The following is a 48,851-nucleotide window of genomic DNA, read 5'->3' as shown; positions in this document are numbered from 1 at the left end:
CATCACGATGATTTTTTAAAGCACCCATCATAAAAAATCTCTCCTTTACCTCTTTTTTATCAGTGTTGACACATAAAGAGAGGTTCAGACACATAAACAGGCTGTGGAGAAGACTTTCTCCACAGCCTGAAAAAAACACCGAGGTGAATACCTCGGTGTTTTTTACTTAAACCATCCTTTTTTATAAAACCAGGCCATCATTCCGCCACCAATTAACGCCATTAACAACAAACAAATAAAATAACTATACTTCCCACCAAGCTCTGGCATATGTGAAAAGTTCATTCCATATACTCCTGCAATAAATGTTAGTGGCATGAAAATAGTAGAGAAAACAGTTAATGTTTTCATAATGTTATTCATATGATGTGAGTTTAATGAAAAGTAGCTATCCCGAATATCTGCCGTCAACTCTCGGCTCGCTTCAATCATTTCAGTTAATTTAAGCAAATGGTCATGTATATCTTTAAAGTAAATCTCATGATCACTTATGCCGTAAAAACGAGTTGAATTTAAAATACGATACAATAAATCACGCATCGGAATAATTGTCCGCCTTAGCTTAGATAAATCCGCACGTATATCAAATACCTCTTCTAACACGCTTCCTGCTGTCTCACCCGTTAAATTATCATCAATCGCATTTAAATGGTCTTCAATGTAATAAACAGGTGCGAAATAGTCATCTACAATTTGGTCAATAATTGTATGTGCCACATGCAAAGGACCTTTCTTAATACGTTTTTTTTCGCCAAGTGTTTTCCATACTCTTTCGATTGCATTGTTATGAGAAAAATGGAAAGAAACAATATAACGATCACTAATAAATAAATCGATTTCATGCGGTTCTAATCCATCCTCACCAAATCCATGGAGAACTAAAAAATTATATCCATCATAAAAATCAACCTTTGGCCTCTGTACATATTCTATACAGTCTTCAATTGCAAGGGGATGGAACTTAAAATGGTCTTGCAAAATATATGTATACTCTTCTTTCGTTGGCTTATATAAATCTAGCCAATACCATACAATATGGTCTTTCGTTGTTTCTTCTAGCGAAACGTCATATAATACTTCATCTGTTTTTGTTACTGCACATATTCTAATCATAATTTCACCCACTATTATTATAAACAAAAAATAGTAAAAAAAGCCAAGGAGAAATCTCCTCAGCCTTTTTTTATCCCATATTAACGTACAGTAAGACCCCTACCTCAACATTCAGCGAAAGCAAAGAAGTTAGGTCTGGGATCAACTGCTCATAAACGCCCGGTTAGTGAAGGGTAATAATCAGTGGGGATAAAGCCCACGCTGATTAAAGTTTCACTTTATTACTTCGTTACAATTCCGTGTACTAAAGTTGGTGCATCTACGTGTTCTTTAGAGATTTTCATGTTCTCATAAATTTTCGCTTTTACATCTTCAACATTTTCACGGTTTGCGTAAATCGTAACAAGGGAGTCACCTTTTTTCACGCTATCCCCTACTTTTTTACGAAGCATTAAGCCAACTGCTAAATCAATTTCAGATTCTTTCGTTGCACGTCCTGCTCCTAAAAGCATTGCTGCTGTTCCGATTTCATCTGCAACGATTTCCGATACATAACCGTCTTTTTTCGCTTCTACTTCAATTTTAAATTGTGCTTGTGGCAATTTAGAAGGATCATCAACAACAGATGCATCTCCGCCTTGTGCTGATAAAAACGTTTTAAATGATTCTAACGCTTTACCGTTGTTCATCACTTCAATTAACTTTTCACGCGCATCTTCTAAAGATGAAGCTTGCCCAGCAAGGTATACCATTTGACTTCCAAGTGTTAAACATAACTCTTCTAAATCTTTCGGTCCCTTACCTTGTAATGTATCAATTGCTTCTTGTACTTCTAATGCGTTACCAATAGCCTCACCAAGTGGTTGACTCATATCAGAAATAACAGCCATCGTATTACGGCCAACGTTATTACCGATACGTACCATTGCTTCTGCTAAACGTTTTGCATCTTCATCTGTTTTCATAAATGCACCTGCTCCAGTTTTCACATCAAGAACAATTGCATCTGCACCAGCAGCAATTTTTTTACTCATAATCGAGCTTGCAATAAGCGGAATTGAGTTTACTGTTGCTGTTACATCACGAAGTGCATACAATTTTTTATCAGCAGGTGTTAAGTTTCCACTTTGACCGATAACAGCAATTTTATTTTCATTTACAAGACGCATGAATTCATCATTTTCAATTTCCACATGGAATCCTGGAACTGCTTCTAATTTATCAATCGTGCCACCAGTATGTCCTAAACCACGCCCAGACATTTTCGCAACTGGTACACCTAAAGCAGCTACTAATGGACCTAATACAAGTGTCGTTGTATCACCAACTCCACCTGTTGAATGCTTATCTACTTTTACCCCTTCAATGGCTGATAAGTCAATTGTATCACCGCTATTTACCATTGCCATCGTTAAATCTGCACGTTCTTGATCATTCATATCTTGGAAGAAAATTGCCATTGCAAGTGAACTTACTTGATAATCAGGAATATCACCATTTGTATATCCTTCAACAATAAAGTTAATTTCTTCTGTCGTTAATGCTTGTCCATCACGTTTTTTTGCAATTAGGTCCACCATTCTCATTGTGAGGTCACCCCTTCATTTGTTTTACGATAGCTTTTACTAATGCTAAGAAGTTTGCTTTAACACGTTCTGTCGTTTCAATTACTTCATCATGGTGAAGTGGCTGATCTAAAATACCAGCTGCCATGTTTGAAATACAAGAAATACCTAGTACTTTCATACCAGCATGACGAGCTACAATTACTTCAGGTACTGTTGACATACCAACTGCATCTCCGCCAAGTGTACGAAGCATACGAATTTCAGCAGGTGTTTCATATACAGGACCTGTCATTCCAACGTATACACCTTCTTGTACTTTAATGTTTAAGTCTGCTGCAACTTGTTTCGCCATTTCGCGAAGTTCTGTCGTATATGATGTAGACATATCAGGGAAACGTACACCCATTTCAGAATCATTTGGTCCGATTAATGGATTCGTACCCATGAAGTTAATGTGATCTGAAATTAACATAAGGTCACCTGGCTCGAACGATGTATTTACACCACCAGCCGCGTTCGTTACAACAACAGTTTCTACACCTAACTCTTTCATAACACGAACTGGGAATGTTACTTTTTGCATGTCATATCCTTCGTAGAAATGGAAACGTCCTTGCATTGCTACTACTGTTACACCTTGAAGTGTACCGAATACTAATTGACCTGCATGTCCTTCTACAGTTGATACTGGGAATTCAGGAATTTCGCTGTAAGGCACTGTTACCGCATTTTCGATTTCATCTGCTAATACGCCTAGTCCAGATCCAAGGATTAGTCCTACTTGTGGCGTTTCTTGAAATTTCTCTTTTAAGTATGAAGCTGATTTTGTAATAAGTTCACGATTCATTTGTTTATCCCCCTATTTCTTTAGCTCGTTTAAGAAGCTTGTTCCGTATTCTGGCATTTTCACACCGAAGTTTTCTGCTACAGTTGCACCAATATCAGCAAATGTTTGACGAAGTGGTAATTCTTGTCCGCCTTCTTTCATGCTTGGGCTATATGCTAATAACGGTACATATTCACGTGTATGATCAGTACCAGGATGTACTGGATCATTACCATGGTCTGCTGTAATTAATAATAAATCATCTTCTTTTAGTTTTTCGAATACTTCTGGAAGACGTGCATCATATTCTTGCAGTGCTTCTCCATATCCTTGTGGATCACGGCGGTGACCAAATAATGCATCAAAGTCAACTAAGTTTAAGAAGCTAAGACCTGTAAAGTCCATGTTCAATGTATCTACAAGCTTATCCATTCCATCCATATTAGACTTCGTACGAAGTGATTCCGTTACCCCTTCACCATCATAAATATCAGAGATTTTACCGATAGCAATAACATCATAGTCGCTATCTTTTAATTCATTCATTACTGTGCGACCAAATGGTTTTAATGCATAGTCATGACGATTTGGTGTACGTGTGAATTTCCCTGGTTCTCCAACGAATGGACGAGCGATAACACGACCTACCATGTACTTCTCATCTAGTGTTAATTCACGTGCAATTTTGCAAATTTCATATAACTCATCAAGTGGTACTACTTCTTCGTGTGCTGCAATTTGTAGTACGCTATCTGCAGAAGTGTAAACAATTAAAGAGCCTGTTTCCATTTGCTCTTGACCAAGTTCATCAAGGATCTCAGTTCCAGAAGCTGGCTTATTACCGATAATTTTACGGCCTGTTTTTTCTTCTAATTCATCAAGTAATTCTTTCGGGAATCCTTCAGGGAACACTTGGAATGGTGTATCAATGTAAAGGCCCATGATTTCCCAGTGCCCTGTCATTGTATCTTTACCAGTAGATTTTTCTTGCATCTTTGTGTAATATCCAAGTGGTTTCTCTACTTTAGAAATACCTTTCATTTCACGAATGTTACCAAGACCTAATTTCACCATGTTTGGCATTTGTAATCCATTCATATGTTCAGCAATGTGACCAATTGTGTCAGAACCTAGATCACCAAATTGTTCAGCATCTGGTGCTTCACCGATTCCTACAGAGTCCATTACGACTAGGAATATACGTTTATATTTATTCATAACTGCGACCTCCTATAAGTTCAGTTCTACTTCTTGTAGTATGTTCAAAACGCTATAAAGTGAAACTGTTATTCATAAGAATTCTCTTTCCTTCTCATTGTCAAACAGTACTTCTTTAAATCATTCTCTAACCTATTTCGTTTTACTTGAAACGACTCAAAAACATTTCTAGTTTTTTCTAAGTCAGATGTCAGACATCTGATATTGATATCATAACATGTTTACGCTTTCTTTTTAATACATTTTCGTAGAATTTCTTATTTTATTCACACTTCTATTGTAATCCATTCTGCGAAGAAGTGCTAATTATTTTATGATTTATTTCCTCATATAAAAATAAAAAGCAGCTCTAAAGAGCTACTTTTTATTTTACTTCTACTGTTTCTTCTTTATGTTCATGCAGTTCGCCTTTTCTTACATGTACTTTCACTTTGTAAGCACCGTTTTCTTTGAAAGTATGTTTACTTTCATACTCTCCTTTATTCCCTTCTTTTGCTGGAATAAATTCGTGCTTTTCAACGCCATCTTTCCAAATCTCAAGTTGCACTTCAGCACCAGTTAACGCTTCTTCTTTTTGATTTAAATGAACTTTCATCGTTGATTCAGCATTTGCTTTTATGTCACCAGCCATAAGATGAATCATTGTGTCACTTTTATGATTACCATGTGCCTCTTCTTTTTTCGCATCTTCTACTTTCGCATTCCCTACAGCAACTTTGTGTTCTTCCATAACGTGCATATCACGTGCATTTGTATGAGGAATAATATGGTATACTCCATCAGTTTCAAATATTTTATCTACAGCATAAACACCTTTTCCTTTATGCTTACCATCTAACATCTCGTGTTTCTCGTCGCCATCTTTCCAAATCTCAAACTTTACGTCATCAGCATCCGTTACTTTTTCTTTTCCTTGTGTAACAAGTGCTTGTACTTCTGTTTTTTCACCAGGTTTAATTTCTTTCGGATTCGTTTGAAATGCTACTTTTATAGCTTCAAGTTTCTTTTCTTTTTTCGGTTCTTCTTTGTTTGTATTACAGCCAGCCAACGCTAGCATCGCGATAAATAAAGTTATAATCAGTTTTTTCATCATCATTTCCTCCTTTATACTTTATTTAGTATAGAGGAAATACATTGTAATATTCCAGTCTTCTGCTGAAAACAATATACGAAATGTTTGTGAAGTTTCTGTGAAACGGCTTACTCTTCCTAATCTATGAAAAAAGAGCATAGTAACTATGCTCTCGGATGAAACTGTTTATATACATCTTTTAATCTAGCTTTTGAAACGTGCGTATAAATTTGCGTCGTTGAAATATCTGCATGTCCAAGCATTTCTTGTACAGCACGTAAATCTGCCCCATTTTCTAATAAATGCGTAGCAAAAGAATGACGTAACGTATGAGGTGTAAGTTCTTTTTCAATATTCGCTTCTTTCGCTAATCGTTTTAATATTTTCCAAAAACCTTGCCTTGATAATCGATTACCGTGATGGTTTAAAAATAGTGCATCTACTACTTTTTTACCCATCAATTCTCTTCTTCCTTTTTCAATGTACTTTTGAATCGCTTCTGTCGCTAAACTTCCTAATGGAATAATTCTTTCTTTATTCCCTTTCCCAATGCAGCGAACAAATCCCATCGTTAAATGTACATCTTCTAAATTTAAAGCAATTAATTCTGAAACACGAAGTCCTGTTGCATACAATAACTCTAGCATTGCCTTATCACGAATCCCAAAAGCACTTGTCATTTTTGGTGTCTGCAGTAACGCCTCTACTTCATCGATTGATAATACTTTTGGTAACTTTCGTTCTCCTTGCGGCGTTTCGATATGTACTGATGGGTCGTGCTCTACCGCTCTTTCACGAAGTAAAAATTGGTGAAATGAACGAATTGATGCAATATGACGTGCTAATGTTTTCGAAGATTTTCCGTTTTCTTTTAAATACTGCAAAAAGTTAACAATATGCAAACGTGTCACTTCATGAAAGGTTTTCATCTGTTCTACATTTTGCAAATACTTTACATAGCTTTTTAAATCACGTTCATAAGATACTACTGTATTTTTCGCTAATCCCTTTTCGACAATCATATAATGAATAAAATCTTTTAATTGATCTTCCAATCTACACTACTCCCCATTTTCATAGAAAAACATCATTCTATTTACGAAAGCATCCTTTGCCGGTTCTTCATTCCCTGATACTTTTTCTACAGTCTCTTCTTTTGGCTTTTCATAACGATGATAGCTTTCGTATTCTTCATTTATCCATAGTATAGCGAAATAAAACAAAATCGTACAACTTGTAAATAATAAAAATACTTTTATTCCATCAAAAGTTAATTTTAAAGCTCGGCGCATTGTAAATTCCTCCAAAATATAAGTTATTACAACATATGCCAAGCTTTCACCAATTTATACCTTATTCAAATAAAAAACCTCTTCCTAGATAAATAGGAAAAGGTTATTTTTCATCCGTTTCATTTTCTTGACAGTTTTTACAAATCCCATGGAATGTTAAACGATGATCTTTTACCTTAAAGCTCCAATCTCGTTCTACTTTCCTTTCCACTTCACCAAGTAAATCTTCTTGTATTTCTTGTACAGCACCACATTGTGTACAAATCAAATGATGGTGGAAACGCTGCGCACCTTCTTGGCGTAAGTCATAGCGTGAAACACCGTCTCCGAAGTTAATCTTATCGACAACTTTTAACTCAGATAATAACTCTAAAGTTCGATAGACGGTTGCTAATCCGATCTCTGGCGACTTTTCTTTTACAAGGAGGTAAACATCTTCTGCGCTTAAATGATCTTCTTCATTTTCTAGCAGCACACGAACTGTTGCTTCACGTTGCGGTGTTAATTTATAGCTCGCTGCATGTAATTGCTTCTTAATTCGTTCAATTCTTTCTTCCATTCGGTACTACTCCCTCCTCGCCACTCTTACACCATTATATCAGAAGAAGGGCTTCTGTCAAAAGAAAAACAATAAAAACAAATTGATAATTATTCTCAAAAAGTATTTATTTTTTGTTAATAGCCTCAACAACTTCTTTCATTAAAACTGGTGATGCATATGCTTCAACGCTAGAAGCAAGAGCTAACACCACTCCGATCACTAGAAAGAAGCATGTATAACGAATTAATAATGGTAATAGTGGCTCGGTTATTTTCCTAATAAACTGATGCCTAATCATACGTAAGGAAAAGCTTGCAGCAATTGTTGTCATAACGAGAAAGACTGGAATGATAATTAAATTTTGCGGCAATACAGATACAAATGCTAATAATAATCCATTCCATCCGTGCTGACTTACTAAAAAACCTACTGTAAATCCAACAACTACTCCTTTTACAAATAATAAAATAAAAATGAGGGGCAACCCAATAATTGAAATCCCTAAAATCCAAATAAAGCCGATATATTTTAATTGCGAAAAGTAACTTTCTCGAAACATTTCGCCTGCAATAGCAAATTCTCCTTTAGAAACTTGTCCAAAAAAACGTTGTAAATAAAATGATAAATCTTGCTTTTGATTCATTTGTAAACTATTCACAAGAATAGCTCCAAATATTACTCCCATCAATAATAAAACAGCATTAAATATATATAATGAAGAGTTTTCCTGTATGTGAGACATTACGCGGTTTTGCCAAGTTTTTCGCCACATTTTTCTTCCCTCCGTTCACACTCTTACTAAAAATGTATGAAAGAAAGAAAAAAAGTATGACGAATTAACATTGAAATTCCGCTCTACTTTGCTAAACTAAAAAGTAGAGAATAGGAGGGATTTCTCTTGAAACCATTATTATTAGATTTTCCAACATTATTTCAAACTGAACGCTTACAAGTTCGCAAGCCGTTTCCAGGTGATGGTGCAGAAGTATATGAAGCAATCCAAGCTTCTCTAGAAGACTTAGTACCATGGATGCCAATTAACGCTGAAACAGAAGAGAGTGCTGAAGAAATCGTTCGTAACGCTCACGGGCAGTTTTTACTTCGTGAAACACTTGATTTTCACTTATACGATAAAGTATCCGGTACATTCATCGGAGCTATTACGCTCAAGCCTGAAAACTGGGATATTCCAAAGTTTTCACTTCATTTTTGGCTCCATAGTGCTTATACAAAACAAGGCTATATGACTGAAGCTGTTAAAGGTGCCATTCAATTTGCCTTTGATAAGCTAGGTGCTAGAAGGATTGAAATTCGTACTGATGCAACAAATGCCAATGCATGTAACTTAGCAGAACGTTTAGAATTTATTCTAGAAGGTACAATGGAAAATGATTTCCTTGCGCCAGATGGTAGCTTACGTGATGCACGTGTATATGCAAAAATCAATTAAAAAACACTCGCCTTTGGCGAGTGTTTTATTTTTGTAATTGTAAATATTGCACAGCGAACATCGTCTTCGCATCATGGATACGAAGGTCTTTCATAAGATCAATCGCTTCTTCTAATGATACTTCCATTAATTCCACAAACTCATCTTCATCTAAAGCTGCTTTATTTTCTTTTTTTGTCAAACCTGTCGCTTTATATACATATAAAATTTCATCTGCAAATCCTGGAGATGTATAGAAAGAAGTAATGAGCTCCATATTTTCACATACATATCCTGTTTCTTCTTCTAATTCACGAACTGCTGTCACCTCTGGCTTTTCCCCAGGTTCTAATTTCCCAGCAGGAATTTCAATAATCGCCTTCTCAAGCGCTTTACGGTACTGCTCAACAAGCACAATTTTCCCCTCATCAGTAATAGCAATAATAGCAACTGCACCAGGGTGATTTACGATTTCACGTTTACTCATTTCTCCATTTGGTAATACTACATCATCAACACGAACTTTTATAACTCTACCATCAAAAATCGGCTCAGTTTTTACCGTTCTCTCTGCAAGATTACTCATACTATTTCATCTCCCTGTTCTATTTCCTATTCTTTCTTCATACATTTTACCACATTGAAAGGAGCGTGATAGAAATGAAAGTTTATATTTTACCAAATCGCATCACGTTAGTCGGCAAAGCATGGCAAATTCGCCATAAACTAAAACAATATGGCAAAGAGTATACAACCGTACAAGAGTGGATTACAGCGAATAAAAAGTAAACGTTTGTCAACCTCTTTTCCCTTTCGTACAATAAAGGAAAGGAGGTTGACTTATGAAAAAACGTCAATTAGGAAACTCAGATTTATTTGTGACAGAAATGGGACTTGGCTGTATGTCTCTCGGCACATCTGAAACAGAAGCTATGCGCATTATCGATGAAGCAATCGATTTAGGAATCAATTTTTTTGACACAGCGGATTTATATGATTATGGATTAAACGAAGAATTTGTTGGAAAAGCATTGAAGGGAAAACGAGACCAAATTGTTCTTACAACAAAGGTTGGAAATCGATGGACAGAAGAAAAAAACGGCTGGGCTTGGGACCCTTCTAAAGCCTACATAAAAGCCGAAGTAAAAGAAAGTTTACGTAGACTTCAAACTGATTATATTGACCTTTATCAACTTCATGGCGGAACGCTGGAAGATCCGATAGATGAAACTATTGAAGCTTTTGAAGAATTGAAAAAAGAAGGTATTATTCGCCATTACGGTATTTCTTCTATACGTCCAAATGTCATCCGTGAGTATGCAAAACGCTCAAATATCGTTAGTGTACTAATGGAATATAGCCTTTTAAATCGTCGTCCAGAAGAATGGTTCCCACTTCTTAATGAACACCAAATTAGTGTCATTGCCCGCGGACCACTTGCGAAAGGGATTTTAACTGACAACAATGCAAGAAAGATAGAAAGAGTAAAAGAAAAGGACTATCTCTCTTATTCTTACGATGAATTAAACACTACACTCGGGAGTGTAAAAGCAGTTATCGGAGAAAAATCTTTAACAGGAACAGCTATTCACTATTGCTTACATAACGAAACTGTTGCAGCTGTTATACCTGGTGCAAGCTCTATTCAACAATTACAGATAAATGTACACGCTTGCCAACAGTTACCTGTAACAAAAGAAGAATATATACAACTTCAAAAAATCGTTAAGCATGATTCATATGCCTTGCACCGTTAAAATATCGATTTACTGATAAAAACAGATGACTGCCCCCAACATTAAACATTAGGAGGCAGTCTTTTTTATAACGTATCATATTTGTCCGGATTCGTTCCTACATGTAAATTGCGATTTAACGTATTAATTTGATTCATCTCTTCTTCAGTTAATGAGAAATCAAAGATAGTAAAATTCTCCTGAATACGAGATGGTGTCACAGATTTAGGAATCGTTACTATCCCACTTTGAATATCCCATCGTAATATAACTTGTGCGGGTGTTTTTTCATATTTGTTAGCAATCCCCTGAATAATTGGGTGCTCGAATACTTCGCCGCCCCTCATTAACGGACTCCACGCTTCCATTTGAATTTGCTCACCTTCACAGAAATTACGCAATTCAAATTGTGTTAACATGGGGTGAAGTTCCACTTGGTTTACCATAGGCTTCACTTTACAATTTGGTAATAACAGTTCTAAATGATGTTTATGAAAATTAGAAACACCAATCGCGCGTACTTTACCTTCTTCATACAATTTTTCTAAAGCTCGGTACGTTTCAATATACTTCCCTCTAATTGGCCAGTGGATTAAATATAAATCTACATAGTCCATCTGTAATTTCTTTAAGCTGTTTTCAAATGCTTCGAGTGTCTCCTCGTATCCTTGATCGTCGTTCCAAACTTTTGTTGTAATAAATATGTCTTCTCTCGGAATTCCTGATTCACGAACTGCCTCACCGACACCGCTTTCATTTTCATATACAGCTGCTGTATCAATCGAACGGTATCCAACTTCTAACGCTGTTTTTACTGCTTGCTTTACTTCTTCGCCTTCTTTCGCTTTATAGACGCCTAGACCAATCATCGGCATTTTCACGCCATTATGAAGTGTAGTTGTTGGAATATGCACAGTCGTTCTCCCTTTCATTGTTACATTTTATAAACCACTACTTTATTTCAACAAGATTCATCCAAAAAGTCAAAATATACGTATAGTTGACATAATAATTTTATACACTAAAAATACGAACTCAATTATTTACGTTTCCTTTTCTCCATTCTTTTGCTTTTTCATCAATATTACGTACAAACTCGTTTTTCCCTTCCGTATATAACGTGCCATCATATGTATATTTTTCGGCTAGTTCTCTCTTTAAAACTGCATACGCCTTTGCTTCTTCACAATGCGCCATCATATAATCACGAAACGCTAAATGCCTTACTATCTCAGGATTTCCTTTTTCAAACACGTGTAAGTGATACGAGCGTTTTTCCTCCGTTCCATGAATAAAATAACGGCGTCTTGAAATACCATTTTCTCCTTTTACGATGTAACCAAGCTCTTTAAATCTTTCATTCCAACGATCTACACGATCGATACTTTCTACCTCCATAATCATATCGATAATAGGTTTAGCTGCTAGTCCTGGCACTGATGTACTGCCAATATGATGAATCTCCACTGTTTCTGGCAGCACAGACTTCAATCTTTCGGCTTCCATTTGAAATTTTTCAATCCAATGATTTTCATATGGTACGACTACAATTTTTCTCATTTTAACTCCCCTTTTCTTACAAGCTCGTCAAAAAAATGACCAGCGATATACACTGATCATTTTCGTTATTATTTAAAGTCTTTCCAAGTAAGATTACTTTCACTTAACAGTTCTTCAAATGATTTATTCTTTTCACGTTCTTTTTGCTCTTGACGCTTTCTTTCCAGTTCTGCTGCCTCTTTTTTCTCTTCTCTCACTTGTAACTCTTTTTTCTTATTTTTTAATTGTTGCATGAGTGAATCATTTAATTGATCACCTAATGTAAGTGATTCTTTCTTCGGTTGGTTCATTTGAGATTGTCTTTGCACTTGCCTTTGTTTCTTTTTCTTCATACCGCTCACCTTTTACTTTTTTCTCCATTATAGAGGATACATGCTGAAATCGACAATAAAAAAGGCTCATTACTCTATTATTCATTATTTGTAAATTTGTTAATTTTTTAAAAAAACTAAATTTTTATATAGATATAATCCTATGAATCTATTAAAATTATGTCGTATGATGTCAGATTATAAAAAAAGGAGAAATGAATTATGTGGAAAAAAATTATTCCCGCTGTCGCAGTTTTAAGCACCATTACTTTTTCAAGTGTATTCGCCGCTCCCCCATCTCAGACTCCAGCCGAACAAAACCGTTACATAGACGTACAAATGCTTGGCATTAATGATTTCCATGGACAACTAGATACTGTTAAAAAAATTAATAATAAAGAAGCTGGTGGCGCTGATTACTTAGCCACTTATTTAAAAGAACGTAAAAAACAAAACACTAATACACTTCTCGTACATGCTGGCGATATTGTCGGAGCTAGTCCACCAGTTTCAGCATTGTTACAAGACGAACCAACGATTGAATTTTTAAACGACTTAAAATTTGATGTAGGTACAATCGGAAACCATGAATTTGATGAAGGCATCGATGAAATGAAACGACTCATTTACGGTGGTTACCACGAAAAAACAGGGAATTTCAAAGGAGCAAACTTCCCTTATGTCGCTGCAAACTTCTATAACAAATCAACTGGTCGCTTATTCTTACCACCATTTACTGTAAAAATGGTAGATGGTGTTCCTGTAGGATTCATTGGTGTCGTTACAACTGATACACCAAATGTCGTTATGCCTACTATGCTTAAAAATGTACAGATCACTGACGAAGTGGAAGCGATTAATAAATCAACGCAACAATTAAAGCGTCTCGGTGTTAAATCTATCGTCGTCCTTGCACATGTTGGCGGAACGACAGATGAATCTGGTATAACAAATGGCGACCTTAACCGAATTGCAAATGAAGCTGATCCAGAAGTTGATGTTATTTTCGGTGGGCATAGTCATACGTATGTAAATGGTACTGTTAATAATAAACTTATCGTACAAGCGAACTCTTACGGGATGGCTTTCTCAGACGTAGATGTAACAATTGACCGTAAAACAAAAGATATCGTAAAGAAAAAAGCTGAAGTTGTTACAACATACCATGAAGGTGTCGAACCTGATAAACAAGTAAAACAAAAGTTAGATCAATATAAAGAAAAAATCGCACCTCTTGTAAATGAAGTAGTCGGAAAATCTACAGCACCTATTGACCGTAAACAAAACGATGCTGGTGAATCTACACTTGGAAATTTAGTTGCCGATGCACAGCGCCAAACGATGCAAACTCAAATCGCACTTATGAATCCTGGTGGGATTCGTAATGACTTAGACGCTGGTGATATTACATGGGGCGAATTGTACGGCATTCAACCTTTTGGAAATCAGTTGATTAAAGCAGATTTAACAGGTCAAGATATTCGTGATATTTTAAATCAACAATGGCAAAAAGGAACAACGAGAATGCTGCAAATTTCAGGTGTTCAATATACTTGGGATGCAAGCAAACCAAACGGTGAAAAGGTTACGAATATACACTTAACAAATGGAGAAGAATTATCTCCATCTAAAACGTATAGCGTAGTTGCAAATGCTTTCTTAGCTTCTGGTGGTGATGGATTCGTATCATTTAAAAATGGTAAAAATGCAGAGACTGGTCCAAATGACTTTGAAGCACTAGTTGATTATGTAAAACAAGTAAAAGAGCCAATTCAACCAACTATTGATGGTAGAATTCAAAAAATAAATTAAGTACGCTCGAAATACGCACTCTGTACTTTTCATTGCAAAGGATATGCACTTATCCTTTATTCTAGCCGTAATATACATGAAACAAAGAAAAGGATACTCGTTCTTATAATGAACACAGTATCCTTTTCTTCAATTATCAAAATGTGATGTGTTGTTAAAGTCATATTGCTGTAAAAATTGTTGTAATGCCTCTTCTACAAGTTTAGATTTTTGAATCCCTTTTGATTCTGATATGATGTCTAATCTTGCTAATATTTCTTTATTAATAGAGAAGGTACGTTTCTTTTTTTCTGTACTTTTACTCATAATTGGTGCACTTACTTCTTCTCTCTTTCTTAATAATTCATAAATGCTTTGTAATTGCTCATAAATTAATACTTGATAATCTGTTTTCGCATATTGAAGGGCGGTCGCTTCTTGGAGTTGTAAGTGACGTGGTTCTTCTCCATCTCCTACAAAAATACGTTTCTTCCGTTCTCCATCATACTCGTATCCAATCCACCTTAATTTCTTCGATAATGTATACGGACTTATTTCAAGGCGCTTTGCTATAATAGCGATGGATTCACGTCTATTTAAACAATCTATAATTTCTCCAATCGTCACAATTTCCCCTCCTCCCATGTTGAAATGACACTAGCATGGTATGTTACAATGATTTTCTAACAGTATATGCAAAATAAATAGCCTGTGCGATTCATACGATTTCAGAAAAGGAGGTTTTCAATATGCTTTTTCGTAGCTGTACCCCACAGTTCTATAATGAAAATAAACAACTCATTCCTAATAGTATTGCTACGATGGAAAGCGTTATGATTAACAACCGAAAACAATTCCTCCTCATGCGTGGTCAAAACATAGAACAGCCTATTTTATTATGCTGTCACGGCGGACCTGGCATGGCACAAATCGGATTTATTCGCCATTTCCAAAAAGAATTAGAGAAGCACTTTATCGTTATTAATTGGGATCAACGCGGGGCAGGTAAATCCTTTTCAATGAAAGATTTCGGAGCAAATTTCACAATCGAACAATTCGTTTCCGATGCAAAAGAAGTGATTCAATATGTACTTAAAAGGTTCAACAAACAAAAACTATTTCTCGCTGGTCATTCTTGGGGAAGTATTATTGGGCTTAACATAGCACATCAATATCCAAAATATATCGAGGCTTACATCGGTATAGGGCAAATTGTACATATGAAACAAAATGAAGAATTGCTATATCAACATTTAATTCATTCTGCCAAAAAACATGATCATAAAAAAGCATTAGCTTCCCTTTTAAAATTAGGCAAACCACCATTTTTAGATACGAGACGTCTTATTATTCAAAGAAAGTGGCTTGGCACATTTGGAGGCGCAATCCAAAACGGATCTTCCTTTTCTTTCATACGAAAAGGTTTCTTTTCTCCTGAGTATACGCTATTAGATTGGTTCAAGTTTCTCGCAGGAAATTTAAAATCTGGCGTTTTATGGGAAGAAATGCTGACAATCGATTTCTTTTCGTCTATTTCAAGTTTATCTATTCCGGTATATTTTTGTTCTGGTCGCTATGATTATCAAACTCCGTATGCACTCGTTCAAGAATATTGTGATGTTATTGAAGCACCCATAAAGAAAATGATTTGGTTTCCAAATTCAGCACATTCTCCTGATCTAGAAGAACCAGAACTATTTGCTAATTCTTTACAATCCATCAAACAAGAGCTATCTTTTCATCATTAAATACAAAAGGCTCTTTTACATTTCATAGAAAACATTTTATAATAATATGTCGCAAGTATTATGTATAAATATAGCAAACTGCTTCATATTCACTTGCCTTAACAGAATAAAAATTAGGGAGATTATATCTATTATGAACGCTGTACTCGTCGCAGTAGCAGTCATGCTATTGCTTAGTTTGTTACGTGTCCAAGTCATTGTCGCCATTATTATTGGAGCTCTAACAGGCGGACTTATCGGTGGACTCGGTATTTCAGAAACAATTAACACTTTTACAACTGGTCTTGGAAACAGTGCCCCTATCGCATTAAGCTATGCAATGCTTGGCGGTTTCGCTATTTCTCTTTCTAAAACAGGACTTCCAGATGCCATGATTCAAACCGCATTAAAATGGATTGGCAACGAACAAGACACAAAAAAACAAGTTTATTCTAAAATACTGATTTTATTCATCATTTTAACAATGGCTTGTTTCTCACAAAATGTTATCCCTGTTCATATCGCTTTCATCCCAATCTTAATTCCTGCACTTTTAAAAGTATTAAACGAGCTGAAAGTAGATCGTAGACTTGTCACATGTATTATTACATTCGGGTTAATTACACCTTATATGTGGATCCCTGCAGGATTCGGAAAAATTTATCATGACGTATTGCAAACAAATGCTGCCCAAAGCGGCCTTACATTTGATGTCGCGCTTATCCCAAAAGCGATGACTATTCCAGCAATCGGAATGATTATCGGATTATGTGTAGCGGTATTCATTACGTACCGAAAACCTCGTACATATGAAACAGAACAAATTCATACCGCCGAAAGTGAAATCGTTCCCTATACAAAGCGAAGCATCACTTTCGGATTATTATCTATCACAGCTACATTAACTGTTCAATTAGCAACAGAATCAATGATTTTCGGTGCCTTAGCGGGGATTATTGTCTTATCAATTAGTGGTAGTCTCCCCCTTAAAGAAGCAGATGCAATATTAACAAGTGGAATGCGTATGATGTCCTTTATCGGATTTGTTATGATTTCTGCCGCTGGATTTGGCGCTGTTCTTCGAAAAACAGGACATGTTGAATCACTTGTGCAAACGAGTGCACATTTCATCGGAAATAACAAACCGCTTGCTGCATTTCTTATGCTCGTTATCGGACTTCTCGTTACGATGGGAATTGGTTCATCCTTTTCAACCATCCCTATCTTAACAACAATTTTTGTACCCCTTTGCATTCAGCTTGGATTTAGTCCAATGGCTACAATTGCAATTATCGGTACAGCAGGAGCGCTAGGTGATGCAGGATCTCCAGCATCTGATAGTACACTTGGACCAACATCAGGTTTAAACGCTGACGGTCAACACCATCATATATGGGATACATGTGTACCGACTTTTCTGCATTATAATATACCGTTACTTATATTTGGCTTTATTGCCGCAATTACATTGTAAAAGGTGCGTATAAAACGCACCTTTTACTTTTTCATTTTCCCTTTTAATTGTTGAAAAGCTATTTTCGCTTCTTCTTCGACGTAATTTTCAATTGCTGGTAGTGATGGACCTATCCATTCACTCTCGATACTCCCATTCGGTCCAATAATTTTTAATTTTTCTGGTATATGTATATTTAGAAATTTGGCTGCTCGAATTAACTCGGTAGCAACCTTATCACTTGAAGCTACAATTCCATCTATATACGGATGAGTTTGCAATAATGTAATAAACTGTTTATTCGTATACCTTTGTACACATGCTTCTCGATAAGAGATCCCTTCATCCCAAACAGCGTCTAAAAATCCTGATATACGCTCTTCCATTTCTTCACTTTCTTCCCCCTCACCGAAATACGCAAGAAAGTGACATGCTTTCTCTTTTAATAAAGAAACAGCCCTCTGTCCACTTTCATAATGATTTGTAAGAGGTTGTTTTTCCTCCATCACAACAAATGGGAATTCGATTTTCCCTAGACTTTTAAAAACTGATTTTGTCAAAATAACACCTGCAACGTTATTTTGCTTCAACATATGTATGTATCTATCTTTATTCTCTATATTACAAACGATTATTTGATAGCCTTCTTTATATGCTATTTCCTCAATACAATGTAGCAAAGTGATGTTTAATGGGTTACATAAATTCTCTACAAGTAATGCAATGATTGTTGAATTCTCTTTAAATAATGGCTTTGCTGCACTGTTTGGCCTATAACGTAATTCCTCAATTGCTTCCTTTACTTGTTTTACTGTTTCGTCATGAACGTATCCTTTTTCATTAATAACTCGTGAAACGGTTGCGACTGAAACACCTGCCAATTTTGCAACATCACGTATAGTTGCCACATCGTCACCCCTTAATATGGTAATAGATTACAATTTTAAGGTAACTTAAATTACAGTATTCGTCAAGATTAATAACTTATATTTCTGAAAATTGTTACATCATTTCAATAAACGATACTCCATCTGAATTTCATGTAAAATCGGGATATTATCATATCCAATGCGCGGAATTTCTTGCTTTATTTTTCGCGCCTCTTCTACTGCATTTACATATAAATTTGTCATCATGAAATTACGTTTTTGATAAAAGCGTAACGCGTTCATATTATCATTTGTTGTAATGAGCCAAACTCCTTGGCACTGTGCTTCTTGAGCAACTTGCAATACGCAATCCACAAGCTTCGTCCCGATCCCCTTCCTTTCTTCAAAACTATCTAACGATACAATTTCACACAAATTCCCAGTCACTTCATACGTTATAATTCCGATTATTCTGTCATCTAAAACCGCAACAAATCCTGGTAGCTCTTCTAACTGATGCCCCTTACCACGCGAAACCATCAATGAGCTCCCCCAGTTTTCACACATGAACATTCGGATTTTTTCTTTCATTGTTGATGTAATTTTTTTTATATGCACCATTTCCTATTTCTCTCCTTTTCTATCCTTGTGATACAATGTAAGTGTATCACATGTAACGGTATTTGGAGGATGAGGTAAAGTATGAAACGTTTTTTTGCAGCATTGTTTACTATACTAGGTGCGATAACTGCCCTTGGGATTTTCTTTACAAATAAAGTGATGTACTTGAAGAAAAAAACAGAGGAAGAAGTTCTAGAAAGAGAATCGAAAAAACATTTTCGTATAGAAGATTTTGACGCTCTTCATAAAGAAGAAATTCATATCCCTTCGCAATTCGGATATGATCTTCATGGATATTACATTCCTGCAGGTCATTCCAACAAGTTTATGGTTTTTTGTCACGGCGTAACTGTAAACAAAATGAACTCTGTAAAATATGCAAACTTATTTTTAAGCAGAGGATTTAATGTCCTTATTTATGATCATCGTCGTCATGGTAAAACCGGAGGAAAAACAACAAGCTATGGATACTATGAAAAACATGATTTAAAATCAGTAGTTGACTGGCTAAAAAGTCGTTTTGGCACAAATATAATACTCGGTATTCATGGTGAATCTATGGGCGCTGCAACACTACTTCAATACGCAGGACTTGTAGAAGATGGTGCTGATTTCTATATTGCAGATTGTCCTTTTTCTGATTTCTATGGGCAATTACAGCACCGCTTAAAGGTTGAATTCCATTTACCCAAATGGCCTTTATTACCATTAGCAAATGCTTTTTTAAAAGTTCGTGACGGGTATACAATTCGTGAAGTTTCACCAATCGACTGTATAAAAAACATTAACAATCCCGTTCTCTTTATTCATAGTAAAGATGACGATTATATTTTAGCCGATATGACAAAAGCTCTATATGAAGCAAAAGAAAATAATAAACAACTTTATATTGCAGAACACGGTGCACACGCTTGCTCTTATAACGAAAATAAAGAGGAGTATGAAGCAGCTCTTGATCAATTTTTGAACACATACGTAAAAGAAACAAAAAACAGGCTTGCATAAGCCTGTTTTTTTCATTGCGATAAAACGTCTGTAACTTGTTCCATGTTTTCAGAAATCCATTGCACAGCTTCATCTAGCGTTGGAAATTCTGTCGTTTGAAACGTTACCTCATCTTGAAGTAACCAAACATCCTTCGCTTCTTGTCCTACACCGGCAATCGACCAGTGCAATAAACTATATGGATGATTATCATTCAAAAATGATGCCCACGTGCGCTCATTTGCAATATTTCGTAATGTAAGTAATTGTTTATCCATCTTTCGTCACCTTACTCTAGTCAGTTATAAAAAACATTATAACACTCTCTTCTCTCCCAAAGAAAGTGCTCTTTTTATCCCGCGTTAACGGGCAGTGAGACTCCCATCTCAAAATTCGGCTGAAGCAAAGAAGTTAGGCGGGAGATTAACTGCCCGTAATCGCCCGATTGGTGAAGGCTAATAATCAGTGGAATGAACCCCCTCCACTAATTAAAGTTTCACTTTATATTGTCAAGTGCTTCCCTTGATTATATGATGAAATTAAGCGTTTGGGAAGGAGGGATAGCGTTGGCAAAAGTACAAATTAAAGTAAATGATAATGGCTCTTTTCGCGTTACAGGGGACGTGGAATTAGTCGACTCACAAGGGAATGTATTCCCAGCAAAACCAGCATTTTCTTTATGCCGTTGTGGTTTATCAAAAAATATGCCTTATTGCGATGCTTCGCATAAAGGTAAATTCGAATCTGTTGTTAGAGCACCAGAGGCAAAGTAATTTCGTATGTGACATGCACATTTTTTGTGCATGTTTTTTCTTTTAATCAAAGTCTGGATATTCCTTTTCCTAACAACATTTTTAACACTTTTGTCTCCATTTCAATCTCCATGTATTTTCACACAATTCTTCACATTCAAATATTTTTTGCTAGCCTTTTTTCTTTTTTGTGCTATAATTTGACCAAACAGCATCCTTCGGGGTCGGGTGAAATTCCCAACCGGCGGTGATGAAGTGAAAACTTCTAAGTCCGTGACCCGTTTTCAACTCGAAAACGGTGGATCTAGTGAAACTCTAGGGCCGACAGTATAGTCTGGATGGGAGAAGGATATGTTTCTAGTTTTTTATATAGTGAATACACTTTTATTTCAGTATGCATATTTTTATACATTCATTTTGAATTTATATATATGTTTAGTTTTCTATACTCATTTTTTATACTGAAATAAAAAAGAGACAACTAGCGTTTAAATAATTCGATATTTTGCTAGGTTTTTTCCTTATGCAAAAATGTCAATCATCGCTAGATTTCTTTCCTGTACTTTCGTATTCGAACTATAATTCTAGAAATCACGTCTCCCAAACCCCAAGGATATTAAATCCTTGGGGTTTTTTGATTTTTTTAGGAGAGGTGAAGAGAATGACTGATCAAGAATATATGAGGATTGCCTTGCAATTAGCTAAGGGGACATCAGGACAAACGAGTCCGAATCCTATGGTTGGTGCTGTTGTGGTAAAAGATGGAAAAATCGTCGGAATGGGCGCTCATTTACGTGCTGGTGAAGAACACGCGGAAGTTCATGCCCTTCATATGGCTGGTGAGAAAGCCAAAAACGCTACCGTCTATGTAACACTTGAGCCGTGTAGCCACTTTGGAAAAACACCACCTTGCTGTGAATTACTCATCGAAAAGGGAGTTAAGCGCATTGTCATTGCTACCCTTGATTGCAACCCGCTCGTTTCTGGTAATGGAAAAAAGAAATTAGAAGAGGCAGGAATCGAAGTAACTACGGGTGTTCTTGAAACGGAAGCAGTTTTATTAAATCGCTACTTTTTTCACTACATGAAAACGAAACGCCCATTTGTCACGATAAAGACCGCGATGAGCTTAGATGGCAAAACAGCCACTGTAACTGGTGAAAGTAAGTGGATTACTGGTGCAGAAGCACGCGCTGACGTTCACCAATATCGCCATACACATGATGCAATTCTTGTTGGAGTGAATACAGTTATAGCCGACAATCCACATTTAACAACAAGAATTCCAAATGGCGGGAAACATTCTATTCGCGTTATTTTAGATACCCATTTACGAACGCCACCATCTTCTCATGTCATAACAGATACTTTAGCACCGACATGGATTATTGTAGGTAAGGATGTAAATAAAGAGAAAATAGCTTCTTATGAATCTAAAAATATAGCGATATTCCAAATGAAAACGAAGCAAATTGAAATTCAAGATGTTTTAGATCTACTCGGTGAAAAACAAATCCTGTCTCTCTTCATCGAAGGTGGACAAACTGTTCATGCAAGTTTCTTACAAACAAACAATTTCAATGAAATTGTAACCTATATAAGCCCGAAATTAATTGGCGGGAAAGGTGCTCCTACTCTTTTTGGAGGAAACGGTTTTTCAAAATTACAAGATTCGCTTTCCTTGAAAATTCAAGAGATGAAACAAATTGGCGATGATATCAAAATTGTTGCGACTGCCCGAAATGAGGTGACGAAATGTTTACAGGAATTGTAGAAGAATTAGGAACGATCACAAACATGCAACAAAGCGGAGAAGCGATGAGATTAACGATCCATGCAAATAAAATTTTATCTGATGTCCATTTAGGTGATAGTATCGCGGTTAACGGGATTTGCTTAACTGTAACGAGCTTTACAACTACTTCATTTACAGTTGATGCAATGCCTGAAACGATGAAATCAACATCACTTCGCCTGCTTAAATCACACTCTAAAGTAAATTTAGAGCGGGCCATGGCTGCAAACGGGCGCTTTGGTGGACATTTCGTTTCAGGACATATCGATGGCATCGGGACAATTTTAACTAAAAAACAACATTACAATGCCGTCTATTACAAAATAGCAATTTCCGATGAATTGCTACGCTATTGTTTGCATAAAGGATCCGTTGCTGTTGATGGAACGAGTTTAACGATATTTGATATAGACGAATCTTCCATAACAATTTCACTCATCCCACACACCGTAAGCGAATCTGTCATCGGAGAAAAGAATGCCGGAGATATCGTAAACATTGAGTGTGACATGATTGGTAAATATATCGAACGCTTTATTTCTAAACCTGTAAAACGAACGGGGTCAATGTCCGAAAGCTTTTTACAAGAAAACGGATTTCTATAAGGGGGAAACATAATGTTTCATCGTATTGAAGAAGCTCTAGAAGATTTAAAACAAGGAAAAGTCGTTATCGTATGCGACGATGAAAACCGAGAAAATGAAGGCGATTTTATCGCTTTAGCAGAGTATATTACGCCAGAAACAATTAATTTTATGATTACACATGGTCGCGGCCTCGTTTGCGTACCGATTACGGAAGGGTACGCAGAGCGCCTACAATTAGAACCAATGGTATCTCATAATACAGATTCACATCATACTGCGTTTACAGTGAGCATTGATCATGTTTCTACAACAACAGGGATTAGCGCTCACGAACGTGCAACTACGATACAAGAATTGTTAAACCCTGCATCTAAAGGTGCTGATTTCAATCGACCTGGACATATCTTTCCATTAATCGCAAAAGAAGGCGGTGTCCTTCGCCGTTCAGGTCATACAGAAGCTGCTGTCGATTTAGCAAAACTTTGCGGAGCAGAACCTGCTGGTGTCATTTGCGAGATTATTAATGAGGACGGTACGATGGCACGTGTACCTGATTTACTACAGTGCGCAAAACAATTTGATATAAAAATGATTACGATAGAAGATTTAATTGTTTATCGCCGCCATCATGAAACACTTGTGACGAGAGAAGTGGAAATTACCTTACCTACAGATTTCGGTACTTTCCAAGCAATTGGCTATTCTAACTCATTAGATACGAAAGAACATATTGCGCTCATAAAAGGTGATATTTCAACAGGTGAACCGGTGCTTGTACGTGTTCATTCTGAATGTTTAACAGGAGATGTATTCGGTTCATGTCGCTGTGATTGCGGACCACAACTCCATGCAGTACTTGCTCAAATTGAGCGTGAAGGAAAAGGTGTTCTTCTTTATATGAGACAAGAAGGACGAGGCATCGGGCTTCTTAATAAGCTTCGCGCTTATAAATTGCAGGAAGAAGGATTCGATACTGTAGAAGCAAATGAAAAACTCGGCTTCCCTGCTGACCTTCGTGATTATGGTATCGGCGCTCAAATATTAAAAGATTTAGGCTTACAAAGTTTACGATTATTAACGAATAATCCAAGAAAAATTGCTGGCTTACAAGGTTACGATTTAGAAGTAGTCGAGCGTGTACCGTTGCAAATGCCAACAAAAGAAGAGAATAAAACATATTTACAAACGAAAGTAAACAAATTAGGACATTTATTAAACTTATAATCAAAGGAGAGATTTATTATGGTATTCGAAGGTCATTTAGTTGGTACAGGATTAAAAGTTGGGGTTGTTGTTGGACGTTTTAATGAATTTATTACAAGTAAATTACTTGGCGGCGCTTTAGACGGATTAAAACGTCACGGCGTAGAAGAAAATGATATTGATGTCGCTTGGGTTCCTGGTGCATTTGAAATTCCTTTAATCGCTAAAAAGATGGCCAGTAGCGGAAAGTATGATGCTGTTATTACTTTAGGTACTGTAATCCGTGGAGCTACTACACATTACGATTACGTTTGTAATGAAGTAGCAAAAGGTGTTGCGTCTTTATCACTACAAACTGACATCCCTGTTATTTTCGGTGTATTAACGACAGAAACAATTGAACAAGCGATTGAACGTGCAGGTACGAAAGCTGGTAATAAAGGATATGAATCAGCCGTTGCTGCCATTGAAATGGCTCACTTATCAAAACAATGGGCATAAAAAAAGAGGCTGCGGCCTCTTTTTATTTTTTCGCTTTTTTTCGTACATCTTTTATTAATTCATTCATCGTTTTTCCTTCTGTCTTTATACGAAGTGCTTGCGCTGTTCTCCATACATTCTCTCTTTTTTTCGCTTCTTCTATAATAGTAATTTCTTTTCGTACTTCCTTTAAATCTTTCCCTTCCGTTTTCAATCCAAAATGTTCAGCTTTCGTTCGAAAATGTTGTTCAATTCTTTGTTGCATCTCTTTTTGTTCAGGATTTTCAGCGGCCTTAACTGGATCAGTACTTATTGCTTTTATTAAAATTAGACAGGTCATAATCGCTAATATGTATTTGTGCATGTAAAATCCTCCAACCCAATATAAAATACATATTTACTATGTACAACTAGGGCTTGGAAAATTCGTCCGCAAAAATTCTTTTTCTCACTCAAAACCCATTCGTATCAAGTGATAATAGCCTTTTATTACATTTTATTTACAAAAAAAGCAAACTCTTTTACAAGTTTGCTTTTTCCTCTATCTTATAGTGCACATTCCTCAATCTCAAATCCTAAATCTTCAATCATACCCCAGTCTGCAGTTGGCTCTTGTCCAGCTGTCGTTAAGTAATCCCCGACAAAAATAGAGTTTGCTGCAAATAAGCCGAGTGGCTGTACAGAACGTAAATTAATTTCGCGACCTCCTGAAATACGAATTTCTTTTGTTGGGTTTACGAAACGCATCATCGCCAATACTTTTAAACATTCTACAGGTGTTAACTCTTTTTGTCCTTCAAGCGGTGTGCCCTTTACAGCAACGAGGAAATTACACGGAATAGAATCTGCATCTATACGTTGTAATTCAAATGCTATTTCAGCACGTTCTTCAATTGTTTCTCCCATTCCAAAAATCGCCCCAGAGCATGGTGAAATACCAGCTTGTTTCGCTTTTTGAACCGTATCAACACGATCGTCATACGTATGAGTTGAGCAAATGCTTTCATAATTGTTTTCATGTGTATTTAAGTTGTGGTTATAACGATGAACACCAGCTTCTGCTAAGCGTCCTGCTTGATCTTCGTTTAAGAAACCTAAACAGCAACAAATCTTCAAATCTGTCGTTTCACGAATTTCCGTCACAGCCCCAATTACGTGATTTACTTCTTTATCTGTCGGGCGACGGCCAGATGCTACAATACAATATGTACCCGCTTTACGGCGAATTGCTTCATGTGCTCCTTCTACAATCTTCTCCTGCGTTAACCATGCATATTTATCAATTGGTGCTTCTGAAATAATAGACTGTGAACAATACCCACAATCTTCAGGACATAAGCCAGATTTCGTATTAATAATCATATTCAATTTTATTTTCTTACCAAAATGATGATGACGAATGATGTAGGCTGCATTCATAATTTCTAAAACTTCTGTATCATCAGCTTCTAATATTGCTATTGCATCTTCTTTCGTAATCATTTTCTCTTCTACTACGTCGTATGCAAGTTTTTTCCAATCCCTTTTTGTTTGTACTTGTTTCATTTCATCTCTTCCCCTCTTTTGTTATATACGTAAATAAAGCATGATACGTTGCCATTATCCCTTCATTTCCCGTGAAGTCTCTTTCGTATATACGAAGCATCGCACGAAAGAGTGAGGGACTTTGGCAATATGATTCTTCATTACTATTGGTCGCTCCTACTTTTCGAATAGAATGCAGAAACTCTCTAACTTCTGCAAAACTCTCTATGTAACATGTTTCAGAAACATGTACATCCCCTGTTTCTATCTTGCATATATGGCGTAACTGATCTTTCGAATAAAAACGTTGACCTATCACTATTTCATTTCGTATATTTTTTTCTTCTTTCGCCCTCCGAAACGAATTGTGAAGCTCTTGAAAAGTTTCTTGTCCAAACGTTGAAAAGAGTAGTATCCCATCTGTAGACAAATGATGAAATAGATTTCTAATCACTTGTTTTAAATCATTTAGCCATTGAAATGTAGCATTTGAAATAATGACATCATATGATTCTTCTAATCGTAATCGTTCGATATCTTCACAGTGAAACGTTACATTTTTTACATTTTGTCTAGTTTTCGCAACCGCAATCATACTTTCAGCAAAATCAATAGCTGTAATATGCGCTTTTGGAAATAAGTTTGATAATTTCTCTGTGACATAACCTGTCCCGCATCCAAGTTCTAAAATACGTATCGATGAATTTGCACTATATCGTCGATTCAATGTAGAAAGTAATGAATGTGCCATCTTTTTTTGTACATTTGCATATTGATCGTAAGATACAGCTGCCACGTTAAACCGTTTTTGCAGTAACGTTTTGTTGATCATGTCGTATCCCCTCTACAAATTGAATTACCTCATTTGCGCAATATTCAAAATTCGTTATACATAATGCGTGTCCTGCCTCACTTACTACCTTGAGTGTTACATTTGTATTGTCCGCCATACTATGAGCAGCAGACAATGGACATATTACATCCTGCTCTCCATGAATAAATAGTATAGGTGCTTGAATTTCTTTCAGCTCTCCTCTCATATCTGTTTCTATTAAATAATCCAAACCTAATTGTAAAGACTGAATAGAATCCCCTTTAAAATGTTTTACAATATCTTCAAAACATTTATTCTCTTTCAACTCATCTTTCGTAAACATATTTTCATAGAACCGCTTGAGCGTATCTTTTTTCTTCCCCACCAAATTCTTTTTCAGCCGTTCTACATGCAAAGAATTCCATCCACTTGTATAGTCACTCGTATTTGTAAATTTAGCAGTACCACCAATTAATACGATACCTTTCGCCTTAATCTTTTTATAGGCTTGAATTGCCGCTAAAGCTCCTAATGACCATCCAACTAAAATTACATTTTCATCATGCGCTACATCTATTATTCGTTCCGCAAACTCGCCTATCTCTTTCACGTTACGCCAATCTATGCATTGAACAGGATATTCTTTGAAATACGGAAGTACTAAATCCCAAACATTTTCTTCCATTCCCCATCCAGGGATAAAAATAATCTTTAGCTCTTTCATACGAAAAGCTCCTCTTCTTTCGCAATGTGAATAATTTGGTCAATGGCCCATTTTAAATCAGCTATTGTATGTTGTGACGTAACAGCAAAACGGACCCGGGAACTATTAATTGGAACCGTCGGTGGACGAATTGCAATTGCTGCGATGTCTACCTCTTGTAATCTTTTACTAAACCGTAAAGCATTTTCATTTGAACCGACTACAATCGGTACAATATGAGTTGAGCTATTCCCAATATCAAAACCAGCTTCTCGTAAATGGGTTCTGAAATATGCACCATTCGCTATAAGACTCTCTCTTCTTTCGTTATCTTCTTTCACAATTTCAATTGCTTTTCGTATCGCCCCTAATATTCCTGGTGGTAAGGCTGTAGTAAAAATAAAGCTTCTCATCATATTTCGTAAATACTCTATATAAATTGCATCGCCTGTCAAATACGCACCATAGCACCCTAAAGCTTTACTAAACGTCCCCATATGTATATCAATTTTTTGAGCAATGTCTTTTTCTATATGAGATAACCCAGCTCCATCGATTCCATATATTCCACTCGCATGCGCTTCATCAACTATAATGATTGCCCCGTATTTCTCCTTAAGCTGCACTAATTCTCTCAAGTATGCAGTATCACCATCCATACTAAAAACAGTATCAGTTACGATTAATTTCCTCTTTTCAGGTGACGCTATTTTCAATAACTTCTCTAAATGATCCAAATCATTATGACGATACCTTTTATGTTCTGCGCCGCTTAATATAATTCCATCAACAATACTTGCGTGATTTAATTTATCACTAAACACAATATCGTGACGACAGGCTAAAGCAGATATAGCACCTACATTTGCTGTATATCCACTATTTACAATTAGTGCTCTTTCAGTACCTTTCCAGTTGCATACACTTCTCTCAACCTCTTCATACAATGGATAATTTCCTACAACGAGGCGAGAGGCAGTCGCACCAGTTCCATATTTTTTTGTACACGCAATAGCAGCTTCTTTTAATCTTTCATCCCCAGCTAATCCTAAATAATTATTTGATGCTAAATTTAACAACCTTTTTTTATCTCGAATAAGCCACGTCTCTTCTGCTTGCTCTGTTACATGCAAATTACGATACTGTCCTTGCTCATGTAATTGTTGTAATTTAGATTGAAGATGTGTGCGCCACGTTTGATTCATTTTGAATGAACTCCTCTAATTTTGAAATCATAATATGTTCTTTTGCTGATTCCAATAATTTTTCCCTAGTAAATTCACCTTCAAGAAATGGTAATAAACCTAAAACTGGTACTCCACTTAACTCCTCAATCATTTCTTTATTTTCTTGCACTCTTTCTTTGTCACATTCTTTACAACTAGACAAAATTACACCTGCTACTGTTAAACCGTGTGCCTGTGCATAAGAAATTGTTAAGACAGTATGATTTACTGTCCCTAGCGTAGGGCGAGCTACTATAATAAGAGGCAACTGTAATTGTTTTGCGAAATCAATTACTAAACTATCTTCAGTATATGGGACTGCAAGCCCGCCTGCCCCTTCGACAAATACGCTATTAAACTCTTTTAATAGTTCTTCATAGTGCCTCATAATGTCTTTTAACTTTACGACTCTTCCAGCTCTTTTCATCGCAAGTCTCGGAGCAAGCGGTTCTTCAATGGAATAAGGACAAATTTCATCTTCTTTTGTCGGTACACCCGATAATGCTTTTAATCTTGCTGCATCTCCCTCAGGGTTTGATGCAACATGTCCACTTTGCAACGGTTTATATACCCCTACGTTATATCCCAACTCTCTATATACACCTGCTAACGCACCTGCAACCACAGTTTTTCCAACTTCAGTATCTGTTGCTGTTATGAAAAAACCGCTCATTCTTCTCCCTCCGTAACATCTGAGATTGCTTTATATAAAATGCGTAACATATCATCAATCTCATCAATTGTAGAAGCAAGAGGAGGCATAAATACAATCGTGTTACCGAGCGGTCGTAAAATCATGCCAAGATCTCTTGAGCGTTTACATACTTGCACACCGACTCTTTCTGTCCATTCAAACGATTCTTTCGTTTCCTTATTCTTCACTAGTTCAATACCAACCATTAACCCACACTGACGAATATCACCTACATGTTTATATGCAAAGAGCGCTTCTAATTGCTTTGCTACATATTCTGTTTTACGTGCAACATCTTCTATTAAATTTGTTTTTTCATATAATTCTAGATTCGCAATTGCTACTGCACACCCTAACGGATTACCTGTGTAACTATGACCATGGAAAAATGATTTTTGTTCCTCATATTCTCCTAAGAAGGCATTATATATTTCGTCTGTCGTTACCGTAACTGCAACCGGTAAATAACCACCTGTTAAACCTTTCCCAGCGGTTAAAATGTCTGGTGTCACATTTTCATGTTCACATGCAAACATTTTTCCAGTGCGCCCAAATCCCGTTGCTACTTCATCCGTAATAAATAAAACATTATATGTTGTACATAAATCCCTTAGCCCTTTTAAATATCCTTTCGGCATTGTAATCATACCGCCAGCACCTTGCATTAAAGGTTCTACAATAATAGCTGCAATTTCTTCATGTTTTTTTTTCAGCATTTCTTCCATTTCTTCTAAATGTTTTTTTACAATTTGTTCCTTATTATCTCCATAAGGAGAACGATATGTATATGGATACGGCATTTTAATTGCTTCAAATAAGAGTGAACTATACACTTGGTGAAACAAGTCTATTGCTCCTACTGAAACAGCACCAATCGTATCACCGTGATATGCTTCTTTTAATGTAACAAATCTTTGTTTTCTCGGTTTCCCTTTATGTTGCCAATATTGGAAAGCCATCTTAATTGCTATTTCAACAGCTGTAGAACCAGAGTCTGAATAGAACACCTTCTTCAATCCTTCTGGTACAACCTCAATAATTTTTTCTGCTAATAAAATTGATGGAACGTTAGCAAGTCCTAACATAGTAGAATGAGCAATTTTATTTAATTGCTCACGAATTGCTTCATCTAATTCTGGCACTTGATGTCCGTGAACATTTAGCCAAATAGATGAAACCCCATCCCAATATTCATTTCCATTTACATCGTATAGCTTTCTTCCCTCTCCACGTTCAATAATGACAGGATCTTCTTCTAAATAATCTTTCATTTGTGTAAATGGGTGCCATACGTAAGCTTTATTTTTCTCTGATAATTCTTCATATGTATAAGATGATTTTTCAGTCGTATTACTATTTACAGTCACAATTGTCACCCCTAATGTTAACTAGTTTATAGATATAGTTAACATTAAATCCAAAAGACTGTCAATTATTTTTAAATTAAAAAGTTCTTAAAAAAGAACAACTTATCATACGATAAGTTGTTCTACTTTCCATGCTGTATCTTTCCGATTTCTAAAATAATCTCTTCATCTTTTTTTCCTTCTGTATCAATTCCCAGTTGTTTTGCGTGCTCAATTAATAAATCATGACGCTTCTCAAATCTAGCTGTGTTTACTTCTTTCGTAATTTCCTCTTTTGTTTTCTCATCAGTAGAAACTCCTAGTTTCGCAGCTGCTTTTTCCATCGACTTCTTCTCTTCCGTTTCTTTCACTTTCTTCACTTCTGATTGCTGGATTTGCTTTTGCTTCACCTGCTCTGATTCAGCTGCAAAAGCTGTGTAAATTCCAGCAATTCCGCCAATGACTAGTAAGGTGGTAAAAAGAATTAATTTTTTCTTCACTCTTTTCTCCCCTTTCGAATTCATTATAACGCACATTTTTCAATGTTAAAACCTATCTCCTTTATTTCCCTAAAAAAATATTACACATTTTTATTGACATGTATGATGAATATATGATAAAAATTTAACTAACATCATATGAATCGGCGTTGATAGGATTTAGTAGTATTTCGATTTCTGATTTCAGAGAGCTGGTGGTCGGTGCGAACCAGTACAGAGCGAATTATGAATTACCCCCTGGAGCTTCTTTTACGAAACGTAAGGAGTAGTGAAAGACGGTTATTGACCGTTATGTCTAAAGAGTGGTGAAACGACACTGTTTCACAATTTAGGGTGGTACCGCGAATTTTTCGTCCCTGCATATATTGCAGGGGCGTTTTTTATTTTATTAACGCATATCATACGACCCTTTATTTTGTGATACATTCATTTTACAAGCTAGGGTGGTACCGCGATTTCTTCGTCCCTGCATAATTATATGCAGGGACGTTTTTTTATCCAATCATTTCCGTATCATATAGAAGTATTAACAAATTACCGGTAATTTGTCAAAAAATTCTAAAATTTAAAAGGAAATATACAATATTGGCGAATTTTATATAAAAAAGGCTATTCTCGATTAATTAGGAGGGGAAAACAATGGTTTCAAAAATTGAATCTGTTCTTTTAACAATTTTTATCTTTTTCTGTATTGGTTTTAGTGTTATTCAATTAGAAGTTTCACCGCATATCCCGATTTTATTCGGTATCGTTATTTTATTAGCGTTTGGGTTTATGAAAAAAATCTCTTGGTCTACTATGGAAAAAGGGATGATCAGTAGTATTTCAGCGGGGATTCCATCTATTTTTATTTTCTTACTTGTAGGCGTATTAATTAGTGTATGGATCGCAGCTGGAACAATTCCAACTTTAATGGTATACGGCTTCCAACTTGTATCTCCGAAAATTTTCGTTCCAACTGTTTTTGTTGTTTGTGCGATTGTTGGAACGAGTATCGGTAGTGCATTTACAACTGCTGCAACTGTAGGACTTGCCTTTATGGGCATGGGTAGTGCTCTTGGATACGATCCAGCGCTTATCGCTGGTGCAATTATTTCTGGTGCATTCTTTGGGGATAAAATGTCTCCTTTATCTGATACAACAAACTTAGCTCCTGCTGTAACCGGTGTAGATTTATTTGAACATATTCGTAACATGCTTTGGACGACAGTTCCAGCTTTCATTATTGCTTTTATTGCATATTTCATTTTAGGCAGTGGATCTGGAGGCAATGTTGATTTCACATCCTTTATTAGCACGTTAGAAAAAAATGCAACAATTTCTATCGTTACACTTATTCCAATTTTATTACTGTTCCTATTCGCATTCAAAAAGGTTCCAGCAGTTCCAACATTACTTGCTGGAATCGTAGTAGGAATCATTATTCTCTTTATTTTCAAACCTAGTACATCTCTAACTGATTTAATGAAAATTATGCAGGACGGTTACGTTTCTAAAACTGGTATAAAAGATATTGATAGCTTATTATCTCGCGGCGGTTTACAAAGTATGATGATGTCCGTTGCCCTTATTTTCCTAGCTCTTTGCATGGGAGGATTACTACAAGGGATGGGTATTATCGCGCAGCTGATGAATATCATCTCTAGCTTTGTTAAAAATAGTACACGCTTAATTATTTCTACTGCTTCAACTGCAATTGGTGTAAACTTCTTACTCGGCGAACAATACTTGTCAATCGTTTTAACAGGACAAGCATTCGCTAACAAATACGATGAAGTTGGTTTAGAACGTCGTAATTTATCACGAGTACTAGAAGATGCTGGTACAGTAATTAATCCACTCGTACCATGGGGTGTAAGTGGCGTATTCTTAACAAACGTCCTTAGCGTTCCAACATTCGATTACCTGCCATACACAATCTTCTGTTTAGCTTGTCCAGTTGTAACCATTATCGTCGGCTTTACTGGATTCGGTCTTTCATGGAAAAAAGAAAAAGCAGTACCAGTTTCATAATATACAAGTAAAAAAAGGATTACCGATTGCGGTAATCCTTTTTTTATACAACACTTTACTATCTATTTGCTTTCTTTCTTCTAAATAACATAAGTAATCCCGCTCCAACAAATGCAAGACCCGCTCCAATTGTAGAAGCAACACTTGCACCTGTTTTCGGTAAATCACGTTCATCTTTGTCAGCTTCTTTATTTTCACTTACAGTTGTCGTTGTTTCTTTTGTATTTTGATCATCTGTTGTAGTTTGTCCAGATCCTGCATTGTTTCCACTATTACCTTCATTTGTTGGTGGTGTCGTTAGATTCCCTCCATTATTACCTTCACCTGTTGGTGGTGTCGTTGGATCCCCTCCATTATTGCCTTCACCTGTTGGTGGTGTCGTTGGATTTCCTCCATTATTACCTTCACCTGTTGGTGGTGTTGTTGGTTTTTCTCCACCATCGTTCTTCTTCGTTATATCAATTGCATATTTAGCAAATTCATTTTCAGATGGTCCAACATATGATATTTTCCCATCTTTCTTTATATACTTTTGTGCATTTGGTGAAGAATCAAATGTTGTATTTAATTTATCTGCAACAATCGGCTTAAATGTCCAGTTTTGATCGGCTGCTGGATTAATAACTGGTGTTTCTTGCATATACTTCACAATGATTTGACGTGTTTCATCTTGTGATTGGTATACAACTTCCCCTTTACTTACACCTGGGAACGTTTGGCTACTTCCACGATAGTTATTTGTAGCGACGATAAATTCTTGATTGTCAGCTACTGGCTTACCTTCATACGTCATATTTATAATACGATTCGTATTTGCATTTACAACTTTTCCATCTTTATCGTATTTCGCTGGTTGCGTCACATCAATTTCGTATTTTAAACCATCTAAAATATCAAAGTTATATGTAGGATAGCCTATATTTACTAACGGCTGTTCTTTCGTTTCCTTTGGATCAATTTTATTAAACTGACCTGCAGACATTTCAAGCCATTCTTTCACTTGCGCTCCATTTACTTTTACAGCATATAAAGTATTTGGATATACATATAAATCTGCAACGTTTTTAATTGCTAACGTTCCAGCTGGAATATCCGTATAATATGTAGCACCGTTTCGGCCACCTGCTTTAAATGGTGCCCCTGCAGATAAAACTGGTATTCCTTTATATTTACTATATTGTCCATTTTCAGCAAACAACTTTTCGACATACCATTTTTGGGCATTTGTCACAAGTTGCACAGAAGGATCATCTTGTACTAATGAGAAATAACTATTAATTGGCGCTGTCGTTTTTCCTACAGCTGTATTCACATAATCAATTGTCGCTTGATGATCATCTTTAATTTCATTAACTAAATTTTGATCAGGTCCTACATTACCTTCATTATTAACAATCGGACGAAGTTGTGGCTTGGATTGCTCTTTTTGTACTTCCCATTTTCCGTTTACCTTTTTCAATTGCATATCAATAATACCTAAGTTACTTCCAAACACACCAGGCATTACAACTGGAACACCATTAAATACATCCTTCACTTCAGTATGTGAATGTCCCATTAATACTGCATCTACACCAGTAACTTCTGTTAAATAATACGATGCGTTTTCCATGCCAACGTTGTATCCACTCTTATCAACACCAGAATGCGCTAGTGCAACGATAACATCTGCACCTTCCGCTTTCATTTTCGGCACCATTTTCTTCGCTGTTTCAACTATATCTTTCGCTTTAACTTTTCCTTCTAAATTTGCTTTATCCCAGTTCATAACTTGAGGTGGAACAAATCCCATTACCCCAATTTTCACCTTCTGTTTTTGACCTGATTCATCTTCTACTTCTTTTTCAAAAATATGATATGGTTTAAAGTAATTTTGGTCGTTCTCTTCATTATTATCTTTATCATCTTTATAGACGTTCGAGTTAATAACCGGGAACTTTGTTTTACTAATCACTTTGTTTAAATAATCTAAACCATAGTTAAATTCATGATTCCCAAGAGAGATGACGTCATACTTCATTAAATTCATTACACGATATAATGGATGTGTATAACTAGGATCCACAGGATTTTTCGGATCGTTTATTTTATTCGCTACATAATCTCCAAGCGGTGTCCCTTGTAATGCATCCCCATCATCAAATAGGACAGAGTTCTTCGCTTCTTCACGTGCTTTATTAACAAGTGTTGCCGTTTGCACGAGACCTACTTTATTATCTGTTTTCGTTTGATAATAATCGTAATTCATTAAGTTAACATGAATATCTGATGTTTCTAGAATTCGTAAGTTAACTGTACTCTCCCCAGTATTCTCATCCGCATGAGCTGTTGTTAGCAGTACTTGCGGCGCTATTACACCTATAGCAAGAGTTGCTCCAGCTAGCATTTTTTTTGACTTTTTCACAAAAAATCCCCCTTATACAATTACCAGAAATAATGAAATGAATCCCTATCGGTCCATAATCACATACCTTTTTTCTTCTATTAGAGACACGATTTTCATTTCATCCTGCGCTAACGAGTAGTCCCCTTAAACGCTCGATTGATGAAGACTAACAATTAACAGGAGATAAAGCTCCCACTAAGTAGCATTTCACCTTATCTGACATTATCATATATAAAACTCTTTCGTATCGTCAATATTTTTTGACAAACTTCAACAAATTTTCTGTAAAGTTATTGTAAACTTTTCATAAACATATAATATGCCCTTACATTGCTAATACTGCTGAATATGATACAATTACCAATTACAAGGAGGATGAATTTATGAAAAAAGTCATCTTAATAGTTGTTTGTCTCCTCCTTCTAATCATTTCTTATTCTAATTTTGAAAAGAACGATGAGACAAAACAAAACGAACCTGAAGACAAAACAGAGAAAACATCTGCTCCAAGTTGGATTGATAAGCAAACAAACGACTCCTTTTATCACCTCGTATTAGGTGATTCACTAGCTAAAGGATATGGATCGACACAAGGTGGATTTGCTGAATTAGCTTCCAGACAAATAGAAGCACAAATTCATAAACCAATTACAGTAGAAAATCTTGGGATAAACGGCCTTACTACAGATCGTCTCGCTAAAAAAGTTCAATCAGAAGATGTAAAGCAAAAAATTAGAGCTGCAAATATAATTACGATTAATATTGGAGGAAATAATTTATTTCGCTTAAATCGTGATGTCGGTGTTATAGATGGTATTAAAATGTTAAATAAAGAAAAAGCTCATTTTGAAGCGGATATAAAAACTATTGTAAAGACAGTTCGAGATCAAAATCCGAACGCTTTACTCATTCTCTCAGAACTCTATAACCCGTTACAACTCGATGACTCCATCGCAAGTTATGCAGACATGTTTTTAGACGGATGGAATGAATCCGTTTATTCCATTTCAAAAGCAAATCAACCGTCAATCGTTTTACCAATTCGTAAATTAATATCGAATGATAAAAAAGATTTACTATTTGACCAAGTGCACCCAAATGATAACGGCTATGCGATTATTGCTAATACATTTACAAAGCAAGTGTTATCCTACAAATATTAAAGCTGCTGTGAAACAATTCTATTTTTATACCATGTCTTTTTTGTTACAATGAAAGTGGAAGGGGGCCTTTATATGGAATCACGCGAGTGGGAACGTATTGTTGATCATCTTCTTTCGCTAGTGCCTCTTTTTTATCGCAAATTTATGCTTCCTGGAGAATTTTCTTCTCAAAGACATATGCCGCCATCACATACACAAGTATTACTACTTTTGCATGAAAATGGCACATTAGCAGTTTCCGAAATCGGCAAGCGGCTAGCGATTTCAAGGCCTAACATGACACCTCTATTAAACAAACTTATTCAAGAGGAACTAATAGAGCGTCATTATAGCGAAAAAGATCGACGGGTCATTTTAATTTCTCTAACAGCTGAAGGGAAATTATTAGTAAATCAGTATCAGCAATTCATTTTAGACAAACTAAAAGAAAATTTCCAAACATTATCTGAGGAAGAGCGCGAAAAGCTCATTCAATCTCTTCAAACCATTCAAAATTTAATTTTGAAAACAAACGCATAAAGCTGCTTCTAAATAGAAGCAGCTTTATGATTCATAATAGTTACCGTAGTATACATTTGAATATGGCCATGTCGTTAAATATGGTTTTTGATCTTGCGTCGATTGTTGTGGTGGTATTTGTGGCAATTGCTGAAATTGTTGCTGTTGATACACTCCAACTTGCTGTCTCAGATCATTTACCGGATAATAATTTATATATGGGTATACTTGAGGTACATAGTAATAATACATCCATTCTCTCCCCCTTTTTCTTAAACATATTCAAAGGAGAAAATGAATGTGCCATTCTTTATATTTGTACAAGTGGTTCTCTCACTTTTTTCTTTCTGTTCTTCAAACGTAACTTACGATTCTTTTCATATAAATAATGCACAACGAAATATGAAACTACACCGAATACAACTCCTAAAATTGTCATTCCAATTAATACATATACTTCACTTTGTAATAAGCTCTTTAACATCGTGAAAATGTGACTTGAAAACAAGTCCGATATCGTGAATGGTTCATGATGTATTTTTTGTACATGAAATGGATAAATCATTTTCCCTAGCGCATACGCAAGCGGAAATAAAAACACTGGGAGAAACGATATTTTCCCAATAATATTGCCAATAACCGCAGCAGGAAATGATCCTTTTGCTAATCGAACGATTGGATAAAATATTACATATACGAGCGATGCTGTATAAATTACTAACATTTCTAAACCAAAACCAATAGCAAAACCTAACGACACTTTCTTTGCTCCTTCTGGCGATCGAAGCAACTTATAATATTGAAACTTTAATATTCTCCACATCCGCTGAAAAAACGAATATGTTTGCTTAGTTGTTTTCACTCTCATCATCTCTTTAACTATATTTTATATGTAGTATGTCCTTACACGCACTGAATAACAAATTTAGTTTTCTCTTTCTATTATAAATGATATAAAATTGATTAACCAAATATACATCCGACATTTTAATATAAAGAACCTTCCTTTTAGGAAGGTTCTTCTACATTATTAAATAAACTTACTAATAATGCTTTTTGAGCATGTAATCGATTACCAGCTTGCTCAAAAACGATAGACTGTGGTCCATCAATAATTTCTCCTGTTACTTCTTCTTCACGATGAGCAGGTAAACAGTGTAAGAAACGATATGTTTGCTTTGCATGCATAACAAGTTCTTTATTGATTTGATAAGGTTGAAATAAAGTATATTTCTCTTCTTCTCCATCTTGCCCCATACTCATCCAAACATCAGTATAAATAAAATCTGCTTCCTGTACCGCTAATTCAGGATTATGCAAAATTTCAATTTCAGCGCCTGTTTCTTTAGCAATCGCTAACGCTTTTTTAACAATTTCCTCATTCGGTTCATACCCTACGGGTGTTGCCACAGTCATATTCATTCCGACTTTTGCACTCGCTAACAGTAACGAATGACACACATTATTCCCATCACCTACATAAGCCAATTTAATTCCTTTAAATGTATTCACTTCTTCATATATCGTCATTAAATCTGCTAATGCTTGACAAGGATGATGATCATCCGTTAATCCATTAATAACAGGAATGCTCGATTCTTTTGCCAGCTCTTCTACATCCGCGTGTGAGAATGTACGTATCATAATCCCATCAATATAATGAGACAGTACTTTCGCAGTATCAGAAACGGTCTCTCCTCTTCCGATTTGCATCTCCTTCCCACTTAAAAACATTCCATGTCCTCCGAGCTGTACCATTCCTGCTTCAAAAGATACACGAGTACGAGTTGAATGTTTATCAAAGATAAGCCCTAATATTTTACCTTGTAATAAAGGCTCTTGCTTATTCTTTTTTAAATATATAGCGAACTCAATTAAAGAAATAATTTCTTCTTTCGTTAATTCTTCTAGTGTTAAAAGATCTTTCGTATTTAATTTCGGTACTTGTACAGTTGACATGAAATTTCCCCCTTATATGATTGATACGTTTTTTGTACAAACTACTTTTTTTATCATATATACTGCCTGTTCTAACTCTTCATTCGTTACAATGAGTGGCGGTAATAGTCTTATGACATTAGGCCCTGCTTGTAATACGAGTAGCCCGTCTTTTTCAAGTTGTTCTATAAAATTTGAAACTTCATGCTTACATTCGATTCCAATCATAAGCCCCTTGCCACGAATATTTTGAATACATTCGACATGACATAACTCTTCTTGCAATCTCTTTAATACGTATTCGCCCTTTTCCTGTACGTCTTTTAAAAAGGATGGTTCCTTGCTTACCTGTAACACTTCTTTCGCAGCAGTCATCGCAATATAATTCCCTCCAAAAGTTGAACCGTGTGATCCCGCATTAAAAGAAGAGCCCAGTTCTTTCCTACCAATTACTGCTCCAACGGGAATACCATTTCCAAGAGCCTTAGCGATAGTAACGATATCAGGTTTTATTCCCATCTGTTCGTAAACGAATAGTGTTCCGGTTCTTCCTATACCCGTTTGTACTTCGTCTATAATAAATAGAGAACCGTACTTATTACATAATATTTCGATTTCTTTCAAAAAAAACGAATCAGCTAGTATGATTCCGCCCTCTCCTTGAACAACTTCTATCATTACTGCTGCAACTTCTTCATTCATTACTTCCTCTAATGCTTGTATATCGTTAAAAGGGATATGTAAAAAAGACGGAAGTAGTGGACCAAACCCTTCTTTCACCTTATCTTGACCTGTTGCACTCATCGTTCCAAATGTTCTACCGTGAAAAGACTGCTCACATGTTACGACTAGAGATTTTCCAGTATGCTTACGAGCTAGCTTTAAAGCTGCTTCATTCGCCTCTGCCCCGCTATTACAAAAAAACACATAATCTAATGCTGTATTTTCTGTTACTAACGATGCAACCTCTTCTTGTAAGGAGTTTGTAAATAAATTCGATATATGCCATATGTCTCCAAGTTGCTTTTCAACCGCCTTTACAACAGTAGGATGACAATGTCCTAAATTACATACTCCAATACCAGAAGTGAAATCTACATATTGCTTACCATGTTTATCAATAACTTTCGTTCCATTCCCCTTTACAAACTCAACGTTTCTTCTTCCATACGTTTGAAAAAGATGACTCGTCATACAATACTCACGCCTTTCGTTACCGTCGTTCCGATACACTCGCCTGTGACCTCAGTAAAATCCTTTGTACCATTCACAATACTTACCTTTTGTACTCCCATTTTTAATGATGTAAGTGCCGCCTGTACTTTCGGAATCATCCCGCCTGTAATAACACCTTTTTCTATAAAAGTTGCAATTTCAGACTCATCTGTTTTCTTTACCAATTTCCCTTCATGTAATATCCCATCTACATCTGTAATGAAAATAAGTTCTTTTGCGGATAGCGCATCCGCAATCCCAGCTGCAGCAGTATCCGCATTTATGTTATACACCTCATTATCATTTATTCCGATTGGGGCAATAACAGGAATATAATTCATATCTATTAATTTTTTTAATAAGGTTGTTTCTACATAACTTACCTCTCCTACATATCCTATTTCTTCGCTGACAGGTTGAACTTGAAGTAAATTACCATCACACCCTGAAAGCCCTACGGCCAGTAAATTATTCTTTTGTAAATTCATTACAAACTTTTTATTTGTACTACCACATAGCACCATTTGAACAACATCCCTCACTTCTTTTGGTGTTACTCGTAATCCATCTCTTTTTTCCACTTTGATATGACACTCTTTTAATTTGGCATCAATTTCTGGTCCACCACCATGGACAATCACTACCTTATACTTCTGTTGCAATTTCTTTATACAATCAAAAAACACATCATTTAATTGATCCAACATGCTACCGCCGCATTTAATTACGATATAATCACTCATCTTCTCTCTCCTTATGTACGATAACAAGCGTTTATTTTTACATAATCATAACTTAAGTCGCATCCCCAAGCTGATCCGGTCTCTTTTCCTACATGTAAATACACATCAATAATAATTTCATGTTCTTTTAATTTCATTTTCATTTCCTCTTCAGAAAATATTTGAGGTTCACTATTTTTTAGCACAACGATAGATTGAAGAGTAATATCAATTGTATTTGGATTAATCGTTACTTCACTTTGTCCAATACTGCTAATAATTCGCCCCCAATTTGGGTCTTCACCGTGTATTGCGGTTTTCACAAGACTTGAACCAACTATTTGCTTTGCAATTTTCTTTGCCTCTTCACTCGCTTTAGCCCCTAGCACATTTACTTCTATTAACTTCGTAGCACCTTCACCATCTTGTGCAATTTTTTTTGCTAAATCTTCACATACCTTCTGTAAAGTAAATACGAAAGTTTCCCAATCTGTGTGTTCCATATTGATTGGTTTCGTTTCCGACAATCCACTTGCCATAACGATGACCATATCATTTGTAGAAGTATCTCCATCTACCGTAATTTGGTTAAATGTATGATTCGTAATTTGTGATAATGCTGTTTGCAATACTTCATGCTCTATATTGGCATCTGTTGTAATAAAACTAAGCATCGTTGCCATATTCGGATGAATCATTCCTGAACCTTTAGCAACACCAGCGATAGTCACTTCTTTTCCATCAATAATCATCTCATAACAAGTTTCTTTCGTTATAAGATCCGTCGTTAAAATTGCTTCACAAAAAGAATGAGCTTCACTTACTTCTTTTGTCGGTATAAGAGATGTAACTCCCTTGCGGATGCTATCCATCGGTAAAGGTACTCCAATTACACCAGTTGAACCGACCGCAACGTAATTTTCTTTTACACCAAAATGTTCTGCCCCTAATGCGCGCATCTCGTAAGCGTCTTGCAAACCTTTCATTCCTGTACAAGCATTTGCATTTCCGCTATTAACGATAATTGCTTGTAATTTCCCTTCAGTTGCTATACTATCTTTCGTTACTTGCAGGGGTGCTGCTTGTATTTGATTTGTTGTATAAACAGCGGCGCACGATGCTGGTACGTCACAAACGATTGCACCTAAATCCTTTTTCTCCTTTTTCAAACCATTGCTAGTACCGATTGCCGAAAAGCCTTTCGGCGTTACAATTGAACCACTTTCTAATTTTGTAATAGACGCTACTTTAATCATCATGTCCCCCTTATGGATAAAGCGGCATATGCTGTAAACCTGTTGTCTCTTCCAATCCCGCTAATACATTTGCGTTTTGAATCGCTTGCCCAGCCGCACCTTTCATCATATTGTCTATAACAGAAACGACCGTAACTCTTTCTGTTCTTTCATCGTAAGCTACCCCAATATCACAATAATTTGAGCCCCTTACTTCTTTCGGACTTGGAAATTCTCCATGAGAGCGAACTCGAACGAAAGCTGAGTATTCATACGTTTCTTCATACAATTTTTGAAGCTGCTCTATTTTCATTTCCTTTTTCACTTTCGCATAAAGTGTAATCATAATCCCCCGTGATATCGGTATTAAATGTGTACTAAACGTGATTGGCTTCATTTCACTATTCCACTCTGCAAGCATTTGCTCAATCTCAGGAATATGCTGATGCTGATTAACTTTATAAATGTGTAAGTTATCATATAACTCAGGAAAGTGAGTCATTGTTGTTGGCGTTTTGCCCGCTCCAGATACTCCTGATTTCGCATCAATAATAATGGAATCTTCTTCAATTATGCCGCTACGCATTAACGGCGCTATCGCTAATAATACAGCTGTAGCAAAACATCCTGGGTTTGCAATTAAATTTGCCTTTTGAATCTCAGTCCTTTTCCATTCACTTAACCCATACACTGCTTTTCTAAGAATTTCTTCTTGTGCAGCTGGCCTTTTATACCACAGTTCATACGATGAGGGATCTATCATACGAAAGTCTCCAGATAGGTCAATTACTTTTAAACCTACCTGTAATAACTTTGGAGTCAATTCTGCCGATACACCTGCTGGGGTTGCTAAAAATACAATTTCTGCTTCCTTCTCTATTTCCTCCACATCAATTTCTTGTAACGTATGGACAAGGATATTTCGAAAATGTGGATATACATTCGCTATACACTCACCAACTTGCGAAAAAGAATGGAGAGATGATATCGAAAAATACGGATGCTGCTCTAATAACCGAATTAATTCAATACCTCCATATCCAGTTGCTCCAATAATTGCGACTTTCATAAGTTCCTCCTCATATTGATTCTTTAGATTAAGTATGATTATAATATTGTATATTTATAGAGTCAATTAAATATTTATAAATTTTTAAAACTAAAAAAACTTAATTTTACTAGAAAAACAATATACTCAACCGAATTTTTATACAAGAATAGTGCATGGTAGTTTTTTCATTTCACTTCAAGTACAATAAAACAATACATACGTACATACAGGCGGGGAAAAATATGAACGAAAAGTTAATTGAGAAAATGATTATAAAAAGTTTTCAGCAATATCAATGCAATCCTGTATCAAAAGAGGATCAGGAAATGTTAGTAAAACATATTCAAGTGATTATTCATTCGAATAATGAAATTGACGTATACGAGGCAATTGAGGATACCGTTTACGATTATGTGACTGGAAAATAAAAAAAATAGGAGATTTCCATATGGAAATCTCCTATTTTTTACTTAATGATTTTCCTGCTACACGTTCAAATAAACTAGGGAATAACGCATAGAGCTTAGGCCCCATTCCCATCCACTTCGGCAAATTCACTTCACGTTTTTTCGTTTGCATCGCCTTTACGATTTGTTCTGCTACATATGTTGGTTTTAACATGTAACGTCCCATATTTTTTACATATGTACCAGATTGATCAGCTATTTCAAAAAAGTTCGTATCTATCGGTCCTGGGTTAATTGCTGTTACATAAATATCTGTATTCGATAATTCCATGCGCAAACTATTCGTAAACCCTAATACGGCATGTTTCGTTGCTGCATACGCACTCGATTTCGGAGTTGCAATTTTCCCAGCAAGTGAAGCTATATTAATTATATGTCCTTCGTTTCTTTTTACCATATAAGGTAATACCGCTTTCGTACAAGCTACTAGTCCAAATACATTTACTTGGAACATATCCTTTACTTCATCCATTGATGCCTCTTCAAACGTTTTAAAAATACCAAAACCCGCATTGTTTACCAATATATCAATACGTCCCACTTCTTGTAATACCTTTGAAAAAACAGATTGTACTTTCGTCTCTTCACTTACGTCTAATACATAATAATAGCAAGGCGTATTATAAGTTTTTTTTATTTTGTCTGCTAACGCTTGTAGTTTCTCCTCTGTTCGAGCCATTAATACTGGAGTCGCTCCCTGCTCTGCAACTTGCATTGCAACTTGCTCTCCAATTCCACTAGAAGCGCCTGTAATGACGATTACTTTTTTTTGTAAGCGTCCTGTCATTGCTGTCACCTACTTTGCATAATAAATCAATTGTTGCGAAGATTCATCAATCATCACTTGTTGATTATATGCTAAAAAGTCTAATTGTCCAACAGTTTCGGAGATAGTAAGCGGCAATTGTTCTTTATATAATACTGGAAATAGCTTCACACATACTTCAAATGCTGTCATCGGTTTTTCCTTTAATAACTCAAGTACTTTAAATGCACGTGTTTCTTGCTTTTGTAACCTCGTTTCAATAAGTTGTTTCACATTTAGAACATCTTCCCCATGCCCTGATAAAATACGTGAAATATTCATTTCACTTAAACGTTTTAACGTTTGATTGTATTGTAGCAATGGACGTGCTCTTTCCGTTTGCCCTTCATATGGTGGTTCTAATATTGGATTTGAAGAAATATGACTAATGAGAGCATCCCCACCAATTAATATCCCATCGGATTCTCTATATAAAGAAATATGAGTAGAAGCATGACCTGGGGTTTCAATTACTGTAAACCCAGGTAAAGAATCAATACGATCCCCCTCTCTCACAGTATGTGTTAACGATCTATTACAAGAATATTTAAGTGTCCTTGTCGTCAATAATGCCTCGTCATTCAAAAATGCTGCTGGAACACCGAACTGCAAGGCTGTCTCTCTAAAAAACTCATGATACCGCTTTAAAAACTCTGGATTTTGCGTGATCCACGGCTCATTCCAAGGGTGTCCAATAATATTCGTTTTCTCAGAAAATATATTTAAAAGTCCACAATGATCCGCATGATGATGCGTAATCACTACCGTTTCAATATCTTCTATCGTATAACCTAATGTACCTAATTGACTTTCTAACGCATTTTTTGCCTCTTCTGTATTCGTCCCTGTATCAATTAATGTTAATGTCTCCCCCTCAACTAAAAACACATTCATAGTCTCAACTGCAAATGGCACAGGAATCTCCATTCGGTGAATCGCCGTCATGCTTAGCCCCCCCTGACTCTTTCCGGTTCAAAAATGAATACCTCTTCAGTTTACAACTTCTACATAAATTTGTCATTATTTTCAGATAAAAAGAGGTGTTTTCTATAAAAAACCGAATGTATGTACATTTATAAGTATTTCTAACCAAGTTTAAAGGAGGAACATCATGTCTATTCAAAACATATCCTTTCTCGGTGCAGGCTCTATTGCCGAAGCGATTATTGGTGGATTGTTACACGCAAATGTAGTTAAAGGAGAACAAATTACCGTAAGTAATCGTTCTAACGAGACAAGGTTACAAGAGCTACATACAAAATATGGTGTCAAAGGTACGCATAACAAAAAAGAACTACTTGCTAATACAAATATTCTTTTTCTAGCAATGAAACCAAAGGATGTTGCAGAAGCGCTTACCCCTCTTAAAGAATATATAAATGAGGATTTGCTTATTATTTCGTTATTAGCAGGTGTTTCTACTCACTCGATTAGAAACCTACTTCAAAAAAACGTTCCGATCATTCGTGCAATGCCAAATACATCTGCCGCTATTTTAAAATCAGCTACCGCTATTTCGCCTTCAAAACATACAACAGCGGAACATATTCAAACTGCAAAATCTTTATTTGAAACGGTCGGTCTCGTCTCTGTTGTAGAGGAAGAAGATATGCATGCTGTCACTGCATTGTCTGGAAGTGGACCAGCTTATATTTATTACGTAGTAGAGGCGATGGAAGACGCCGCAAAAAAAATTGGTTTAAAAGAAGATGTTGCAAAATCGCTTATTCTTCAGACGATGATTGGTGCTGCTGAAATGCTAAAAGCAAGCGAAAAACACCCTTCTATTTTGCGAAAGGAAATTACATCTCCTGGCGGAACTACCGAAGCAGGCATTGAAGTATTACAGGAAAGTAAATTTCAACAAGCACTCGTTTCTTGTATTACACAGGCAACGAAACGATCATATGATCTTGGAAAAACATTGGAACAACTCACAAAAGAAAAATAAAAATGGAGCTCAATCTTACTTGAGCTCCATTTTTTATCATCATATACTTTTAGTTATTACTCTTTCCAAAAATCTCTTCTTGTAGACGACGACCTGTCGGTGTTGCTGCAAGCCCGCCTTCAGCTGTTTCACGAAGTGCTACTGGCATCGTTTGTCCGATTCTAAACATTGCCTCAATCACTTCATCACATGGAATTGTACTCGTTACACCAGCTAATGATAAATCCGCTGAAATCATCGCATTTGAAGCACCCGCTGCATTACGCTTTACACAAGGTACTTCTACAAGTCCTGCAACAGGATCGCACACTAAACCAAGCATATTCTTTAATGAAATTGCCATCGCTGTAGCTGCTTGATCTGGTGTTCCACCAGCCATCTCAACTGCTGCTGCCGCTGCCATTCCACTTGCTGAACCAACTTCTGCTTGGCATCCTCCTGCCGCACCAGAAATACAAGCATTATTCGCAACTACCATACCGAAAGCTCCTGCTGTAAATAAAAATTCAATCATTTCTTCACGTGTAGGTTGTAATTTTTCTTTCAGTGCAAACAGTACACCTGGCACTGTTCCAGCAGAACCTGCTGTTGGTGTTGCACAAATAATCCCCATCGCCGCGTTTACTTCATTTGTTGCAACAGCTTTACTCACTGCGTCCAAAATCGTATCTCCAGATAAGCCTTTTCCGCTCTTCATATACGCTTGAACTTTTACAGCATCACCGCCAGTTAAACCAGTTGGTGATTTCACGCCGCGAATACCACGTTCTACTGCTTGTTCCATCACGACTAAGTTCTTTTCCATACCAGCAATTACTTCTTCACGTGAAATATGTCTTGTTTCCATTTCACATTGAATCATAATTTCTGCGATTTTTACATTTTGTTCTTTAGCTTGCGCCACTAGTTCCGCTGCGTTCCGAAACATGGTGTGTCCCCCCTGCAATTAATCCATAATAGTTACTTGACAAATATTTTGTTGCCCTTTTATTTCTTCAATCACTTCATCTGCTAACAATTCATCTGTTTCAATGACCATAAGCGCTCTTCTTCCTTTTTCTTTACGAGAAACGCTCATTGTACTAATGTTAATCTCGTGTTTCGCAAGAATGGAAGCTACAGCTGCGATAGCACCAAAGCGATCGTTATTTACAATAAGTAGTGCTGGACTCGTGCCTGTTAATTGAAGATCGAATCCGTTTAATTCTACAACTTCAATTTTACCGCCACCAATTGAGCAAGCAACAACTTCAATTTCCTCTTCACCTTTATACAGACGAATTTTCGCTGTATTTGGATGCGGAGCATTTGCATCTTCTTCAATGAATTCCACTTCAATCCCGCGTTCTTTTGCAATATCTAACGCACTTGGAATACGTAAATCATCTGTTTCAAATCCAAGTATTCCACCGATTAGCGCTACATCCGTACCGTGACCACGGTATGTTTTTGCAAATGAACCATATAATGAAATGCTAACTCTCTCTGGCTCATGACGAAACAGCTGACGAGCAACTTGCCCCATTCTTGCCGCGCCTGCTGTATGTGAACTTGATGGACCAATCATAACCGGACCAATAATATCAAACACTGAGCGGTACTTCATCATAACTCCCCCTAAACCTCTATGAAAAAAATTTATTCTACTATTTTATTAAGCTGCCACATTTGTTGCTGTTCCAGTTCTACCACGAATTTGTTCCGCTGTACGAATTGGATAGTTTTTGAATAA

55 protein-coding genes, 1 riboswitch and 1 other annotated feature (1 of these 57 running past the window's edge) are annotated in these 48,851 nt (G+C 36.2%); of the genes, 17 read left to right on the top strand and 38 right to left on the bottom strand.

What is annotated here, in order from left to right; translation table 11 throughout:
* Nucleotides 1-162: 162 nt before the first annotated feature.
* The 9 genes from corA to spoIIM form a co-directional block, all read right to left on the bottom strand.
* Nucleotides 163-1,125 (bottom strand): magnesium/cobalt transporter CorA, encoded by a 963-nt coding sequence (gene corA, locus DPQ31_RS22390; RefSeq protein ID WP_002039517.1) that lies wholly within the window; start codon nt 1,123-1,125, stop codon nt 163-165.
* A gap of 209 nt (nt 1,126-1,334) precedes the next feature.
* A complete protein-coding gene (locus tag DPQ31_RS22385; RefSeq protein ID WP_097958018.1) occupies nt 1,335-2,639 on the bottom strand; it encodes a pyrimidine-nucleoside phosphorylase in 1,305 nt (434 codons plus the stop codon).
* Nucleotides 2,640-2,646: 7 nt separating this feature from the next.
* Nucleotides 2,647-3,468: a purine-nucleoside phosphorylase gene (locus DPQ31_RS22380; RefSeq protein WP_001078444.1), complete on the bottom strand. Its 822-nt coding sequence runs from the start codon at nt 3,466-3,468 to the stop codon at nt 2,647-2,649.
* A gap of 12 nt (nt 3,469-3,480) precedes the next feature.
* Nucleotides 3,481-4,665 carry a phosphopentomutase gene (gene deoB, locus DPQ31_RS22375; RefSeq protein WP_001046072.1) on the bottom strand — a complete coding sequence of 395 codons (1,185 nt, stop codon included), beginning with the start codon at nt 4,663-4,665 and terminating at the stop codon, nt 3,481-3,483.
* Between the two features lie 364 nt (nt 4,666-5,029).
* On the bottom strand, nt 5,030-5,755 hold the full coding sequence (locus DPQ31_RS22370; RefSeq protein ID WP_208731020.1) for a FixH family protein: 726 nt from the start codon (nt 5,753-5,755) through the stop codon (nt 5,030-5,032).
* 146 nt (nt 5,756-5,901) lie between these two features.
* Complete coding sequence (gene xerD, locus DPQ31_RS22365; protein ID WP_000390076.1) at nt 5,902-6,792, bottom strand: site-specific tyrosine recombinase XerD; 891 nt, start codon at nt 6,790-6,792, stop codon at nt 5,902-5,904.
* A gap of 6 nt (nt 6,793-6,798) precedes the next feature.
* Nucleotides 6,799-7,029 (bottom strand): YqzK family protein, encoded by a 231-nt coding sequence (locus DPQ31_RS22360; RefSeq protein ID WP_001250432.1) that lies wholly within the window; start codon nt 7,027-7,029, stop codon nt 6,799-6,801.
* Between the two features lie 103 nt (nt 7,030-7,132).
* Nucleotides 7,133-7,588, bottom strand: a complete 456-nt coding sequence (locus tag DPQ31_RS22355; RefSeq protein ID WP_000392657.1) for a ferric iron uptake transcriptional regulator — start codon at nt 7,586-7,588, stop codon at nt 7,133-7,135.
* Between the two features lie 106 nt (nt 7,589-7,694).
* Nucleotides 7,695-8,342 (bottom strand): stage II sporulation protein M, encoded by a 648-nt coding sequence (gene spoIIM / locus DPQ31_RS22350; RefSeq protein ID WP_000269108.1) that lies wholly within the window; start codon nt 8,340-8,342, stop codon nt 7,695-7,697.
* Nucleotides 8,343-8,468: 126 nt separating this feature from the next.
* Here spoIIM and DPQ31_RS22345 point away from each other — a divergent pair, with 126 nt between their 5' ends.
* Nucleotides 8,469-9,020: a GNAT family N-acetyltransferase gene (locus tag DPQ31_RS22345; RefSeq protein WP_100061041.1), complete on the top strand. Its 552-nt coding sequence runs from the start codon at nt 8,469-8,471 to the stop codon at nt 9,018-9,020.
* 25 nt (nt 9,021-9,045) lie between these two features.
* On the opposite strand, the gene DPQ31_RS22340 is transcribed toward DPQ31_RS22345, so the two are convergent.
* Nucleotides 9,046-9,585 (bottom strand): NUDIX domain-containing protein, encoded by a 540-nt coding sequence (locus tag DPQ31_RS22340; RefSeq protein ID WP_000067046.1) that lies wholly within the window; start codon nt 9,583-9,585, stop codon nt 9,046-9,048.
* 74 nt (nt 9,586-9,659) lie between these two features.
* On the opposite strand from DPQ31_RS22340, the gene mciZ reads away from it, so the two are divergent.
* Together mciZ and DPQ31_RS22330 are read left to right on the top strand one after the other, a co-directional pair.
* On the top strand, nt 9,660-9,788 hold the full coding sequence (gene mciZ, locus DPQ31_RS22335; protein WP_000870289.1) for a Z-ring formation inhibitor MciZ: 129 nt from the start codon (nt 9,660-9,662) through the stop codon (nt 9,786-9,788).
* Between the two features lie 53 nt (nt 9,789-9,841).
* Nucleotides 9,842-10,756 carry an aldo/keto reductase gene (locus tag DPQ31_RS22330; RefSeq protein ID WP_208731018.1) on the top strand — a complete coding sequence of 305 codons (915 nt, stop codon included), beginning with the start codon at nt 9,842-9,844 and terminating at the stop codon, nt 10,754-10,756.
* Nucleotides 10,757-10,821: 65 nt separating this feature from the next.
* Here the strand turns inward: DPQ31_RS22330 and DPQ31_RS22325 are convergent, their stop codons facing one another.
* The 3 genes from DPQ31_RS22325 to DPQ31_RS22315 form a co-directional block, all read right to left on the bottom strand.
* Entirely contained in the window at nt 10,822-11,649 is an 828-nt protein-coding gene (locus tag DPQ31_RS22325; protein ID WP_087969730.1) for an aldo/keto reductase, read from the bottom strand.
* Nucleotides 11,650-11,770: 121 nt separating this feature from the next.
* Complete coding sequence (locus tag DPQ31_RS22320; protein WP_001227193.1) at nt 11,771-12,295, bottom strand: GrpB family protein; 525 nt, start codon at nt 12,293-12,295, stop codon at nt 11,771-11,773.
* A 68-nt stretch (nt 12,296-12,363) separates the two neighbouring features.
* Complete coding sequence (locus tag DPQ31_RS22315) at nt 12,364-12,627, bottom strand: YqkE family protein (protein WP_000727568.1); 264 nt, start codon at nt 12,625-12,627, stop codon at nt 12,364-12,366.
* 201 nt (nt 12,628-12,828) lie between these two features.
* On the opposite strand from DPQ31_RS22315, the gene DPQ31_RS22310 reads away from it, so the two are divergent.
* Nucleotides 12,829-14,418 carry a bifunctional metallophosphatase/5'-nucleotidase gene (locus DPQ31_RS22310; protein ID WP_208731016.1) on the top strand — a complete coding sequence of 530 codons (1,590 nt, stop codon included), beginning with the start codon at nt 12,829-12,831 and terminating at the stop codon, nt 14,416-14,418.
* Nucleotides 14,419-14,547: 129 nt separating this feature from the next.
* Here the strand turns inward: DPQ31_RS22310 and DPQ31_RS22305 are convergent, their stop codons facing one another.
* A complete protein-coding gene (locus tag DPQ31_RS22305; RefSeq protein WP_000151924.1) occupies nt 14,548-15,024 on the bottom strand; it encodes a ribbon-helix-helix domain-containing protein in 477 nt (158 codons plus the stop codon).
* A gap of 122 nt (nt 15,025-15,146) precedes the next feature.
* Between DPQ31_RS22305 and DPQ31_RS22300 the strand changes: the two genes are divergently transcribed.
* Both DPQ31_RS22300 and DPQ31_RS22295 read left to right on the top strand, forming a co-directional pair.
* Nucleotides 15,147-16,145, top strand: coding sequence for an alpha/beta fold hydrolase (locus tag DPQ31_RS22300; protein ID WP_000898944.1), 999 nt, complete (start codon nt 15,147-15,149; stop codon nt 16,143-16,145).
* Between the two features lie 133 nt (nt 16,146-16,278).
* Complete coding sequence (locus tag DPQ31_RS22295; protein WP_000994821.1) at nt 16,279-17,598, top strand: Na+/H+ antiporter family protein; 1,320 nt, start codon at nt 16,279-16,281, stop codon at nt 17,596-17,598.
* Nucleotides 17,599-17,621: 23 nt separating this feature from the next.
* Here DPQ31_RS22295 and DPQ31_RS22290 read toward each other — a convergent pair whose 3' ends face one another.
* Together DPQ31_RS22290 and DPQ31_RS22285 are read right to left on the bottom strand one after the other, a co-directional pair.
* The gene (locus DPQ31_RS22290) at nt 17,622-18,485 is read right to left on the bottom strand and encodes a LacI family DNA-binding transcriptional regulator (RefSeq protein WP_000201332.1); all 864 of its coding nucleotides are present in this window, start codon (nt 18,483-18,485) and stop codon (nt 17,622-17,624) included.
* 99 nt (nt 18,486-18,584) lie between these two features.
* A complete protein-coding gene (locus DPQ31_RS22285; RefSeq protein ID WP_208731014.1) occupies nt 18,585-19,067 on the bottom strand; it encodes a GNAT family N-acetyltransferase in 483 nt (160 codons plus the stop codon).
* 81 nt (nt 19,068-19,148) lie between these two features.
* On the opposite strand from DPQ31_RS22285, the gene DPQ31_RS22280 reads away from it, so the two are divergent.
* A complete protein-coding gene (locus tag DPQ31_RS22280) occupies nt 19,149-20,072 on the top strand; it encodes an alpha/beta hydrolase (protein WP_000819220.1) in 924 nt (307 codons plus the stop codon).
* An 11-nt stretch (nt 20,073-20,083) separates the two neighbouring features.
* On the opposite strand, the gene DPQ31_RS22275 is transcribed toward DPQ31_RS22280, so the two are convergent.
* Nucleotides 20,084-20,329, bottom strand: a complete 246-nt coding sequence (locus DPQ31_RS22275; protein WP_000360799.1) for a DUF2552 family protein — start codon at nt 20,327-20,329, stop codon at nt 20,084-20,086.
* A gap of 252 nt (nt 20,330-20,581) precedes the next feature.
* On the opposite strand from DPQ31_RS22275, the gene DPQ31_RS22270 reads away from it, so the two are divergent.
* The 5 genes from DPQ31_RS22270 (at nt 20,582) to ribH (ending at nt 24,889) form a co-directional block, all read left to right on the top strand.
* Nucleotides 20,582-20,824 (top strand): CDGSH iron-sulfur domain-containing protein, encoded by a 243-nt coding sequence (locus tag DPQ31_RS22270; protein ID WP_002039507.1) that lies wholly within the window; start codon nt 20,582-20,584, stop codon nt 20,822-20,824.
* A gap of 189 nt (nt 20,825-21,013) precedes the next feature.
* Nucleotides 21,014-21,157, top strand: a riboswitch (FMN riboswitch).
* Nucleotides 21,158-21,464: 307 nt separating this feature from the next.
* On the top strand, nt 21,465-22,577 hold the full coding sequence (gene ribD, locus DPQ31_RS22265) for a bifunctional diaminohydroxyphosphoribosylaminopyrimidine deaminase/5-amino-6-(5-phosphoribosylamino)uracil reductase RibD (protein ID WP_098821426.1): 1,113 nt from the start codon (nt 21,465-21,467) through the stop codon (nt 22,575-22,577).
* The gene (gene ribE / locus DPQ31_RS22260; RefSeq protein WP_208731013.1) at nt 22,559-23,203 is read left to right on the top strand and encodes a riboflavin synthase subunit alpha; all 645 of its coding nucleotides are present in this window, start codon (nt 22,559-22,561) and stop codon (nt 23,201-23,203) included. The genes ribD and ribE overlap by 19 nt, the downstream gene beginning before the upstream one ends.
* 12 nt (nt 23,204-23,215) lie before the next feature.
* A complete protein-coding gene (ribBA, locus tag DPQ31_RS22255) occupies nt 23,216-24,409 on the top strand; it encodes a bifunctional 3,4-dihydroxy-2-butanone 4-phosphate synthase/GTP cyclohydrolase II (protein WP_208731012.1) in 1,194 nt (397 codons plus the stop codon).
* 18 nt (nt 24,410-24,427) lie between these two features.
* Nucleotides 24,428-24,889 carry a 6,7-dimethyl-8-ribityllumazine synthase gene (gene ribH, locus DPQ31_RS22250; RefSeq protein WP_000230897.1) on the top strand — a complete coding sequence of 154 codons (462 nt, stop codon included), beginning with the start codon at nt 24,428-24,430 and terminating at the stop codon, nt 24,887-24,889.
* A gap of 22 nt (nt 24,890-24,911) precedes the next feature.
* Here ribH and DPQ31_RS22245 read toward each other — a convergent pair whose 3' ends face one another.
* The 8 genes from DPQ31_RS22245 to DPQ31_RS22210 all read right to left on the bottom strand — a co-directional run bounded on the left by DPQ31_RS22245 (nt 24,912) and on the right by DPQ31_RS22210 (nt 31,675).
* Nucleotides 24,912-25,232: a hypothetical protein gene (locus DPQ31_RS22245; protein ID WP_000549775.1), complete on the bottom strand. Its 321-nt coding sequence runs from the start codon at nt 25,230-25,232 to the stop codon at nt 24,912-24,914.
* Nucleotides 25,233-25,414: 182 nt separating this feature from the next.
* Entirely contained in the window at nt 25,415-26,413 is a 999-nt protein-coding gene (gene bioB / locus DPQ31_RS22240) for a biotin synthase (RefSeq protein WP_208731011.1), read from the bottom strand.
* A gap of 1 nt (nt 26,414) precedes the next feature.
* The gene (gene bioC, locus DPQ31_RS22235) at nt 26,415-27,224 is read right to left on the bottom strand and encodes a malonyl-ACP O-methyltransferase BioC (protein WP_000608928.1); all 810 of its coding nucleotides are present in this window, start codon (nt 27,222-27,224) and stop codon (nt 26,415-26,417) included.
* Nucleotides 27,190-27,930, bottom strand: a complete 741-nt coding sequence (locus DPQ31_RS22230) for an alpha/beta fold hydrolase (protein WP_208731010.1) — start codon at nt 27,928-27,930, stop codon at nt 27,190-27,192. Before DPQ31_RS22230 ends, bioC begins: the two co-directional genes overlap by 35 nt.
* Nucleotides 27,927-29,114, bottom strand: coding sequence for an 8-amino-7-oxononanoate synthase (bioF, locus tag DPQ31_RS22225; protein ID WP_001077303.1), 1,188 nt, complete (start codon nt 29,112-29,114; stop codon nt 27,927-27,929). The genes DPQ31_RS22230 and bioF overlap by 4 nt, the downstream gene beginning before the upstream one ends.
* On the bottom strand, nt 29,080-29,808 hold the full coding sequence (bioD, locus tag DPQ31_RS22220) for a dethiobiotin synthase (protein ID WP_000012507.1): 729 nt from the start codon (nt 29,806-29,808) through the stop codon (nt 29,080-29,082). Before bioD ends, bioF begins: the two co-directional genes overlap by 35 nt.
* Nucleotides 29,805-31,196: an adenosylmethionine--8-amino-7-oxononanoate transaminase gene (gene bioA, locus DPQ31_RS22215; RefSeq protein ID WP_208731009.1), complete on the bottom strand. Its 1,392-nt coding sequence runs from the start codon at nt 31,194-31,196 to the stop codon at nt 29,805-29,807. The genes bioD and bioA overlap by 4 nt, the downstream gene beginning before the upstream one ends.
* A gap of 122 nt (nt 31,197-31,318) precedes the next feature.
* Nucleotides 31,319-31,675, bottom strand: coding sequence for a hypothetical protein (locus tag DPQ31_RS22210; protein ID WP_142342925.1), 357 nt, complete (start codon nt 31,673-31,675; stop codon nt 31,319-31,321).
* 140 nt (nt 31,676-31,815) lie between these two features.
* Nucleotides 31,816-32,036 (top strand) — a binding site (T-box leader).
* Between the two features lie 278 nt (nt 32,037-32,314).
* Between DPQ31_RS22210 and nhaC the strand changes: the two genes are divergently transcribed.
* Nucleotides 32,315-33,688 carry a Na+/H+ antiporter NhaC gene (nhaC, locus tag DPQ31_RS22205; protein WP_199631936.1) on the top strand — a complete coding sequence of 458 codons (1,374 nt, stop codon included), beginning with the start codon at nt 32,315-32,317 and terminating at the stop codon, nt 33,686-33,688.
* Between the two features lie 58 nt (nt 33,689-33,746).
* On the opposite strand, the gene cpdB is transcribed toward nhaC, so the two are convergent.
* Nucleotides 33,747-36,092 carry a bifunctional 2',3'-cyclic-nucleotide 2'-phosphodiesterase/3'-nucleotidase gene (gene cpdB, locus DPQ31_RS22200; protein WP_208731008.1) on the bottom strand — a complete coding sequence of 782 codons (2,346 nt, stop codon included), beginning with the start codon at nt 36,090-36,092 and terminating at the stop codon, nt 33,747-33,749.
* A gap of 365 nt (nt 36,093-36,457) precedes the next feature.
* Between cpdB and DPQ31_RS22195 the strand changes: the two genes are divergently transcribed.
* Both DPQ31_RS22195 and DPQ31_RS22190 read left to right on the top strand, forming a co-directional pair.
* The gene (locus tag DPQ31_RS22195; protein ID WP_000755809.1) at nt 36,458-37,237 is read left to right on the top strand and encodes a GDSL-type esterase/lipase family protein; all 780 of its coding nucleotides are present in this window, start codon (nt 36,458-36,460) and stop codon (nt 37,235-37,237) included.
* A 72-nt stretch (nt 37,238-37,309) separates the two neighbouring features.
* Nucleotides 37,310-37,756, top strand: a complete 447-nt coding sequence (locus tag DPQ31_RS22190) for a MarR family winged helix-turn-helix transcriptional regulator (protein WP_000445820.1) — start codon at nt 37,310-37,312, stop codon at nt 37,754-37,756.
* 24 nt (nt 37,757-37,780) lie between these two features.
* Here the strand turns inward: DPQ31_RS22190 and DPQ31_RS22185 are convergent, their stop codons facing one another.
* The 7 genes from DPQ31_RS22185 to argC all read right to left on the bottom strand — a co-directional run bounded on the left by DPQ31_RS22185 (nt 37,781) and on the right by argC (nt 43,914).
* Nucleotides 37,781-37,987 carry a hypothetical protein gene (locus DPQ31_RS22185; protein WP_000291937.1) on the bottom strand — a complete coding sequence of 69 codons (207 nt, stop codon included), beginning with the start codon at nt 37,985-37,987 and terminating at the stop codon, nt 37,781-37,783.
* 58 nt (nt 37,988-38,045) lie between these two features.
* Entirely contained in the window at nt 38,046-38,606 is a 561-nt protein-coding gene (locus DPQ31_RS22180; RefSeq protein WP_002059978.1) for a DUF2062 domain-containing protein, read from the bottom strand.
* A 137-nt stretch (nt 38,607-38,743) separates the two neighbouring features.
* On the bottom strand, nt 38,744-39,694 hold the full coding sequence (gene argF / locus DPQ31_RS22175) for an ornithine carbamoyltransferase (protein WP_000108847.1): 951 nt from the start codon (nt 39,692-39,694) through the stop codon (nt 38,744-38,746).
* A 12-nt stretch (nt 39,695-39,706) separates the two neighbouring features.
* Nucleotides 39,707-40,867 carry an acetylornithine transaminase gene (locus tag DPQ31_RS22170; RefSeq protein ID WP_208731005.1) on the bottom strand — a complete coding sequence of 387 codons (1,161 nt, stop codon included), beginning with the start codon at nt 40,865-40,867 and terminating at the stop codon, nt 39,707-39,709.
* Nucleotides 40,864-41,631 (bottom strand): acetylglutamate kinase, encoded by a 768-nt coding sequence (gene argB, locus DPQ31_RS22165; RefSeq protein ID WP_097957995.1) that lies wholly within the window; start codon nt 41,629-41,631, stop codon nt 40,864-40,866. The genes DPQ31_RS22170 and argB overlap by 4 nt, the downstream gene beginning before the upstream one ends.
* An 11-nt stretch (nt 41,632-41,642) precedes the next feature.
* On the bottom strand, nt 41,643-42,866 hold the full coding sequence (gene argJ, locus DPQ31_RS22160; protein ID WP_141555925.1) for a bifunctional glutamate N-acetyltransferase/amino-acid acetyltransferase ArgJ: 1,224 nt from the start codon (nt 42,864-42,866) through the stop codon (nt 41,643-41,645).
* Between the two features lie 10 nt (nt 42,867-42,876).
* On the bottom strand, nt 42,877-43,914 hold the full coding sequence (gene argC, locus DPQ31_RS22155; RefSeq protein ID WP_208731003.1) for an N-acetyl-gamma-glutamyl-phosphate reductase: 1,038 nt from the start codon (nt 43,912-43,914) through the stop codon (nt 42,877-42,879).
* Nucleotides 43,915-44,138: 224 nt separating this feature from the next.
* On the opposite strand from argC, the gene DPQ31_RS22150 reads away from it, so the two are divergent.
* Nucleotides 44,139-44,324 carry a YqzH family protein gene (locus tag DPQ31_RS22150; RefSeq protein ID WP_001003215.1) on the top strand — a complete coding sequence of 62 codons (186 nt, stop codon included), beginning with the start codon at nt 44,139-44,141 and terminating at the stop codon, nt 44,322-44,324.
* A 31-nt stretch (nt 44,325-44,355) separates the two neighbouring features.
* Here the strand turns inward: DPQ31_RS22150 and DPQ31_RS22145 are convergent, their stop codons facing one another.
* Complete coding sequence (locus DPQ31_RS22145; protein WP_208731002.1) at nt 44,356-45,150, bottom strand: SDR family oxidoreductase; 795 nt, start codon at nt 45,148-45,150, stop codon at nt 44,356-44,358.
* 9 nt (nt 45,151-45,159) lie between these two features.
* The gene (locus DPQ31_RS22140; RefSeq protein WP_208731000.1) at nt 45,160-46,113 is read right to left on the bottom strand and encodes an MBL fold metallo-hydrolase; all 954 of its coding nucleotides are present in this window, start codon (nt 46,111-46,113) and stop codon (nt 45,160-45,162) included.
* Nucleotides 46,114-46,279: 166 nt separating this feature from the next.
* Here DPQ31_RS22140 and proI point away from each other — a divergent pair, with 166 nt between their 5' ends.
* Nucleotides 46,280-47,119, top strand: coding sequence for a pyrroline-5-carboxylate reductase ProI (gene proI / locus DPQ31_RS22135; protein WP_208730998.1), 840 nt, complete (start codon nt 46,280-46,282; stop codon nt 47,117-47,119).
* A gap of 49 nt (nt 47,120-47,168) precedes the next feature.
* Here proI and sdaAA read toward each other — a convergent pair whose 3' ends face one another.
* The 3 genes in view from sdaAA to DPQ31_RS22120 are tightly spaced (at most 48 nt apart) and all read right to left on the bottom strand, a layout consistent with a single transcriptional unit that may run on beyond the window.
* Nucleotides 47,169-48,047, bottom strand: a complete 879-nt coding sequence (gene sdaAA, locus DPQ31_RS22130) for an L-serine ammonia-lyase, iron-sulfur-dependent, subunit alpha (RefSeq protein WP_000489451.1) — start codon at nt 48,045-48,047, stop codon at nt 47,169-47,171.
* An 18-nt stretch (nt 48,048-48,065) separates the two neighbouring features.
* A complete protein-coding gene (sdaAB, locus tag DPQ31_RS22125) occupies nt 48,066-48,725 on the bottom strand; it encodes an L-serine ammonia-lyase, iron-sulfur-dependent subunit beta (RefSeq protein WP_000877455.1) in 660 nt (219 codons plus the stop codon).
* A gap of 48 nt (nt 48,726-48,773) precedes the next feature.
* Nucleotides 48,774-48,851, bottom strand: partial view of a hypothetical protein gene (locus DPQ31_RS22120; RefSeq protein ID WP_000867046.1) — the 3' portion only. Its footprint extends 66 nt past the window's final position; the window shows 78 of its 144 coding nt (coding positions 67-144); the start codon falls outside the window, past its right edge; its stop codon occupies nt 48,774-48,776.

The organism is Bacillus sp. COPE52, from assembly GCF_003355115.1.
GTDB lineage: Bacteria > Bacillota > Bacilli > Bacillales > Bacillaceae_G > Bacillus_A > Bacillus_A toyonensis.
Note: the sequence above shows the minus strand (reverse complement) of the source record. Positions and strands in the feature narration are given on the sequence as shown.

Bases quoted from the DNA above. Each gene is read 5' to 3' on its own strand.
- DPQ31_RS22385 (WP_097958018.1), bottom strand. From the start codon at position 2,639: ATGAGAATGGTGGACCTAATTGCAAAAAAACGTGATGGACAAGCATTA.
- DPQ31_RS22380 (WP_001078444.1), bottom strand. From the start codon at position 3,468: ATGAATCGTGAACTTATTACAAAATCAGCTTCATACTTAAAAGAGAAA.
- deoB (WP_001046072.1), bottom strand. From the start codon at position 4,665: ATGAATAAATATAAACGTATATTCCTAGTCGTAATGGACTCTGTAGGA.
- DPQ31_RS22370 (WP_208731020.1), bottom strand. From the start codon at position 5,755: ATGAAAAAACTGATTATAACTTTATTTATCGCGATGCTAGCGTTGGCT.
- DPQ31_RS22360 (WP_001250432.1), bottom strand. From the start codon at position 7,029: ATGCGCCGAGCTTTAAAATTAACTTTTGATGGAATAAAAGTATTTTTA.
- DPQ31_RS22355 (WP_000392657.1), bottom strand. From the start codon at position 7,588: ATGGAAGAAAGAATTGAACGAATTAAGAAGCAATTACATGCAGCGAGC.
- spoIIM (WP_000269108.1), bottom strand. From the start codon at position 8,342: ATGTGGCGAAAAACTTGGCAAAACCGCGTAATGTCTCACATACAGGAA.
- DPQ31_RS22340 (WP_000067046.1), bottom strand. From the start codon at position 9,585: ATGAGTAATCTTGCAGAGAGAACGGTAAAAACTGAGCCGATTTTTGAT.
- mciZ (WP_000870289.1), top strand. From the start codon at position 9,660: ATGAAAGTTTATATTTTACCAAATCGCATCACGTTAGTCGGCAAAGCA.
- DPQ31_RS22330 (WP_208731018.1), top strand. From the start codon at position 9,842: ATGAAAAAACGTCAATTAGGAAACTCAGATTTATTTGTGACAGAAATG.
- DPQ31_RS22320 (WP_001227193.1), bottom strand. From the start codon at position 12,295: ATGAGAAAAATTGTAGTCGTACCATATGAAAATCATTGGATTGAAAAA.
- DPQ31_RS22315 (WP_000727568.1), bottom strand. From the start codon at position 12,627: ATGAAGAAAAAGAAACAAAGGCAAGTGCAAAGACAATCTCAAATGAAC.
- DPQ31_RS22310 (WP_208731016.1), top strand. From the start codon at position 12,829: ATGTGGAAAAAAATTATTCCCGCTGTCGCAGTTTTAAGCACCATTACT.
- DPQ31_RS22300 (WP_000898944.1), top strand. From the start codon at position 15,147: ATGCTTTTTCGTAGCTGTACCCCACAGTTCTATAATGAAAATAAACAA.
- DPQ31_RS22295 (WP_000994821.1), top strand. From the start codon at position 16,279: ATGAACGCTGTACTCGTCGCAGTAGCAGTCATGCTATTGCTTAGTTTG.
- DPQ31_RS22285 (WP_208731014.1), bottom strand. From the start codon at position 19,067: ATGGTGCATATAAAAAAAATTACATCAACAATGAAAGAAAAAATCCGA.
- DPQ31_RS22280 (WP_000819220.1), top strand. From the start codon at position 19,149: ATGAAACGTTTTTTTGCAGCATTGTTTACTATACTAGGTGCGATAACT.
- DPQ31_RS22275 (WP_000360799.1), bottom strand. From the start codon at position 20,329: ATGGATAAACAATTACTTACATTACGAAATATTGCAAATGAGCGCACG.
- DPQ31_RS22270 (WP_002039507.1), top strand. From the start codon at position 20,582: ATGATGAAATTAAGCGTTTGGGAAGGAGGGATAGCGTTGGCAAAAGTA.
- ribD (WP_098821426.1), top strand. From the start codon at position 21,465: ATGACTGATCAAGAATATATGAGGATTGCCTTGCAATTAGCTAAGGGG.
- ribE (WP_208731013.1), top strand. From the start codon at position 22,559: ATGTTTACAGGAATTGTAGAAGAATTAGGAACGATCACAAACATGCAA.
- ribBA (WP_208731012.1), top strand. From the start codon at position 23,216: ATGTTTCATCGTATTGAAGAAGCTCTAGAAGATTTAAAACAAGGAAAA.
- ribH (WP_000230897.1), top strand. From the start codon at position 24,428: ATGGTATTCGAAGGTCATTTAGTTGGTACAGGATTAAAAGTTGGGGTT.
- DPQ31_RS22245 (WP_000549775.1), bottom strand. From the start codon at position 25,232: ATGCACAAATACATATTAGCGATTATGACCTGTCTAATTTTAATAAAA.
- bioB (WP_208731011.1), bottom strand. From the start codon at position 26,413: ATGAAACAAGTACAAACAAAAAGGGATTGGAAAAAACTTGCATACGAC.
- bioC (WP_000608928.1), bottom strand. From the start codon at position 27,224: ATGATCAACAAAACGTTACTGCAAAAACGGTTTAACGTGGCAGCTGTA.
- DPQ31_RS22230 (WP_208731010.1), bottom strand. From the start codon at position 27,930: ATGAAAGAGCTAAAGATTATTTTTATCCCTGGATGGGGAATGGAAGAA.
- bioF (WP_001077303.1), bottom strand. From the start codon at position 29,114: ATGAATCAAACGTGGCGCACACATCTTCAATCTAAATTACAACAATTA.
- bioD (WP_000012507.1), bottom strand. From the start codon at position 29,808: ATGAGCGGTTTTTTCATAACAGCAACAGATACTGAAGTTGGAAAAACT.
- nhaC (WP_199631936.1), top strand. From the start codon at position 32,315: ATGGTTTCAAAAATTGAATCTGTTCTTTTAACAATTTTTATCTTTTTC.
- DPQ31_RS22195 (WP_000755809.1), top strand. From the start codon at position 36,458: ATGAAAAAAGTCATCTTAATAGTTGTTTGTCTCCTCCTTCTAATCATT.
- DPQ31_RS22190 (WP_000445820.1), top strand. From the start codon at position 37,310: ATGGAATCACGCGAGTGGGAACGTATTGTTGATCATCTTCTTTCGCTA.
- DPQ31_RS22185 (WP_000291937.1), bottom strand. From the start codon at position 37,987: ATGTATTATTACTATGTACCTCAAGTATACCCATATATAAATTATTAT.
- DPQ31_RS22180 (WP_002059978.1), bottom strand. From the start codon at position 38,606: ATGATGAGAGTGAAAACAACTAAGCAAACATATTCGTTTTTTCAGCGG.
- argF (WP_000108847.1), bottom strand. From the start codon at position 39,694: ATGTCAACTGTACAAGTACCGAAATTAAATACGAAAGATCTTTTAACA.
- DPQ31_RS22170 (WP_208731005.1), bottom strand. From the start codon at position 40,867: ATGACGAGTCATCTTTTTCAAACGTATGGAAGAAGAAACGTTGAGTTT.
- argB (WP_097957995.1), bottom strand. From the start codon at position 41,631: ATGAGTGATTATATCGTAATTAAATGCGGCGGTAGCATGTTGGATCAA.
- argJ (WP_141555925.1), bottom strand. From the start codon at position 42,866: ATGATTAAAGTAGCGTCTATTACAAAATTAGAAAGTGGTTCAATTGTA.
- argC (WP_208731003.1), bottom strand. From the start codon at position 43,914: ATGAAAGTCGCAATTATTGGAGCAACTGGATATGGAGGTATTGAATTA.
- DPQ31_RS22150 (WP_001003215.1), top strand. From the start codon at position 44,139: ATGAACGAAAAGTTAATTGAGAAAATGATTATAAAAAGTTTTCAGCAA.
- DPQ31_RS22145 (WP_208731002.1), bottom strand. From the start codon at position 45,150: ATGACAGGACGCTTACAAAAAAAAGTAATCGTCATTACAGGCGCTTCT.
- DPQ31_RS22140 (WP_208731000.1), bottom strand. From the start codon at position 46,113: ATGACGGCGATTCACCGAATGGAGATTCCTGTGCCATTTGCAGTTGAG.
- proI (WP_208730998.1), top strand. From the start codon at position 46,280: ATGTCTATTCAAAACATATCCTTTCTCGGTGCAGGCTCTATTGCCGAA.
- sdaAA (WP_000489451.1), bottom strand. From the start codon at position 48,047: ATGTTTCGGAACGCAGCGGAACTAGTGGCGCAAGCTAAAGAACAAAAT.
- sdaAB (WP_000877455.1), bottom strand. From the start codon at position 48,725: ATGAAGTACCGCTCAGTGTTTGATATTATTGGTCCGGTTATGATTGGT.